This window comes from Pseudomonas sp. 10-1B (assembly GCF_000935045.1).
Classification (GTDB): Bacteria; Pseudomonadota; Gammaproteobacteria; order Pseudomonadales; family Pseudomonadaceae; genus Aquipseudomonas.
Genome location: NZ_JYKS01000013.1, coordinates 1 through 57,671, shown reverse-complemented (window position 1 = coordinate 57,671; position 57,671 = coordinate 1). Strand labels below are relative to the sequence as shown.

At 63.3% G+C, this 57,671-nt stretch carries 46 protein-coding genes and 1 pseudogene (1 of these 47 running past the window's edge); 32 read left to right on the top strand and 15 right to left on the bottom strand.

The annotated features are described in order from the left end of the window. The 6 genes and pseudogenes from TZ03_RS09600 to accC form a co-directional block, all read left to right on the top strand. On the top strand, positions 1–898 hold the 3' portion of the coding sequence (locus TZ03_RS09600) for a diguanylate cyclase (RefSeq protein ID WP_051097309.1). Its footprint begins 458 nt before the window's first position; the window shows 898 of its 1,356 coding nt (coding positions 459–1,356); its start codon lies beyond the left edge, outside the window; its stop codon occupies positions 896–898. 1,693 nt (positions 899–2,591) lie between these two features. Then, a pseudogene (locus tag TZ03_RS31925) lies at positions 2,592–3,107 on the top strand (methyl-accepting chemotaxis protein); the annotation flags it as partial. Between the two features lie 221 nt (positions 3,108–3,328). Continuing rightward, complete coding sequence (locus TZ03_RS09590) at positions 3,329–5,101, top strand: protein-disulfide reductase DsbD (protein WP_051097305.1); 1,773 nt, start codon at positions 3,329–3,331, stop codon at positions 5,099–5,101. Positions 5,102–5,280: 179 nt separating this feature from the next. Further along, positions 5,281–5,736: a type II 3-dehydroquinate dehydratase gene (gene aroQ, locus TZ03_RS09585; RefSeq protein WP_003255330.1), complete on the top strand. Its 456-nt coding sequence runs from the start codon at positions 5,281–5,283 to the stop codon at positions 5,734–5,736. Between the two features lie 99 nt (positions 5,737–5,835). Further along, positions 5,836–6,297, top strand: coding sequence for an acetyl-CoA carboxylase biotin carboxyl carrier protein (accB, locus tag TZ03_RS09580; RefSeq protein ID WP_051097303.1), 462 nt, complete (start codon positions 5,836–5,838; stop codon positions 6,295–6,297). 17 nt (positions 6,298–6,314) lie between these two features. Beyond that, on the top strand, positions 6,315–7,670 hold the full coding sequence (accC, locus tag TZ03_RS09575) for an acetyl-CoA carboxylase biotin carboxylase subunit (protein WP_051097301.1): 1,356 nt from the start codon (positions 6,315–6,317) through the stop codon (positions 7,668–7,670). Between the two features lie 172 nt (positions 7,671–7,842). On the opposite strand, the gene TZ03_RS09570 is transcribed toward accC, so the two are convergent. Next, positions 7,843–9,696 (bottom strand): sigma-54-dependent Fis family transcriptional regulator, encoded by a 1,854-nt coding sequence (locus TZ03_RS09570; RefSeq protein ID WP_051097299.1) that lies wholly within the window; start codon positions 9,694–9,696, stop codon positions 7,843–7,845. 283 nt (positions 9,697–9,979) lie between these two features. Here TZ03_RS09570 and TZ03_RS09565 point away from each other — a divergent pair, with 283 nt between their 5' ends. The 6 genes from TZ03_RS09565 (at position 9,980) to TZ03_RS09540 (ending at position 16,926) form a co-directional block, all read left to right on the top strand. Further along, a complete protein-coding gene (locus TZ03_RS09565; RefSeq protein WP_051097297.1) occupies positions 9,980–11,035 on the top strand; it encodes an ATP-NAD kinase family protein in 1,056 nt (351 codons plus the stop codon). A 22-nt stretch (positions 11,036–11,057) separates the two neighbouring features. Next, positions 11,058–12,035: a thiamine pyrophosphate-dependent dehydrogenase E1 component subunit alpha gene (locus TZ03_RS09560; RefSeq protein ID WP_051097374.1), complete on the top strand. Its 978-nt coding sequence runs from the start codon at positions 11,058–11,060 to the stop codon at positions 12,033–12,035. Between the two features lie 33 nt (positions 12,036–12,068). Further along, positions 12,069–13,091 carry an alpha-ketoacid dehydrogenase subunit beta gene (locus TZ03_RS09555; RefSeq protein WP_051097294.1) on the top strand — a complete coding sequence of 341 codons (1,023 nt, stop codon included), beginning with the start codon at positions 12,069–12,071 and terminating at the stop codon, positions 13,089–13,091. Continuing rightward, entirely contained in the window at positions 13,088–14,194 is a 1,107-nt protein-coding gene (locus TZ03_RS09550; RefSeq protein ID WP_051097292.1) for an acetoin dehydrogenase dihydrolipoyllysine-residue acetyltransferase subunit, read from the top strand. Before TZ03_RS09555 ends, TZ03_RS09550 begins: the two co-directional genes overlap by 4 nt. A gap of 326 nt (positions 14,195–14,520) precedes the next feature. Beyond that, on the top strand, positions 14,521–16,254 hold the full coding sequence (locus tag TZ03_RS09545) for a C13 family peptidase (protein WP_051097290.1): 1,734 nt from the start codon (positions 14,521–14,523) through the stop codon (positions 16,252–16,254). Between the two features lie 27 nt (positions 16,255–16,281). Then, a complete protein-coding gene (locus TZ03_RS09540; RefSeq protein WP_051097288.1) occupies positions 16,282–16,926 on the top strand; it encodes an oxidoreductase in 645 nt (214 codons plus the stop codon). A gap of 110 nt (positions 16,927–17,036) precedes the next feature. Here the strand turns inward: TZ03_RS09540 and TZ03_RS09535 are convergent, their stop codons facing one another. The 4 genes from TZ03_RS09535 to TZ03_RS09520 all read right to left on the bottom strand — a co-directional run bounded on the left by TZ03_RS09535 (position 17,037) and on the right by TZ03_RS09520 (position 21,378). Further along, positions 17,037–17,324: a YceK/YidQ family lipoprotein gene (locus TZ03_RS09535; RefSeq protein ID WP_051097286.1), complete on the bottom strand. Its 288-nt coding sequence runs from the start codon at positions 17,322–17,324 to the stop codon at positions 17,037–17,039. Further along, positions 17,321–17,950 carry a flavin prenyltransferase UbiX gene (ubiX, locus tag TZ03_RS09530; RefSeq protein WP_013970698.1) on the bottom strand — a complete coding sequence of 210 codons (630 nt, stop codon included), beginning with the start codon at positions 17,948–17,950 and terminating at the stop codon, positions 17,321–17,323. Before ubiX ends, TZ03_RS09535 begins: the two co-directional genes overlap by 4 nt. Next, positions 17,947–19,296, bottom strand: coding sequence for a UDP-N-acetylmuramate:L-alanyl-gamma-D-glutamyl-meso-diaminopimelate ligase (gene mpl, locus TZ03_RS09525; RefSeq protein ID WP_051097283.1), 1,350 nt, complete (start codon positions 19,294–19,296; stop codon positions 17,947–17,949). The genes ubiX and mpl overlap by 4 nt, the downstream gene beginning before the upstream one ends. Positions 19,297–19,362: 66 nt before the next feature. Then, positions 19,363–21,378: a sigma-54-dependent Fis family transcriptional regulator gene (locus tag TZ03_RS09520; RefSeq protein WP_051097281.1), complete on the bottom strand. Its 2,016-nt coding sequence runs from the start codon at positions 21,376–21,378 to the stop codon at positions 19,363–19,365. A gap of 255 nt (positions 21,379–21,633) precedes the next feature. Between TZ03_RS09520 and TZ03_RS09515 the strand changes: the two genes are divergently transcribed. From TZ03_RS09515 to TZ03_RS09460, 12 genes are all read left to right on the top strand, one after another. Continuing rightward, positions 21,634–23,154 (top strand): aldehyde dehydrogenase family protein, encoded by a 1,521-nt coding sequence (locus TZ03_RS09515; RefSeq protein ID WP_051097278.1) that lies wholly within the window; start codon positions 21,634–21,636, stop codon positions 23,152–23,154. 227 nt (positions 23,155–23,381) lie between these two features. Next, positions 23,382–24,830 (top strand): ethanolamine permease, encoded by a 1,449-nt coding sequence (gene eat / locus TZ03_RS09510; protein ID WP_051097276.1) that lies wholly within the window; start codon positions 23,382–23,384, stop codon positions 24,828–24,830. Positions 24,831–24,876: 46 nt separating this feature from the next. Next, on the top strand, positions 24,877–26,271 hold the full coding sequence (locus tag TZ03_RS09505; RefSeq protein ID WP_051097273.1) for an ethanolamine ammonia-lyase subunit EutB: 1,395 nt from the start codon (positions 24,877–24,879) through the stop codon (positions 26,269–26,271). A gap of 8 nt (positions 26,272–26,279) precedes the next feature. After that, the gene (gene eutC, locus TZ03_RS09500) at positions 26,280–27,098 is read left to right on the top strand and encodes an ethanolamine ammonia-lyase subunit EutC (protein ID WP_051097372.1); all 819 of its coding nucleotides are present in this window, start codon (positions 26,280–26,282) and stop codon (positions 27,096–27,098) included. Positions 27,099–27,205: 107 nt separating this feature from the next. Then, positions 27,206–27,664 (top strand): GNAT family N-acetyltransferase, encoded by a 459-nt coding sequence (locus TZ03_RS09495; RefSeq protein ID WP_051097271.1) that lies wholly within the window; start codon positions 27,206–27,208, stop codon positions 27,662–27,664. 248 nt (positions 27,665–27,912) lie between these two features. Then, a complete protein-coding gene (locus TZ03_RS09490) occupies positions 27,913–28,560 on the top strand; it encodes a DedA family protein (RefSeq protein ID WP_051097270.1) in 648 nt (215 codons plus the stop codon). 20 nt (positions 28,561–28,580) lie between these two features. Continuing rightward, complete coding sequence (locus tag TZ03_RS09485) at positions 28,581–29,396, top strand: zinc-dependent peptidase (RefSeq protein ID WP_051097268.1); 816 nt, start codon at positions 28,581–28,583, stop codon at positions 29,394–29,396. A gap of 93 nt (positions 29,397–29,489) precedes the next feature. Beyond that, on the top strand, positions 29,490–30,017 hold the full coding sequence (gene ppa, locus TZ03_RS09480) for an inorganic diphosphatase (protein WP_051097266.1): 528 nt from the start codon (positions 29,490–29,492) through the stop codon (positions 30,015–30,017). 183 nt (positions 30,018–30,200) lie between these two features. Beyond that, positions 30,201–30,902, top strand: coding sequence for a helix-turn-helix transcriptional regulator (locus TZ03_RS09475; RefSeq protein WP_051097265.1), 702 nt, complete (start codon positions 30,201–30,203; stop codon positions 30,900–30,902). Positions 30,903–31,288: 386 nt separating this feature from the next. After that, entirely contained in the window at positions 31,289–31,825 is a 537-nt protein-coding gene (locus TZ03_RS09470) for a sigma-70 family RNA polymerase sigma factor (RefSeq protein ID WP_051097263.1), read from the top strand. Continuing rightward, the gene (locus TZ03_RS09465) at positions 31,822–32,787 is read left to right on the top strand and encodes a FecR domain-containing protein (RefSeq protein WP_051097261.1); all 966 of its coding nucleotides are present in this window, start codon (positions 31,822–31,824) and stop codon (positions 32,785–32,787) included. The genes TZ03_RS09470 and TZ03_RS09465 overlap by 4 nt, the downstream gene beginning before the upstream one ends. Before the next feature lie 89 nt (positions 32,788–32,876). Further along, positions 32,877–35,297, top strand: a complete 2,421-nt coding sequence (locus TZ03_RS09460) for a TonB-dependent siderophore receptor (RefSeq protein WP_051097260.1) — start codon at positions 32,877–32,879, stop codon at positions 35,295–35,297. A gap of 153 nt (positions 35,298–35,450) precedes the next feature. On the opposite strand, the gene TZ03_RS09455 is transcribed toward TZ03_RS09460, so the two are convergent. Further along, positions 35,451–38,390 (bottom strand): TonB-dependent receptor, encoded by a 2,940-nt coding sequence (locus TZ03_RS09455; protein ID WP_321163303.1) that lies wholly within the window; start codon positions 38,388–38,390, stop codon positions 35,451–35,453. 188 nt (positions 38,391–38,578) lie between these two features. Between TZ03_RS09455 and TZ03_RS09450 the strand changes: the two genes are divergently transcribed. Beyond that, a complete protein-coding gene (locus tag TZ03_RS09450) occupies positions 38,579–39,118 on the top strand; it encodes a sigma-70 family RNA polymerase sigma factor (RefSeq protein WP_051097256.1) in 540 nt (179 codons plus the stop codon). Further along, the gene (locus TZ03_RS09445) at positions 39,111–40,082 is read left to right on the top strand and encodes a FecR domain-containing protein (protein WP_051097254.1); all 972 of its coding nucleotides are present in this window, start codon (positions 39,111–39,113) and stop codon (positions 40,080–40,082) included. The genes TZ03_RS09450 and TZ03_RS09445 overlap by 8 nt, the downstream gene beginning before the upstream one ends. 216 nt (positions 40,083–40,298) lie before the next feature. Here the strand turns inward: TZ03_RS09445 and TZ03_RS09440 are convergent, their stop codons facing one another. Both TZ03_RS09440 and TZ03_RS09435 read right to left on the bottom strand, forming a co-directional pair. Beyond that, on the bottom strand, positions 40,299–41,072 hold the full coding sequence (locus TZ03_RS09440; RefSeq protein WP_051097253.1) for a TSUP family transporter: 774 nt from the start codon (positions 41,070–41,072) through the stop codon (positions 40,299–40,301). A 105-nt stretch (positions 41,073–41,177) separates the two neighbouring features. Continuing rightward, entirely contained in the window at positions 41,178–42,248 is a 1,071-nt protein-coding gene (locus tag TZ03_RS09435; RefSeq protein ID WP_082056591.1) for a YeiH family protein, read from the bottom strand. 210 nt (positions 42,249–42,458) lie between these two features. On the opposite strand from TZ03_RS09435, the gene TZ03_RS09430 reads away from it, so the two are divergent. Further along, positions 42,459–43,124, top strand: coding sequence for a hypothetical protein (locus tag TZ03_RS09430; protein WP_051097249.1), 666 nt, complete (start codon positions 42,459–42,461; stop codon positions 43,122–43,124). 144 nt (positions 43,125–43,268) lie between these two features. Here the strand turns inward: TZ03_RS09430 and TZ03_RS09425 are convergent, their stop codons facing one another. The 5 genes from TZ03_RS09425 to TZ03_RS09405 all read right to left on the bottom strand — a co-directional run bounded on the left by TZ03_RS09425 (position 43,269) and on the right by TZ03_RS09405 (position 49,946). Continuing rightward, positions 43,269–43,568, bottom strand: coding sequence for a DUF6506 family protein (locus TZ03_RS09425; protein WP_051097248.1), 300 nt, complete (start codon positions 43,566–43,568; stop codon positions 43,269–43,271). Positions 43,569–43,601: 33 nt separating this feature from the next. Continuing rightward, a complete protein-coding gene (locus TZ03_RS09420) occupies positions 43,602–44,546 on the bottom strand; it encodes a bifunctional enoyl-CoA hydratase/phosphate acetyltransferase (protein WP_051097245.1) in 945 nt (314 codons plus the stop codon). Between the two features lie 118 nt (positions 44,547–44,664). Further along, a complete protein-coding gene (gene xsc, locus TZ03_RS09415; protein ID WP_051097243.1) occupies positions 44,665–46,425 on the bottom strand; it encodes a sulfoacetaldehyde acetyltransferase in 1,761 nt (586 codons plus the stop codon). A 447-nt stretch (positions 46,426–46,872) separates the two neighbouring features. Then, entirely contained in the window at positions 46,873–48,339 is a 1,467-nt protein-coding gene (locus tag TZ03_RS09410; protein WP_051097241.1) for a PLP-dependent aminotransferase family protein, read from the bottom strand. A 224-nt stretch (positions 48,340–48,563) separates the two neighbouring features. Further along, entirely contained in the window at positions 48,564–49,946 is a 1,383-nt protein-coding gene (locus tag TZ03_RS09405) for an aspartate aminotransferase family protein (protein ID WP_051097239.1), read from the bottom strand. A 300-nt stretch (positions 49,947–50,246) separates the two neighbouring features. Between TZ03_RS09405 and thiS the strand changes: the two genes are divergently transcribed. Both thiS and TZ03_RS09395 read left to right on the top strand, forming a co-directional pair. Further along, positions 50,247–50,447, top strand: a complete 201-nt coding sequence (gene thiS, locus TZ03_RS09400; protein ID WP_051097370.1) for a sulfur carrier protein ThiS — start codon at positions 50,247–50,249, stop codon at positions 50,445–50,447. A 31-nt stretch (positions 50,448–50,478) separates the two neighbouring features. Further along, positions 50,479–51,276, top strand: a complete 798-nt coding sequence (locus TZ03_RS09395) for a thiazole synthase (protein WP_051097237.1) — start codon at positions 50,479–50,481, stop codon at positions 51,274–51,276. A gap of 14 nt (positions 51,277–51,290) precedes the next feature. Here TZ03_RS09395 and TZ03_RS09390 read toward each other — a convergent pair whose 3' ends face one another. After that, entirely contained in the window at positions 51,291–51,536 is a 246-nt protein-coding gene (locus TZ03_RS09390) for a hypothetical protein (protein ID WP_051097235.1), read from the bottom strand. A gap of 214 nt (positions 51,537–51,750) precedes the next feature. Between TZ03_RS09390 and TZ03_RS09385 the strand changes: the two genes are divergently transcribed. After that, the gene (locus tag TZ03_RS09385) at positions 51,751–52,731 is read left to right on the top strand and encodes an AAA family ATPase (RefSeq protein ID WP_051097233.1); all 981 of its coding nucleotides are present in this window, start codon (positions 51,751–51,753) and stop codon (positions 52,729–52,731) included. Between the two features lie 69 nt (positions 52,732–52,800). Further along, positions 52,801–54,528, top strand: coding sequence for a cobaltochelatase CobT-related protein (locus tag TZ03_RS09380; protein ID WP_051097231.1), 1,728 nt, complete (start codon positions 52,801–52,803; stop codon positions 54,526–54,528). A 242-nt stretch (positions 54,529–54,770) separates the two neighbouring features. On the opposite strand, the gene TZ03_RS09375 is transcribed toward TZ03_RS09380, so the two are convergent. Further along, positions 54,771–56,201, bottom strand: a complete 1,431-nt coding sequence (locus tag TZ03_RS09375) for an amino acid permease (protein ID WP_201775716.1) — start codon at positions 56,199–56,201, stop codon at positions 54,771–54,773. 394 nt (positions 56,202–56,595) lie between these two features. Between TZ03_RS09375 and TZ03_RS09370 the strand changes: the two genes are divergently transcribed. After that, positions 56,596–57,486 (top strand): alpha/beta hydrolase, encoded by an 891-nt coding sequence (locus tag TZ03_RS09370; protein ID WP_051097227.1) that lies wholly within the window; start codon positions 56,596–56,598, stop codon positions 57,484–57,486. The last annotated feature ends 185 nt before the right edge of the window (positions 57,487–57,671 follow it).

Below are 57,671 nucleotides of genomic sequence, written 5' to 3'. Positions count from 1 at the left end.
GACCAATACCGCCCAGCACGACCCGCTGCGCGTGCTGATCATCGACGACTCGCGCACCCAGGCCCTGCACACCGAGCGCGTGCTGGCCAGCGCCGGCATGGTCACCCGCAGCCTCACCGACCCGATCCGCACCATGGCCGAACTGGCCGACTTCCAGCCTGACCTGATCATCCTCGACCTGTACATGCCCGCCTGCACCGGCCCAGAGCTGGCCAAGGTGATCCGCCACAGCGACCGTTATATGAGCGTGCCGATCATCTACCTGTCTGCCGAGGACGACCTGGACAAACAGCTGGATGCCATGAGCGAAGGTGGTGATGATTTCTTGACCAAGCCGTTTCGCTCACGCCACCTGATCACTACCGTGCGCAACCGCGCCGCCCGCGCCCGGCATCTGAAGGCGCGCATGGTGCGGGACAGCCTGACCGGCCTGTACAACCACACCCACATCCTGCAACTGCTCGAAGACTGCAGCTTCCGCGCCCGCCGTGAACAGCAGCCGTTGAGCTTTGCCATGCTCGACATCGACCACTTCAAGAAGATCAACGACCGCCACGGCCACCCCATGGGCGACCGGGTGATCAAGAGCCTGGCGCTGTTCCTCAAGCAGCGCTTGCGCAAGACCGATTTCATTGGCCGCTATGGCGGCGAGGAATTCGCCATCGTCATGCCCAATACCGCGCTGGATGCGGCACACAGGGTACTGGACGAGATTCGCCGGCGCTTTGCCGAGATTCTCTACCCGGCGCAGCCACGGGATTTGCAGTGCACCTTCAGTGCCGGGGTGGTGCAGCTGGACGAGGGGCTGGATGCACTGACCATGGCCAGTGCTGCGGACGAAGCGCTGTACCGGGCCAAGCATGCGGGGCGTAATTGTGTGGTGCGTGTGGAGCCCTGAGCTTCTTATTCCTGTACTGGCCTCTTCGCGGGCTTGCCCGCTCCCACAGGAATTCCACACTCCTGAGACTGAAGGTAAACCTGTGGGAGCGGGCAAGCCCGCGAAGAGGCCAGTGCAGGCCACCCAATAGAGGCACTGTGCCACTTTTTTCTGGCGCCACATCCCTTGTCGTCATCACCTCGTCACAAAATCGCAATAACTTCAGGCACCTATCTCCCCACTCCCCTCCCGCAGGAAGTTCGCGGCTATGCGCCTGAAGTGGCTGACCAATTTCAACACCCTGTTGCTAGTGACCGTCTGCATCGCCCTGGGCGCCACCTTGTGGTGGTCGCAGCGTGCCCTGGAGCGCCCCTACCAGATGATGGAGCGCTACCTGGGCCTGTCCCAACAGTTCCAGAACCAGGCAGCACGCAACATCCAGGCTTATCTGGGCAGCGGCGATGCCCTGCGCCATGCTGCAGCCATGGAGGCTAACCAGCAGTTGCAAGCCGCCTTGTCCGTGTGGACTGACGAATTGGCCGGCAAGCTGCGCCCTAGCCTGGACAGCCTGCAGGCCTTCACCGCCAACGAACTGCTGGCCGCTGGCAAACTGGCCGGCGACCCACAAGCCCTGCTGCTGCAGGCCGAGCGGGAACTGGGGGCCAACTTCGAGCAACTGGCCGGCTACGCCCGCGACAGTGACAGCGCCGACGCCCACCGCTACTTGCTGCCATTGCTCGATGCCACCGTGCACCTGGGCCGCCTGTCGCTAGCCCGGGACAAGCTGGTCAGCAGTGGCCGGCCAGAGCTGGCCGACGAAGTGGAGCGCGAGCTGCAACTGATCCGCGCCCAGGCCCAGGCCATCGACGGCCTGCCGTTGCTGGGCGTGACCCGCGCGGCCGAATCCGGTGCCGACGACTTCGCCGCCATGATGGGCCTGGAAACCCAGGCCAGTGCCCAGCAGGAAGACATTGCCGTTGGCCTCAAGCGTGAACTGCAAAGCCTGCTCAGCCGCTACCCGGCCGAGCTGCAACGCACCCGCGAACAGATCGAGCGCCGCGCCGCCTTGGCTGCCAGCACTGGCCAGCGCCTGGAGGCGGTACAGCAGGCCATCGCGGCGCTGGAACCCGAGGTACGTGGCCAGCACGCGAAGATTGCCGCCGAGGTGCGCATCATCCAGGGCCTGATGATCGGCCTGATCCTGCTCATCGCCCTGCTGATCGACACCTTGCAGCGCCGCCTGGCACGCACCCTGACCGGCCTGGCTCCGGCGCTGTCGCGCTGGGCCGAAGGTGATTTCGCCCAGGCCATTGCCCTGGGCAAGACCAACCGCGAACTGCACGACATCCAGGAATCGCTCAACCGCCTGCGCCAGTACCTGGTGGAGCTGGTCGGCACCATCCGCCACAACGCCGAGCAAGTGGCCGGCAGCAGCCACGCCCTGGCCGGCATGAGCGCCGCCCTGCACCACGGCGCCGAACGCCAGGCCGGCGATACCGGGCAGATCCGCGATGCCCTGGGCGAGCTGGAGGCGACCATCCAGCAGGTGGCCGGCGATGCCAGTGCCGCCGCCGATGCCAGCCGCGATGCCGGGCGCGCGGTGGAGCAAGGCCAGACGGTGATCGGCCAAAGCTTGTCAGGCTTGCGCGAGCTGGTCGAGGAAGTGCAGGGCAACGCCCTCATGATCGAACAACTGGCGGAAGAGTCGGCGACCATCGGCGGGGTACTGACAGTGATCCGCTCGATTGCCGAACAGACCAACCTGCTGGCCCTGAACGCCGCGATCGAAGCCGCCCGTGCCGGTGAAATGGGCCGTGGCTTTGCCGTGGTGGCGGATGAGGTGCGTTCGCTGGCGCAACGCACCACGGGGGCTACCGGTGAGATTCAGGCATTGATCGACCGCTTGCAGCAGGCGGCCAGAAGCTCGGTGGCCGGCATGCGTGCGCAGCTCGAGCATGCCGAAGCCACGGCCAACCAGGCCCAGGCGGCGGATGGGGCGCTGGATGAGATTGTCTGTGCCATTCGGACCATCTCCGATACCGCCGTGCGGATTGCCGATGTCACGGCGCAGCAGAGTGGCGCGGTGAGTGAGATTCGTGACCATAGCGAGCGGATTCATGAACTGGGTGAAGACAATTTGCAGCGCATTGGCGAGGGGCGCGAGCAAGGTGAGCAGTTGCTGAGTCTGGGCGGTGAGCTGAACCGGGCGGTGCGGGCGTTCAGAGTCTGATCGGGCCTGCACAACACCTGTGGGAGCGGCCTTGCGTCGCGAAAGGGCCGCAACGCGGCCCCGGCGATATCAGCGGTGCTACACATATCCTGGGGGCGCTTTGCACCCCTTTCGCGACACAAGGCCGCTCCCACAAGGCAGGTGTACGCCTTCATGATGACGGAGGCCAATCCACAACAGTTCCGCTATCATGCCCGCACGTTCCACCTCGCGAGTCCGCCATGCGCCGCCTGTTTTTCCTGCTGTTCCTGCTGCTGGCCAGCCCTGCCTTCGCCACGGGCCTGCTCGACAACCGCCCCAGCGCCACCCTCGGCGCCGCTTCGCTGGCCAACAACGCCGACTTCCTGCCGGTGCACGAGGCCTTCAAGCTCAGCCTGGTCCAGGCCGATGCCCAGACCATCAAGCTGCGCTTCGTCGCCAGCGATGGCTACTACCTCTACCGCCACCGCTTGCAGTTGCGCACGGAACCGGCCGACATCGCCCTCGGCACGCCGAACATCCCCAAGGGCGAAGCCAAGCACGATGAGTTCTTCGGCGATGTCGAGGTGTACCACGGCGTGCTCGACATCGAACTGCCACGCAACGACCCACGTGCCTTCACCCTGCTGGTGGGCTACCAGGGCTGCGCCGACAAGGGCCTGTGCTACCCGCCGGAAACCGCACGCCTGAGTATCGATGGCGAAGGCGGCGCAAGCACGACAGCTGCTGCCGAGCACAGCTGGAACTGGAAATCGCTGCTGCTGTTCTTCCTCGCCGGGGTCGGCCTGACCTTCACCCCCTGCGTGCTGCCGATGCTGCCGATCCTGTCTGGCGTGGTGCTGCGCGGCCAGGTCGGCGGCCTGCGCGGGCTGGCGCTGTCGCTGGCCTACGTGCTGCCGATGGCGGCCAGCTTCGCGGTGCTCGGCGCCCTGATGGGCCTGTTCGGCGCGGGCCTGAACCTGCAGGCACGCCTGCAGTCGGCCTGGGTGTTGGTGCCTTTCGCACTGTTCTTCGTGGTGTTCGCCCTGGCCATGTTCGGCCTGTTCGAACTCAAGCTGCCACAGGCCTTGAGCAACCGCCTGAACAACGTCGCCAACCACACCAGGGGCGGCTCGCTGTTGGGCGCAGCGGTGCTGGGCGTGCTCTCCAGCCTGCTGGTTTCGCCGTGTGTGTCGGCGCCGCTGGCCGGTGCCCTGCTGTATATCAGCGCCAGCGGCGATGCCTGGGGCGGTGCGCTCAAGCTGTTCGCCCTGGGCTTGGGCATGGGAGCACCGCTGCTGTTGGTGGCCACCGGCGGCGCCGCCTGGCTGCCGAAAAGCGGCCCTTGGCTGAACACGGTAAAGAACGCTATCGGTGTACTGCTGCTGGGGCTGGCCATCGGCTTGCTCAGCCGTGTATTGCCAGGCCCGGTGACCCTGCTGCTGGTCGGTTTCCTCGCCGCGGGTGTAGCGCTGTTCCTCGGCGCCCTGGAGTTCGTCGTCAAGACCGCGCGCCAGCGCCTGGCGCAACTGCTCGGCCTGGCCTTGCTGGTGTACGCCCTGGCCTGCTGGTACGGCGCCCTGAGTGGCCAGGGCGATCCGCTGCGCCCGCTGCCGACCGCAACGCTTGCCGCCGCCGGCAACAGCTCGGCGGCCCAGGCAGATACCTGGCAGACCATCACCACCCCTGCCGCGCTGGACGCCGCCCTGGCCCAGGCCAAGGCGGCCAGCCAACCGGTGCTGCTGGACTGGTACGCCGACTGGTGCATCAGTTGCAAGGTGATCGAGCGCGAAGTGCTCAACGCGCCGCAGGTGCAAGCGCAGCTGGCAGGCTTCAAACTGCTGCGTTTCGACATCACCGAAAGCAATGCCGAGCAACGCAGCCTGCTCGACCGCTACCAGCTGTTCGGTCCGCCCGCGCTGCTGTTCTTTGCTGCGAACGGCAGCGAAATAACCGCTGATCGGGTCATTGGCGAGATAAACGCCGGTGAATTTGCGCACATTCTGACGCGCGTGCGCGGCAAAGTCGGTCTATAACTTCCCGCTAACCGTGAAAAATCCTCGCCTGAGTGACCAGATTTAATTATTTGGTCACATACTTCGCGCGAACCTCGGACATCGTGCTGGCTATTGCCGGGAACTGGACACTTGCCGTCGCTTTACGGCACACTCGCCGCGCTGTGTCGAATTGCCCTACAAATCCAAGGAATCCGCAGATGGCAACGCTACTGGTGCTCCACGGCCCCAACCTCAACCTGCTCGGCACCCGCGAGCCTGGCCACTACGGCGCCGTGACCCTGGCCCAGATCAACCAGGACCTGGAGCAACGTGCCCGCGCCGCAGGCCACCATCTGCAGTACCTGCAGAGCAACGCCGAATACGAACTGATCGACCGCATTCACGCCGCACGCAACGAGGGTGTGGACTTCATCCTGATCAATCCGGCTGCTTTCACCCATACAAGCGTCGCATTACGTGACGCATTGCTTGCGGTGAGCATCCCATTCATCGAAGTGCACCTGTCCAACGTGCACAAACGCGAACCGTTCCGTCACCACTCCTACTTTTCCGATGTCGCCGTAGGGGTGATCTGCGGCCTGGGCGCCAGCGGTTATCGCCTGGCCCTGGAGTCCGCGCTGGAACAACTGGCTGCCAACGCACAGCCCAAATGATGAAAACCCTGGCCTCAGTGGGCCAGGGTTCGAGAGAAACGTTCAGTTACGTTTTTTTGTATTTCGCCCCCTGACCGAACCTTTGGGAGTTGATGATTAATGGATATCCGTAAAGTCAAGAAACTGATCGAGCTGCTGGAAGAGTCTGGCATCGACGAACTGGAGATCAAGGAAGGCGAAGAGTCGGTCCGTATCAGCCGTCACAGCAAAACCCCAGCTGCCCAACAGTACTTCGCACCGGCTCCAGTAGCTGCTGCTCCTGTTGCCGCCCCGGTTGCCGCTGCTGCCCCGGCTGCCGAAGCCGCTGCCGCCGCCCCGGCCCTGAAAGGCACCGTGGTCCGTTCGCCAATGGTCGGTACCTTCTACCGCAAGCCTTCGCCGACCTCGCCGAACTTCGCTGAAGTGGGCCAGACCGTGAAGAAAGGCGACACCCTGTGCATCGTCGAAGCCATGAAGATGATGAACCACATCGAAGCCGATATTGGCGGTGTCATCGACGCCATCCTGGTAGAAGACGGCCAGCCGGTTGAGTTCGACCAGCCGCTGTTCACCATCGTTTGAATCGCGGAGAGCCAACGATGTCTGGGAAGCTCGAAAAAGTCCTGATCGCCAACCGCGGGGAAATTGCCCTGCGGATCCTGCGTGCCTGCAAAGAGCTGGGTATCAAGACCGTCGCCGTGCACTCCACTGCCGACCGTGAACTGATGCACCTGGGCCTGGCAGACGAGTCGGTCTGCATCGGCCCTGCATCGTCCAAGGATTCCTACCTGCATATCCCGGCGATCATCGCTGCCGCCGAAGTGACCGGCGCCACCGCGATCCACCCGGGTTACGGCTTCCTGGCGGAAAACGCCGATTTCGCCGAGCAGGTGGAAAAATCCGGTTTCGCCTTCATCGGCCCGAAAGCCGACACCATTCGCCTGATGGGCGACAAGGTTTCGGCCAAGGACGCGATGATCAAGTCGGGCGTACCGACCGTACCGGGCTCCGACGGCCCGCTGCCGGAAGACGAAGAAGTCGCCCTGGCGATTGCCCGTGACGTCGGCTACCCGGTGATCATCAAGGCCGCCGGTGGCGGTGGTGGTCGCGGCATGCGCGTGGTGCACAAGGAAGAGGACCTGATCGCCTCGGCCAAGCTCACCCGTACCGAGGCCGGTGCTGCCTTCGGCAACCCGATGGTCTACCTGGAGAAGTTCCTGACCAACCCACGCCACGTGGAAGTGCAGGTTCTGTCCGACGGCCAGGGCAACGCCATCCACCTGGGCGACCGTGACTGCTCGCTGCAGCGCCGTCACCAGAAGGTGCTGGAAGAAGCACCAGCCCCGGGCATCGACGAGAACGCCCGTCAGGAAGTGTTCAAGCGCTGCGTCGATGCGTGCATCGAGATCGGCTACCGTGGTGCGGGTACTTTCGAGTTCCTGTACGAAAACGGCCGCTTCTACTTCATCGAGATGAACACTCGTGTGCAGGTTGAGCACCCGGTGTCGGAGATGGTCACTGGCATCGACATCGTCAAGGAGATGCTGAGCATCGCCGCTGGCAACAAGCTGTCGTTCCGCCAGGAAGACGTAGTGATCCGCGGCCACTCGCTGGAGTGCCGGATCAACGCCGAAGACCCGAAGAAGTTCATCCCGAGCCCAGGCACGGTGAAGCACTTCCACGCTCCAGGCGGCAACGGCGTGCGCGTCGATTCGCACCTGTACAGCGGTTATTCGGTTCCGCCGAACTACGACTCGCTGATCGGCAAGCTGATCACCTACGGCAAGGACCGCGACGAAGCCATGGCGCGCATGCGCAATGCCCTGGACGAGATCGTCGTCGACGGCATCAAGACCAACATCCCGCTGCACCGCGACCTGGTGCGTGATGACGGTTTCTGCAAAGGCGGCGTCAACATTCACTACCTCGAGCACAAACTGGCCAACCAGGAGTGATCGTGTAGTGTGATGTAGCAGAACCCCGGACTTGTTCCGGGGTTTTTTATTGCCTGTCAGGGCCTCATCGCCGGCAAGCCAGCTCCCACAGGTACTGCACATGACTTGAGGTCGATGCGGTCGGGGTGGGAGCTGGCTTGCCGGCGATTGGGCTGCAAAGCAGCCCCAGGCCCTATCCCTTCATCCGCGGCATCTCGATGCGATGCTCATGCACCCGCCGATACAGGGTGGCCCGCGAAATCCCCAGCGCCCGCGCCGCATCGGCCGGCTTCCAGCGATGGCGAATCAGCGCATCCAGCAACAACTGCCGGGCCGGGCACGACACCCCGCTGTCACTCGCAGCAACCACCTCGCCCCGCACCTCCTGCGGCAAGTCCTGCAGCCGCACCTGCTCACCCTCACTCACCGCACAGGCATAGCGCAATACTTGCCGCAGTTGGCGCAGATTGCCCGGCCAGCGATAAACCAGCAGCGCCTGCAGCGCATCATCTGCCAACAGCACTTCTACCCCGCAGGCCTCGGCCTCTTCAGCCAACAACTGCTGAATCAGCCCCAACCGGTCCTCGCGCTCGCGCAGTGGCGGCAACTCGAAGCGGGCATTGGCCAGGCGGAAGTACAAGTCCTCACGAAAACGCCCATCCGCTACCATCGCCGCCAGATCGCGGTGAGTGGCGCAGATCACCTGGATATCCACCCGCTCCCGCCGCGCCGCCCCCAGTGGCGCCACTTCGCCCTCGGCCAGCACCCGCAACAGGCGGGTCTGCAGGTTCAACGGCATATCGCCGATCTCGTCGAGGAACAGCGTGCCGCCATCAGCCTGCTGCAACAGCCCCTGCATGCCTTTGCTGGAAGCCCCGGTAAACGCCCCGGCCACATAGCCGAACAGCTCGCTCTCGATCAGGCTTTCCGGGATGGCCGCACAGTTCAGGGTTACGAACGGGCCGTCGCGGCGCTGGCTCTGCTGGTGCAACTGGCGGGCGAACACCTCTTTGCCAGCGCCGGTCTCGCCCTGCACCAACACCGCCAGGTTGCAGTCCTTGACCCGCGTGGCCAAGCGCAGGTGTTGCTCGATACGGGCATCCTGGGCCTGGCGCAAGGGCTGCGCGTGCGGGCGTTGCTGCGGTGCGCTGACCCGGCCATACAGCCCGCCCAGACCGGGCAGGCGCTGGGCCGACGACGTGCTCACCCGGCGCAGCTGGTCGATGTCGAGCAGTTCGCCAATATGCTCGGGCAAACGCCCCAGGCGCTCCACCAGACGCTGCCGCGCCAGGCTGTTGATCGCCTGCAGGCGACCATCGGCATCCCAGGCCAGCAGGTAGTCGGGCTGGCTTTCCACATAGCCCGGCGTGCCATGGGCACGCATCACCCAGTGGCCCTGGGCGCTGTGCATGAAAAAGGCGTTTTCGATCTCGCGCGCAGTCTGCTCGACCAGCTGGCGGATCAGGTGCTGGCTGCGGCGGTCGTCCGGTGACTGCAAGGCCGACACATCGACCACGCCCAATAGCTCACCCAGCGGGTCGAACACCGGTGCGGCAGTGCAGGTCAAGCCGATGAACGCAGCACGAAAGTGATCGCGCTTGTGCACCGTGACTGGCGCCTTGCTGGTCAGCACCGCTGCCACGCCGCAAGTACCCTCCTCGCCTTCCGACCAGCAAGTACCCAGGTACAGCCCGGCCTTGCGGCAGTCGTTGCGAATGGCCGACTCGACCCGGTAGTCGATGGTGCGCCCCTGGGCATCGGTGAGCAGTACGCAGTAATCGGCAGCGCGCACCCGCTCGTGCAGGCGCGCCACGGCATCGCTGGCGATGCGCAGGAACAGCTCGGCGCGTTCGCGGCATTCGTTGAGCAGGCTTTGCGACAGGATGCGTGGCCCCTGCTGGGACCCGGGGTCGAGACGGTACAGCTCCATGGAACGGCGCCATGAATCGAGGATCAGCGGTGGCACCGGCGCCTGCGGCAGGCGGTCGGCATTTTTCAACACCCTGCTGACGCAGTCGACATGGGCTCGGGAGTTCGCGGCAAGCATTCAGGCCCTCCGGTTCTCGTTGCTGTTTTTATCGTTGTCCGGCCATTAAGCGCTTCCGCGCATGCCCCGACAAGCACTGTGTGATTACCGGCTGGCTTGAGACGCAGCGTCTCAATGTCTCGACAACGTCGGCTCCGCGCTGGCACCCAGCGTCTCGCCAGCGCTGCCAGGTTTGCTTGCCTGAGCGCAAGCAAACCGCTCTGGCGCGCGCACTTCAGCCAGCAAGAAGAAAGCTGGCACCGCGCTTGCTCCTGCCTTGGCAAACAAAAATACGAGGTGCGCCATGCCGCTACCCGCGCCGACCGTCGGCATCATCGCCAACCCTGCCTCTGGCCGCGACCTGCGCCGCCTGACCGCCAATGCCGGGCTCTATTCGAGCACCGACAAGGCCTCGGCGATCCAGCGCCTGCTCGCCGCCTTCGGTGCCACCGGCATCGGCCAGGTGCTGCTGCCCAGCGACATGACCGGCATCGCCGCCGCCGTGCTCAAGGGCAGCCAGGGCCCGGTTGCCCGTGACCAGCACTGGCCGGCCATCGAGATACTCGACCTGCCACTGACTCAGACCGTTGCCGATACCCGCCTGGCCACCCGGCGCATGGTCGAACGCGGCGTGGCGATGATCGCCGTGCTCGGCGGCGACGGCACGCACAAGGCAGTCGCCGCCGAAGCCGGGGACGTGCCGCTGCTGACCCTGTCCACCGGCACCAACAATGCCTTCCCCGAACTGCGCGAAGCCACCAGCGCCGGCCTGGCGGGTGGCTTGCTCGCCAGCGGCCAGGTGCCGGCCAGTATCGGCCTGCGCCGCAACAAGCGCCTGTTGGTGAAGGTGCCCGAGCAACAGCTTGCCGAGTGGGCCTTGGTGGAGGTGGCAGTGTCGCCCCAGCGCTTCATCGGCGCCCGGGCGCTCAGCCGCAGCGAGGACCTCAGCGAAGTCTTCGCCTGTTTTGCCGAGCCGCATGCCATCGGCCTGTCGGCCCTGTGCGGCCTGTGGTGCCCGGTTTCGCGCCAGGACCCGCACGGCGCCTGGGTACGCCTGAACCCCGGTGCCGAACAGGCGCTGCTCGCGCCATTGGCGCCCGGCCTGCTGCAAGGCTGCGGCATCACGGCCAGCGGCCCACTGACGCCCGGCGTCGCCCATCGCCTGAGCCTGGCCAGCGGCACCCTGGCCCTGGACGGTGAACGCGAAATCGAATTTGCCGAGCACGACACACCCACCGTCACCCTCGACCACCAAGGCCCCTTGAGCGTGGACGTCGAGGCCGTGCTGGCGCATGCCGCCCGCCATCACCTGCTGGCCGTCCCGCGTGGCCACCGACTGCACCCTGCAAACCCGTGTTGAGACAACCCTGGAGAACAACAAGATGTCCAATCAACTCAGTACCGAACAACTGCTGCATGCCTATGAAGTGATGCGCACCATCCGCGCCTTCGAAGAACGCCTGCACGTGGAGTTCGCCACCGGCGAGATCCCTGGCTTCGTCCACCTGTATGCCGGCGAAGAAGCCTCCGCCGCCGGGGTCATGGCCCACTTGCGCGACAGCGACTGCATCGCCTCGACCCACCGCGGCCACGGCCACTGCATCGCCAAGGGTGTAGACGTGTACGGCATGATGGCCGAGATCTACGGCAAGAAGACTGGCGTGTGCGGCGGCAAAGGCGGCTCGATGCACATTGCTGACCTGGAAAAAGGCATGCTCGGCGCCAACGGCATCGTCGGTGCCGGCGCACCGCTGGTGGCCGGGGCCGCTCTGGCGGCCAAGATCAAGGGCCGCGACGACGTGTCGGTGGCCTTCTTTGGCGATGGCGCCTCCAACGAAGGCGCGGTGTTCGAGGCCATGAACCTGGCGTCGATCATGAACCTGCCGTGCATCTTCGTCGCCGAGAACAACGGCTATGCCGAGGCCACCGCCTCGACCTGGTCGGTGGCTTGCGACCATATCGCCGACCGCGCCGCTGGCTTTGGCATGCCGGGGGTGACCATCGACGGCTTCGACTTCTTTGCCGTGCATGAGGCCGCCGGCGCCGCCATCGAACGCGCCCGCGCCGGGCAAGGGCCGTCGCTGATCGAGGTCAAGCTCAGCCGCTACTACGGCCACTTCGAAGGCGATGCGCAAACCTACCGCGCGCCCGATGAAGTGAAGAACCTGCGCGAGTCCCGCGACTGCCTGCTGCAGTTCCGCAACAAGACCACCCGTGCCGGCCTGCTCAGCGCCGAGCAACTGGATGCCATCGACGCCCGCGTCGAGGACCTGATCGAAGACGCCGTGCGCCGCGCCAAGTCCGATCCCAAGCCACAGCCCGCCGACCTGCTCACCGACGTCTACGTCACCTACCCCTGAGCCGCGGATTACAAGAACAACAGGAGAACCACCATGGCAAGAAAGATCAGCTACCAGCAGGCCATCAACGAAGCCCTGGCCCAGGAAATGCGCCGCGACAGCACGGTGTTCATCATTGGTGAGGACGTGGCCGGCGGTGCCGGCGCACCCGGCGAGGATGACGCCTGGGGTGGCGTGCTGGGCGTGACCAAAGGCCTGTATCACCAGTTCCCGGGCCGCGTGCTCGACGCGCCGCTGTCGGAAATCGGTTACGTGGGCGCTGCCGTTGGTGCCGCCACCCAGGGCCTGCGCCCGGTGTGCGAACTGATGTTCGTCGACTTCGCCGGCTGCTGCCTGGACCAGATCCTCAACCAGGCGGCCAAGTTCCGCTACATGTTCGGCGGCAAGGCGGTCACCCCGCTGGTGATGCGCACCATGTACGGCGCCGGCCTGCGCGCAGCGGCCCAGCACTCGCAGATGCTCACCTCGTTGTGGACGCACATCCCCGGCCTGAAGGTGGTCTGCCCGTCCTCCCCTTACGATGCCAAGGGCCTGCTGATCCAGGCTATCCGCGACAACGACCCGGTGATCTTCTGCGAGCACAAGTTGCTGTACAGCATGCAGGGCGAGGTGCCGGAAGAGGTGTACAGCGTACCGTTCGGCGAAGCCAACTTCCTGCGCGATGGCGACGACGTGACCCTGGTCACCTACGGGCGCATGGTGCATGTGGCGCTGGAGGCCGCCAACAACCTGGCCCGCCAAGGCATCGACTGCGAAGTGCTGGACCTGCGCACCACCAGCCCGCTGGATGAGGACAGCATTCTGGAAAGTGTGGAAAAGACCGGCCGCCTGGTGGTGATCGACGAAGCCAACCCGCGCTGCTCCATCGCCACCGACATCAGTGCGCTGGTGGCGCAGAAGGCTTTCGGCGCGCTCAAGGGCCCTATCGAAATGGTCACCGCACCGCACACCCCGGTGCCGTTCTCCGATGCCCTGGAAGACCTGTACATCCCTGATGCGGCGAAGATCGAGGCCGCCGTGCGCAAGGTGATCAACGCCGCAAGGAGTGCCGCATGAGCCAGATCCATACCCTGACCATGCCCAAATGGGGCCTGTCGATGACCGAGGGCCGGGTGGACACCTGGCTGAAGCAGGAAGGTGACGAAATCGACAAGGGCGACGAGGTGCTGGACGTCGAGACCGACAAGATCAGCAGCAGCGTCGAAGCGCCGTTCAGCGGGGTGCTGCGCCGCCAGGTAGCCAAGCCGGATGAAACCCTGCCGGTCGGCGCACTGCTGGCGGTGGTGGTGGAAGGCGAAGCCACAGATGCTGAAATCGATGCCGTGGTGCAGCGCTTCCAGGCCGAATTCATTGCCGAAGGTGGCGCCGACCAGGCCCAGGGGCCAGCCCCGCAGAAGGCTGAAGTAGACGGCCGCCTGCTGCGCTGGTTCGAACTGGGCGAAGGCGACACCCCGCTAGTGCTGGTGCACGGCTTTGGCGGCGACCTGAACAACTGGCTGTTCAATCACCCGGCGCTGGCGGCCGAGCGCCGCGTGATCGCCCTCGACCTGCCGGGGCACGGCGAGTCGGCCAAGGTCCTGCAGCGCGGTGACCTGGATGAGTTGAGCGAAGCCGTACTGGCCCTGCTCGACCACCTGGGCATCGCCAAGGCGCACCTGGCGGGCCATTCCATGGGCGGCGCGGTGAGCCTGAACGTGGCGCGCCTGGCGCCGCAACGGGTGGCCAGCCTGAGCTTGGTGGCTAGTGCCGGCCTGGGCGAGGCGATCAACGGGCAGTACCTGCAAGGTTTCGTCGCCGCCGCCAACCGCAATGCGCTCAAGCCGCAGATGGTACAGCTGTTCGCCGACCCGGCGCTGGTCACCCGGCAGATGCTGGAGGACATGCTCAAGTTCAAGCGCCTGGAAGGTGTGGACCAGGCCCTGCAACAGCTGGCATCGGCGCTCGCCGACGGCGACCAGCAGCGCCACGACCTGCGCGAGGTACTGGGGCAGCACCCGGTGCTGGTGATGTGGGGCGGCAAGGACGCGATCATCCCGGCCAGCCATGCCGAAGGTTTGGAGGCTGAGGTGCTGGTGCTGGCGGAAGCTGGGCATATGGTGCAGATGGAGGCGGCTGAAGAGGTGAATCGGAGGATGGTGGAGTTTCTGCGGGGGCACTGAAAGGATGAGGTGCATGACTTGGGGTGGCGTTGAGGCATAGAAGTGCATGCCTTGGCTTTTGCAGCGCCTGTGAGATCGAGCGCCGCCCGCGCGGCGCATCGCCGGCAAGCCAACTCCCACAGGTACTGCACAAGCCCCCAGGGCAGCACAAATCCTGTGGGAGCGGGCATGCCCGCGAAGCAGGCGACTCGGTGGATGGCACCGGCTTCGCCGATGTTCGCGGGCACGCCCGCTCCCACAGGCGCATGCCCCATCTGCTTATGCCATATCTGTCTCAGCCCCACATTCTGCGTCATACTCGGCAGACCTATTGCCCGGTCTTCACCATGCGTCCACTGCTACCCATTACCCTGGTCCTGCTGCTCGCCGCCTGTGGCGATGGCGAATCGCTGCTGCCGCCGGACGCGCGCCTGCCCGACGGCGGGCGTTACCGGGGCGAGGTGGTCGATGGCCTGCTGCAGGGCGAGGGGCGCATCGACTACCCCAACGGCAGCTGGTACGCCGGCAGCTTCAAGAACGGCCAGTGGCACGGCCAGGGCGAGTGGCATGGCCGCAACGGCGAGGTGTACCGCGGCCAGTTCGCCAAGGGGCTGTTCCAGGGCCTGGGCGACCTGACTACCCCGGGCAGCCACTATGCCGGCACCTTCAGCCACGGCCGCCGTGACGGCGAAGGCACCCTCAAGCAGGCCGACCAGACCTACCGCGGCCAATTCAAGGACGACCTGTACGAAGGCGCGGGCGAGCTGGAACTGGCCGACGGCAGCCGCTACCAGGGCCTGTTCGCCAAGGGCCAGCCCAACGGTGCCGGAGTGCGCAGCGATGCCAGCGGCAACCAGTTCAGCGGCCGCTTCGTCAACGGCCAACTGCAAGGCAGCGGCACCTATGAAAGCATCGACGGCGAACAATACATCGGCGAGTTCAAGGACAACCGCCTGGAGGGACGTGGCCGCTACGAAAGCGCCGATGGCGATGTGTGGATCGGCGAATTCAAGGACGGCTCGCTGATTGGCGAAGGCGAGCTGCTGGGCAGCGACGGCAGCCACTACAAAGGCAACTTCGCCGACTGGCGCCTGTCGGGCCAGGGCAGCCTGCAACTGGCCGACGGCAGCAGGTACATCGGCAGCTTCCTGAACGACGCCTACCATGGCAAGGGGCGGCTGATCCTGGCCAACGGCAAGGTCGAAAGCGGCGTCTGGGCCAACGGCGTGCGCGTGCGCGACCACAAAGGCAAGCTGCTGCCCGACCCACTGGACCTGGCCTTACTCAACCAGGGCCGGCTGCTGGAGGAGGCGCTGGCCCGGGTACCGCGCTCGGCGCCGCCGATCCAGCTGTACAGCCTGGTGGTGGCCGGTGATGGCCAGCAGAGTGTGTTCCTGCGTGAAGCCGACTACGTCAGCAACATGCTCAAGGTGCGCTTTGGCGCCCGTGGCCAGGTCACCTTGGTCAACCACCGCGACCACATGGCCAGCCGCCCCATGGCCACCCGCGAGAACCTCAGCCGCGCCGCCCGCACCCTGGCCGAGCGCAGCGGCCCCGAAGACCTGGTGTTCATCTATCTCACCAGCCATGGCAGCCACGACCACCAACTGGTGCTCGACCAACCGCGCCTGCAACTGGCCGACCTGTCGGCCGACGAACTGGCCAGCGCCCTGGCGCCCTTGAAAGACCGCGACAAGATAATCGTCATCTCTGCCTGCTATTCAGGTGGCTATATCGCACCGCTCAAGGATCAGCGCACCGTGATCATGACCGCCGCCCGTGCCGATCGTGTCTCCTTCGGTTGCTCGGAAGAAGCGGACTTCACCTACTTTGGCGATGCTCTGTTCGCCGAGGCGCTGAACCAGACCGACGACCTCAAACAGGCGTTTGAACTGGCGCGCGCCAGCGTTGCCGAAAGAGAACGAAGGGAAGGTTTCGAGGCTTCCGAGCCGCAGTTGTGGGCGCCGCCGGACGTGCTTGAACACTGGCAGCACCTGCGCCGGCAACAGGCCGAAGAAGCGTTGCGTAATGCCGCACAGGCCAACGTGGAGGAACAGGCAAAAACGCCCGGCAGCCACTAAGCTTGTGTGTAACAAGGGAGAGACATCATGTATTTGACGCCTCAGCATGTCCTGCTTGCCGGTGCCACCGGTCTGACAGGTGAACACCTGCTCGACCGCCTGCTCAACGAGCCCACCATCACCCGCGTACTGGCGCCTACCCGCCGGCCGCTGGCCGAGCACCCGCACCTGGAAAACCCGGTAGGCGACCCGGCGGTGTTTCTCCCGCAGCTGGCCGGGCGGGTCGATATCGCTTATTGCTGCCTGGGCACCACGCTGAAGCAGGCCGGCTCCGAATCGGCCTTCCGGGCGGTGGACCTGGACATGGTGGTGGCGTTCAGCAAGCGTGCCAGGGAGTTGGGCGCACGGCATCTGCTGGTGGTCAGTGCGGTGGGTGCCGACCCTGAATCGTCGATTTTCTACAACCGGGTCAAGGGCGAGATGGAAGAAGCGCTCAAGGCCCAGGACTGGCCGCAGTTGACCATCGTGCGGCCGTCTTTGCTGCTGGGCGAGCGGATCGAGCCGCGGCTGAGTGAAAAGTTGGCTTCGCCGTTTTCCAGGTTGTTACCCGGTAAGTACCGGGGGATCGAGGCCTGCACCCTGGCCCGGGCGCTGTGGCGGCTGGCGCTGGAGGAAGAGGATGGGGTGCGGATTGTGGAGTCGGATGAGTTGCGCAGGTTGGGCAAGAAATAGGCTTTACCTGTGATGGCCTCTTCGCGGGCATGCCCGCTCCCACAGGTAAATCATCAGGGCTGAGAGCGGCGCAAATCCCCGTAGGAGCGGGTTTACCCGCGAAAGGGCCCTCACAGGCCACCAGTAGCCTGGAAACCCACCCCTGCTGCTGTAAGCAATGACAACGGCAACAACAGGGTATCGAGCAACATGCTCCCGGGCAGGTCCAACCCTGGGTACGCCGGCGCATCAGTCCCGTAATGATCCCGCGGGCAACACCCGCCATTGATCACGTACAAGTCCAACCGGGTACCGGCGTATACCACCGGCGCCCCAGGCTTGTTGGCATCCAGCGTGCGCACCGTGGCGCAGCCACTAAGCAACAACAGCGCCAGCAAACCCGCCAGCGCTCGCTTCAATCATCCACCCCGAAGTGATGCTCCCCCCAACGCGGCAACATGTCCTGGGGTATGTTCAGCAGGTTGAGAATACGCGCCACGACGAAGTCGACCAGGTCGTCGATGGTCTGCGGCTGGTGATAGAAGCCCGGTGCCGCCGGCAGGATCACCGCGCCCATCTGCGACAGCTTGAGCATGTTCTCCAGGTGGATGGTGGAGAACGGCGCTTCGCGTGGCACCAGGATCAGTTGCCGACGTTCCTTGAGGGTGACGTCGGCGGCGCGTTCGATCAGGTTGTTGCAGGCACCGGTGGCAATCGCCGACAGCGTACCGGTGGAACACGGCACCACCACCATCGCCGCCGGGGCGCCAGACCCCGAGGCTACCGGCGACATCCAGTCTTCCTTGCCATACACACGGATCTGCCCGTCGGCGGCGCCGGTGTATTCGGTGAGGAAGGCCTGCATCGCCTGAGGCTTGGCCGGCAGCACCACGTCGGTCTCGGTGGCCATCACCAGTTGCGCGGCCTTGGAGATCAGGAAGTGCACCTCGCGGTCCTCACGCACCAGGCAATCGAGCAGGCGCAGGCCATACTGGGCGCCCGAGGCGCCCGTCATGGCCAGGGTGATGCGCTCCGGCCCGCTCACTTCAGCGCCTCGGCCAGCTTGCCGTGCAGGCCGCCGAAGCCGCCGTTGCTCATGATCACCACGTGGGTGCCGGGCCGAGCCTGGCCCTTGACCCGCTCGATGATCGCTTCGAGGCTGTCGGCGACCACGCTCGGCACTTTGCACTGCGCGGCGGTGGCGGCCAGGTCCCAGCCCAGGTTGGCCGGCGCGTACCAGATCACCTGGTCGGCGTCGTTGACGCTTTCCGGCAGGCCGTCACGGTGGGCGCCCAGCTTCATCGAGTTGGAGCGCGGCTCGATCACCGCGATTACCGGGGCCTCGCCAACGCGCTTGCGCAAGCCGTCGAGGGTGGTGGCGATGGCGGTCGGGTGGTGAGCGAAGTCATCGTAGATGGTCACGCCCTGCACCTCGGCGACCTTCTCCATGCGCCGCTTGACGCTCTTGAAGGCACTCAGGCCGTCGATGGCCATGGCCGGCACTACGCCTACATGGCGGGCCGCCGCCAGGGTGGCCAGGGCGTTGGCGACGTTATGCTGGCCGGTCAGCGCCCAGTCCACCACACCTTGCGCTTCGCCTTCGAACAGCACTTCGAAGCGCGAACCGTCGGCGCTGAGCAGGCGGGCTTGCCACTGACCACCCGCCCCGGTGGTCTGCACCGGGGTCCAGCAACCCATGCCGATTACCCGCTCCAGCGCCTGCTCGGTGGTCGGGTGGATGACCAGGCCTTCGCTGGGGATGGTGCGTACCAGGTGATGGAACTGTCGCTCGATCGAGGCCAGGTCCGGGAAAATGTCCGCATGATCGAACTCAAGATTGTTGAGGATCGCGGTGCGTGGGTGGTAGTGGACGAACTTCGAGCGCTTGTCGAAGAAGGCGCTGTCGTACTCGTCAGCTTCGACCACGAAGAACGGCGTGTCACCCAAACGGGCCGACACCGAGAAGTTCTGTGGCACACCGCCAATCAGGAAGCCCGGGCTCATGCCGGCGTGCTCCAGCACCCAGGCCAGCATGCTGCTGGTGGTGGTTTTGCCGTGGGTACCGGCAACCGCCAGCACCCAGCGGCCTTGCAGCACGTGATCGGCCAGCCACTGTGGCCCGGAGACATAGGGCAGGCCCTTGTTCAGCACGTACTCCACCGCCGGGTTGCCGCGCGACATGGCGTTGCCGATGACCACCAGGTCTGGCGCCGGGTCCAGCTGGGCCGGGTCATAGCCCTGGGTCAGTTCGATGCCCTGGGCTTCGAGCTGGGTGCTCATCGGGGGGTAGACGTTGGCGTCCGAACCGGTGACGCGGTGGCCAAGTTCCTTGGCCAGCACCGCCAGCGAACCCATGAAAGTGCCGCAAATACCGAGAATGTGAATATGCATGGTCGACCTCGCAAAACATCGAGGCAGGGTAGCCCAGGGCGCGACAAATCGCACTCGCTGTTTCGCTCAGTCGGCCCTGGCAATGCCGTGTTTGCGCAGTTTTCGATACAAGGTATTGCGGCTTATCCCTAAGTGCTCGGCGACACGGGTGAGGTGCCAGTGTTTTGCCTGCAGGATCTCCATTAACGCTTGCCGTTCCGCGTCTTGCAAAACCTCCGTACCCACGGGTTCATCATCAATTTCTCGATCAACGCAGGACCTGTGGGAGCGGGCGTGCCCGCGAACGAGGGCAACGCCCTCGCCCTGTATTGCCTGGTCGGCCGTCTTCGCGGGCGCGCCCGCTCCCACAGGATTGGCGCTGCCACGGACAATCGTTGGGAGATCCGAAAATGCAATGTAGGACTCTTCGCAAAGTGCCACCAAGGTCCGCAGCACATTGCGCATCTGCCGCACGTTGCCCGGCCAGGCAAAGTCGAGCAGTGCCTGCCGCGCCCTGGGCTCGAGGTCGATCGGTTGCCCCTGCGCCTCCTGGCGCAGCAGGAAGTCCAGCAACTGTGCCTTGTCACTGCGCTCACGCACCGCCGGCAACGCCACTTCCAGGCCATTCAGGCGGTAATACAGGTCCTCGCGGAAACTGCCCTGCTCCACCCGCTCCAGCAGGTCGCGGTGGGTGGCGCTGACAATGCGCACGTCCACCGCCTGCGGCTCGCCACCGATCGGCACCACCTGGCGCTCCTCCAGCACGCGCAGCAGGCGGGTTTGCAAGGCCAGTGGCATGTCGCCGATCTCGTCCAGCAGCAAGGTGCCGCCATCGGCCTGCAGCAACTTGCCGCGCATGCCTTCCTTGCGCGCACCGGTAAAACTGCCGCCGCGGTAACCGAACAGCTCGCTCTCGATCAGGCTCTCCGGGATCGAGGCGCAGTTGATCGCTATAAACGGCTTGCCACGCCGCTCGCTGGCCTGGTGCACAGCCTGGGCGAAGGCCTCTTTGCCGCAGCCGGTCTCGCCACGCAGCAGCAGCGGCACATCACGCTCGAACACGCGCACGCTGCGGCGGAAATCGTTTTGCAGGGCTGGGTCGAGCAGGCAGATAAGCGGTTCCACTTCGCGCGCAGGCCGTGGCTGGCCAACCGGCACCGACCACACCGGCGCCCGAGCCTGGCCACGCAGGCTGGCGAATACCTGGCGCCCGTCAAGGGTGTGCAGCGGCCAGACCGTGCTGCCGGCCGGCGTGGCGCGGCTGAACAGTTCGTCGTGGCTGCAGGCGAAAAAGCGTTCCACGGGCTTGCCCAGCACACCACCGCGCACGGTGCCCAGCAGGTTCAGTGCGCTCTGGTTGGCGGCGCAGATGTGTCCGTCACCGTCGAAGGCCAGCAGGCCTTCGCTGAACAGGCCGACCGACTCGGCCTGCAGGTGGAAACGCAGCAACCACTGGCGTTCGAAATGGCGCAGGAAGTAGCAGCTCTCGATCATTTTCGCCGACAGATTGACCAGGGCCATGGTGTGGAACTGGCTCTGCCGCGAAACGTCGGGGCGCGCCGAGGACACATCGAGCACCGCCAGCAACTCGCCATGTGGGTCGAACACCGGGCTGGCCGAGCAGGTCAGGCCGGTGTGGCGGCCACGGAAGTGCTCGTTCTGGTGGATGGTCAGCGCCTGGCGCTCGACCAGGCAGGTGCCGATACCGTTGGTGCCCTCGCGCGCCTCGCTCCAGTCGGCGCCCAGCCATAACCCCGCACGCTCGAAGCTGCGCCGCTCGGTGGGCGCACTGACGCAATTGAGGATCACCCCGCGCGCGTCGGTCAGCAGCACCGCGTGGCCGGCCCCGGAAAGCTGCTGGTGCAGGCTGTTCATTTCATGATCGGCAATTTGCAGCACCTGGCGCAGGCGCTCGCGGCTTTCCAGCAGGCGCCCGTGCTCGAGCACCACGGGGGCCTCGATCACCGAAGGGTCGAGGTGGTAGTCCTCCAGGCAGCGCAGCCAGGAGCGGGCGATGGACGGATCACTACCGCCCTCCCCGGCCCCACCATGGGCAACGGTATGGACTTGCTGGGCATGGCGAGTGAAATGATTGCTCTGCATTTGTTGTAGTTCTCCGCAGATAGAGAGTCCCGTCAGCATCCTCCACCCGGGAAGGCTTTGCAATGCACCCTCCTGTTGCGTGTCGCAAACGGTACAAAGTGTCACCCAGCGCGTACCGGAGCTGGCACGGCGGCCGCCGCTCCAGGCCCGGAAGCTGACCCAAGTCATTGATTTACCTGGTGCTCGAAACGCTGGCCCGACCTTTGCTCTACGCTTTTCAACTCCCTAACAAACACAAGACCCAGGAGACACACCATGCGTTACGCACATCCCGGTACCGAGGGCGCGAAGGTTTCCTTCAAGAGCCGCTACGGCAACTACATCGGTGGCGAGTTCGTAGCTCCGGTCAAGGGGCAGTACTTCGAGAACACGTCCCCGGTGAATGGCAAGCTGATCGCCGAATTCCCCCGTTCCACTGCCGAAGATATCGACAAGGCGCTCGACGCCGCCCACGCCGCCGCCGACGCCTGGGGCCGTACCTCGGTGCAGGACCGCTCCAACGTCCTGCTGAAAATCGCCGACCGTATCGAACAGAACCTCGAAGTGCTGGCCATTACCGAGACCTGGGACAACGGCAAGCCGATCCGCGAAACCCTCAATGCCGACATCCCGCTGGCGGTAGACCACTTCCGCTACTTCGCCGGCTGCATCCGCGCCCAGGAAGGCGGCGCCGCGGAAATCAACGAAGGCACCGTGGCCTACCACATCCACGAGCCGCTAGGCGTGGTCGGGCAGATCATCCCGTGGAACTTCCCGATCCTGATGGCCGCCTGGAAGCTCGCCCCGGCCCTGGCCGCCGGCAACTGCGTGGTACTCAAGCCGGCCGAACAAACCCCACTGGGCATCACCGTGCTGGTCGAGCTGGTCGGCGACCTGCTGCCACCGGGCGTGCTCAACGTGGTGCAAGGCTATGGCCGTGAAGCCGGTGAAGCCCTGGCCACCAGCAAGCGCATCGCCAAGATCGCCTTCACCGGCTCCACCCCGGTCGGTTCGCACATCATGAAATGCGCCGCCGAGAACATCATCCCGTCGACCGTGGAGCTGGGCGGCAAGTCGCCGAACGTGTACTTCGAAGACATCATGCAGGCCGAACCGAGCTTCATCGAGAAGGCCGCCGAAGGCATGGTGCTGGCGTTCTTCAACCAGGGCGAGGTGTGCACCTGCCCGTCGCGCGCACTGGTGCAGGAGTCGATCTACCCGCAGTTCATGGAAGTGGTGATGAAGAAGGTGCTGCAGATCAAGCGCGGCGACCCGCTGGACACCGACACCATGGTCGGCGCCCAGGCCTCGCAGCAGCAGTTCGAGAAGATCCTCTCGTACCTGCAGATTGCCCAGGACGAAGGCGCCGAGCTGCTGACCGGCGGCAAGGTGGAAAAACTGGAAGGCTCGCTGGCCACCGGTTACTACATCCAGCCAACCCTGCTCAAGGGCAACAACAAGATGCGCGTGTTCCAGGAAGAAATCTTCGGCCCGGTGGTCAGCGTCACCACCTTCAAGGACGAAGCCGAAGCGCTGGCCATTGCCAACGACACCGAGTTCGGCCTGGGTGCCGGCGTGTGGACCCGCGACATCAACCGTGCCTACCGCATGGGCCGTGGCATCAAGGCCGGGCGGGTGTGGACCAACTGCTACCACCTGTACCCGGCGCATGCGGCGTTCGGTGGCTACAAGAAGTCCGGGGTTGGGCGTGAGACGCACAAGATGATGCTGGATCACTATCAGCAGACCAAGAACCTGCTGGTGAGCTACGACATCAATCCGTTGGGCTTCTTCTAAAACCGCGTCGCGGCCTTCGCGGGCTCGCCCGCTCCCACAGGTTCACCGTTGTTTCCGAAACCGGTGCAGTACCTGTGGGAGCGGGCAAGCCCGCGAAGAGGCCGGGCCTGCATTACAAAAACCCAGAGCGGCCAACGTGCACCAACCGCTCTGGCTCGCTTTCTGCAACACCCATCACCAGCGGCCCGGAACCCTTCCGGCCACCAAGAAAAACAACAGGTGAAACTATGCCAAGCGATCATACCGCCGGCGCGCCGGCAGGATCTTCCGTCGACTTCGAAAAGGTTGGCTCGGACTATTTCCAGCAACGTGAACTGAAAAAAGGCGCCGCCGGTTGGGTGCTGCTGGTCGGCCTGGGCGTGGCCTACGTCATCTCCGGCGACTACGCCGGCTGGAACTTCGGCCTGGCCCAGGGCGGCTGGGGCGGCATGTTCCTCGCCACCCTGCTGATGGCCACCATGTACCTGTGCATGTGCTTCTCACTGGCCGAACTGTCGTCGATGATCCCCACCGCAGGTGGCGGCTACGGCTTTGCCCGCAGCGCCTTCGGCCCGTGGGGCGGCTTTCTGACCGGTACGGCGATCCTCATCGAATACGCCATCGCCCCCGCCGCCATCGCCACCTTCATCGGTGCCTATTGCCAGTCGTTGTTCGGCATCGGCGGCTGGATGATCTACCTGGCGTTCTACGTGGTCTTCATCGGCATTCACATTTTCGGCGTAGGTGAAGCGCTGAAGCTGATGTTCATCATTACCGCCGTCGCCGCCATCGCCCTGGCGGTGTTCCTGGTGGCCATGGTGCCCCATTTCGATGCAGCCAACCTGTTCGACATCGCCAAAACGGACGCCGCTGGTGCCAGCAGCTTCCTGCCGTTCGGCTATGTCGGCGTGTGGGCGGCCATCCCCTATGCCATCTGGTTCTTCCTCGCGGTCGAAGGCGTGCCGCTGGCCGCCGAAGAAACCAAGAACCCCAAGCGTGACCTGCCTCGCGGGCTGATCGGCGCGATGCTGGTGCTGCTGGCCTTCGCCCTGCTGATCCTGGTGGTCGGCCCCGGCGGGGCAGGCTCCGAAGCGCTGAAAGCCTCTGGCAACCCGCTGGTCGAAGCGCTGGCCAAGGCCTACGGCGGTAGCACCTGGATGGGCAGCTTCGTCAACCTGGTCGGCCTGGCCGGGCTGATCGCCAGCTTCTTCTCGATCATCTACGCCTACTCGCGGCAGATCTTCGCCCTGTCTCGCGCCGGCTACCTGCCGCGCAAGCTGTCGGAAACCAACAAGAGCAAGGCACCGGTACTGGCCCTGGTCATCCCCGGCATCATCGGCTTTGCCCTGTCGCTGACCGGCCAGGGTGACCTGCTGATCCTGGTGGCAGTGTTCGGCGCTACCCTGTCGTACGTGCTGATGATGGCCGCGCACATCACCCTGCGTATCCGCCGGCCGAAGATGGAGCGGCCGTATCGCACCCCCGGCGGCATCTTCACCTCGGGCCTGGCCCTGGTGCTGGCGTGCATCGCCGTGGTCGCCGGTTTCCTGGTCGACCCACGGGTGGTGATTGGCGCCGCAGTGATCTATGCGGTATTAATTGCCTACTTTGCTTTCTACAGCCGCCACCACCTGGTTGCGGGCACACCGGAAGAGGAATTCGCCGCGATCCAGAAAGCCGAAGAGGCCCTACACTGATCGCCGCCACCCGCCGCGGGCCAGCCCGCGGCTCTGGAGAGTCTGTATGGCAAGTTTCGTACACACGGTAGGCCACCTGGTCTACCGCTTCGACAGCCTCAAGGAAGTGATGGCCAAGGCCAGCCCCGCACGCTCCGGGGACTACCTGGCGGGCGTCGCAGCCAGCAATGACGGCGAGCGCGTCGCCGCACAGATGGCCCTGGCCAATATCCCGCTGACGCATTTCCTGAATGAAGCGCTGATCCCTTACGAAGAAGACGAGGTCACGCGCCTTATCATCGACAGCCACGATACCCAGGCCTTTGCCCCGGTCAGCCACCTGACCGTGGGCGGCCTGCGCGACTGGTTGCTGAGCGAAGAGGCCAACGAAGACAGCCTGCGCGCCCTGGCGCCCGGGCTGACCCCGGAAATGGCCGCGGCGGTGTCGAAGATCATGCGCGTGCAGGACTTGGTGCTGGTCGCGCAAAAGATCCGCGTGGTCACCCGTTTTCGCGGCACCATGGGCCTGCGCGGGCGCCTGTCGACCCGCTTGCAGCCCAACCACCCGACCGACGAGCCGGCCGGTATCGCCGCCAGCATTCTCGACGGCCTGCTGTACGGCAACGGCGACGCCATGATCGGCATCAACCCGGCCACCGACAGCATCGCCTCGATCTGCGCCCTGCTGGAAATGCTCGACGCCATCATCCAGCGCTACGACATCCCCACCCAGGCCTGCGTGCTGACCCACGTCACCACCTCGATCGAGGCGATCAACCGCGGCGTGCCGCTGGACCTGGTGTTCCAGTCGATTGCCGGCACCGAGGCGGCCAACGCCGGGTTCGGCATCAACCTGAATGTGCTGCAGGAAGGTTACGAAGCCGGCCTGTCGCTGCAGCGTGGCACCCTCGGGCACAACCTGATGTACTTCGAAACCGGCCAGGGCAGTGCCCTGTCGGCCAACGCCCACCATGGCGTCGACCAGCAAACCTGTGAAACCCGCGCCTATGCCGTGGCCCGCCATTTCAAACCGTTCCTGGTCAACACCGTGGTCGGTTTCATCGGCCCGGAGTACCTGTACAACGGCAAGCAGATCATCCGCGCCGGCCTCGAAGACCACTTCTGCGGCAAGCTGCTGGGTGTGCCGATGGGCTGCGACATCTGCTACACCAACCACGCCGAAGCCGACCAGGACGACATGGACACCCTGCTGACCCTGCTGGGGGTGGCGGGGATCAACTTCATCATGGGCATCCCCGGCTCCGACGACATCATGCTCAACTACCAGACCACCTCGTTCCACGATGCGCTGTACGCGCGCCAGACCCTGGGCCTGAAGCCCGGGCCGGAATTCGAGGCGTGGCTGGCCCGCACCGGCATCTTCACCCAGGCCGATGGCCGGGTACGCTTCGGTGACAACCTGCCGCCGGCCTTCCGCCAGGCCTTGGCACAGCTTGCATAGGGATGACCATGGACCATCGCACGCCTACCCCCGACAACCCCTGGCTGGCCCTGCGCAACCTGACCCCGGCACGCATCGCCCTGGGCCGCGCCGGCACCAGCCTGCCGACCGGAGCGCAGCTGGACTTCCAGTTCGCCCATGCCCAGGCCCGTGATGCCGTGCACCTGGCATTCGACCATGCCGGCCTGGCCGCCCAACTGAGTGACCGTGGGCGCGAAAGCCTGGTGCTGCACAGCGCCGCCAGCGACCGCCACCAATACCTGCAGCGCCCGGACCTGGGCCGACGCCTGAACGAAGAGTCGATTGCCACGCTGCGCCAGCACGCCCAGGCCAACCCCGGCGGCGTCGACCTGGCGATCGTGGTCGCCGACGGTCTTTCGGCCCTGGCCGTACACCGGCATACCCTGCCGTTCCTGGCCCGCTTCGAGGAGCAGGCTGCGGCCGACGGCTGGACCAGCGCCCCGGTGGTACTGGTGCAGCAGGGCCGCGTGGCGGTGGCCGACGAGGTCGGCGAGCTGCTGGGTGCACGCATGACGGTGATGCTGATCGGCGAACGCCCGGGGCTCAGCTCGCCCGACAGCCTGGGCCTGTATTTCACCTACGCACCGCGGGTCGGCCTGACCGATGCCTACCGCAACTGCATTTCCAACATCCGCCTGGAGGGGCTGAGCTATGGCATGGCGGCGCACCGCCTGCTGTACTTGATGCGCGAAGCTTGCCGGCGCCAGCTTTCCGGAGTGAATCTGAAGGATGAGGCCGAGGTCCATAGCCTGGAGAGTGAAAATGCCACCAGCCAGAAAGGTAACTTCCTGCTCGGCAAAGGGTAAAAAACCTGTCATGGAAGGCGGATTGCACTTGCGCCGCGTATTGGGCAGCATGCCCTTGAAGCTGCTGGCAATCCGTTGTTTCCCCTAATGGACTCTGAGGGCCGCACATGCGCATCATCAAGGCAACCCTGGAACACCTCGAACTGCTCACCCCGATGTTCGTCAAATACCGTGAATTCTATGGGCAGTTACCCTACCCCGACAGCTCGCGCAGCTTCCTGGAAAAACGCCTGAAGCGAGATGAATCGGTAATCTACCTGGCGCTGCCAGATGATGATGACGGCAAGCTGCTGGGCTTCTGCCAGCTGTACCCGAGCTATTCGTCGCTGTCGCTCAAGCGGGTGTGGATTCTCAACGATATCTACGTGGCCGAAGACTCGCGACGCATGCTGGTGGCCGACCACCTGATGCGCGAGGCGAAGAAAATGGCCAAGGACACCAACGCCGTGCGCATGCGGGTTTCGACCAGCAGCGACAACGAAGTGGCGCACAAGACCTACGAGTCCATCGGTTTTCGCGAAGATACCGAGTTCAAGAGCTATATCCTGCCGATCAACCAGGATTGACCTGTCCGGCCTCTTCGCGGGCACGCCTGCTCCCACAGAGACATCATCAACCTTAAGGGCTGTGCTGTACCTGTGGGAGCGGGCGTGCCCGCGAAGAGGCCGGCACAGGAATACCCCTGCCGTAACCCCCCGCTACAAACTCCCCGGGCATGTTCCTCACATCGCCGTATAATGGCCCACCTGTCATGTGTGAAAATTTACCCATCCCCCGGTAACCGAGCCTACGCCCAAGAACACAGGTGCTGTACATGGATTTCAACCCGCTGGACCTTATCCTGCATCTCGATGCCTATCTCGATCTGCTGGTCAACAATTACGGTCCCTGGATCTACGCCATCCTGTTCACCGTGATCTTCTGTGAAACAGGGCTGGTGGTCATGCCCTTCCTGCCGGGCGATTCGCTGCTGTTCATCGCCGGTGCCGTGGCCGCTGGCGGCGGCATGGACCCGGTACTGCTGGCTGGCCTGCTGATGGCCGCCGCGATCCTGGGCGATAGCACCAACTATGTGATCGGTCGAACGGCCGGCGAGCGGTTGTTCAACAACCCCAACTCGAAAATCTTCCGCCGCGACTACCTGCAGCGCACCCACGACTTCTATGAACGCCACGGTGGCAAGACCGTGACCATGGCGCGCTTCCTGCCCATCCTGCGCACCTTCGCACCGTTCGTCGCCGGCATCGCCCACATGCATTACCCGCGCTTCCTCGGTTTCAGCGTCGCCGGTTCGCTGCTTTGGGTAGGCGGCCTGGTCACCCTGGGCTACTTCTTCGGCAACGTGCCATTCATCAAGCAGCACCTGTCGCTGATGGTGCTCGGCATCATCGTGCTGTCGCTGGTGCCGATGATCCTCGGCCTGCTGCGTGGCCGCCTGGGCCGCACGGCAAAGGCTCACTGAGCACTCACAGAACAACAGGCATGTGGTCGTTCAGCACCTGGCGGCGCAAGCGCACTTTGGCGCGCTACCCCATCGAGCCACGGCAATGGCAGGCCGTGCGCGAGCGCCTGCCCATGCTGGATGGCATCAGTGATGAAGAGGAGCGCTGGCTGCGCGAAGCCTGCATCCTGTTCCTGCACGACAAGCATCTCACCTGCCTGCCCGGCGTCGAACTGGACGACGAGCAGCGCCTGTTGCTGGCCGCCCAGGCCCAGTTGCCGCTGCTGCACCTGGGCGACCTGAACTGGTACCAGGGCTTCCACGAAATCATCCTCTACCCCGATGACTTCAAGAGCCCCCAGCGCCATCGCGATGCCAGCGGCGTAGAGCATGTGTGGGATGGCGAGCACAGCGGCGAGGCCTGGCAACAGGGCCCGGTCATCCTCGCCTGGAACGGCGTGCTGGCCAGCGGTGGCTGGGAGGCCTACAACCTGGTCATCCATGAACTGGCGCACAAGCTCGATATGCTCAATGGCGATGCCAACGGCCTGCCACCGCTGCATGGCGGCATGCCTGTGGATGAATGGGCAAGCGCCATGCAGCAGGCCTACGACGACCTCAACCGCCAGCTGGACAACGACCCCGACGCCGAAACCGCCATTGACCCATACGCCGCGGAAAACCCCGCGGAGTTCTTTGCCGTCACCAGCGAATATTTCTTCAGCGCCCCCGACTTGCTGCAGCAGGCTTATCCACAAGTCTACCGGCAGTTGTCGCTGTTCTATCGCCAGGACCCGCTGGCGCGCCTGTGCCGGCTGCAGGCCGAGCACCCCGAGTACCGCGAAGGCCACGCCTGACGGGGCCGCACATCAGGCCAGGCGTGGCGTGCCCAGGCAGAATGTGCCTATAATCGCCGCCACTTTTTTGGTCAAACACGGGGGCACTGCCCAATGAGCTACAGCAAGATTCCGGCGGGCAAAGACCTGCCGAACGACATCTACGTCGCCATCGAGATCCCGGCCAACCACGCGCCGATCAAATACGAGATCGACAAGGACAGCGACACCCTGTTCGTCGACCGTTTCATGGCTACCCCGATGTTCTACCCAGCCAACTACGGCTACATCCCCAACACCCTGGCCGACGACGGTGATCCGCTGGACGTACTGGTCGTTACCCCGTACCCGGTCGCCCCTGGCTCGGTGATTCGCGCCCGCCCGGTCGGCGTCCTGCACATGGACGACGAAAGCGGTGGCGATGCCAAGGTCCTGGCCGTTCCGCACGACAAGCTGAGCCAGCTGTACGTCGACGTGAAGGAATACACCGACCTGCCAGCACTGCTGCTGGAGCAGATCAAGCACTTCTTCGAGAACTACAAAGACCTCGAAAAAGGCAAGTGGGTCAAGATCAAAGGCTGGGAAGGCGCTGACGCCGCTCGCGCCGAGATCACCAAATCGGTTGCCGCCTACAAGGGCTGATACCGGTTGCACAAAGAACCCCGCCTCGGCGGGGTTTTTTATGCCCGAACGGGCGATGCGGTCACTACCGGTAATAAATCCTACGCTGTCTTACTCCAACGCCCTACAAACAGGTGCTTTTCGCACAGATACCGTCAACACCCGGTTCTATCCTTGCTGGCATAGCGCCGCTACACTCGCGCCATGAACACATCCGGCGACCGCCTCAAAGCCCTTCTCCACGAGTGTGGCCTGACCCCTTCCGATTTCGCTGCCCAACGCAGCGTCACCTCGCAGCACGTCAACAATTGGTTCAAACGCGGTGTGCCTCTGGCCCGGCTGGACGAAATGGCCGACCTGTTCTGCGTACACCGTCGCTGGCTGCGCACGGGCGAAGGCCCCAAGCACCCCAACCCGATCCTGCGCAACGGCCCACCAGAGCCGGCGCCTGCCACCCCACCCGCCTCGCTGTCGGCGCAAGGCGGCCGGCTGCTCAAGGTGCCCTTCCATGAACTGCGTAACGGCCTGCTTTCCCCGCTGCCCAGCAAACACCTGCGCCTGCCCGCGCAAGCCTTGAAAACCTTGGGCGTATGCGCAAATAACGTCATCTGCCTGGCCATGCCCGCCAGCAACATGGCCCCGCTGATTCCGCTGGAGGCCACCCTGGCTGTCGACCTGGGCATGACCCAGGTGGTCGAGGGCGAAACCTATGCCCTGCTGCATGATGGCACGCTCCGGGTGCACAACCTCAGCCTCGGCCAGCACGGCACGCTGTACCTGCACAGCCATGACCGGCACAACTACGCGGTTGAACGCTACACTCCCGCCCAGCGCCAGGCGCAGGGCCTGGAAATCCTCGGTTGGGTGTTCCACTGGTCACATTTCCGCCAGCAACGGCCCGATTGAAACAATGTGTGCCATTTTTTGCTGGGCATCCTGACCCCGCCCTTGTATGCTACGCCGCACATTCAGCCCCGACCGGCGCAGGCCGCAGTCCAGAGGGCTCGGCGATATCCCACACGGGTATTGGCCAACTCTTTCAGGCCCTTGCTGGCCACACAGTTAAGGCGATTGCGGCTTACCATAAATTAGTCGGAAGCGTCCCCGAGAAGCCGGCCACAAGCCGGCTTTTTAATTTCTGAACGCCTTGATTTACTTAGCGTGTATTAGCGAGTGGACTCATTACTGGTTGATACCCGAACGTTCGTGACTGGTACGCGCCCCAATTGTCGAGGCTCGTTGATCCAAGCTACCATTGCTAATAATTCCTATTAGCATAATGGCCGTTCTCCATGAATGCTCCGCCCAGTCTTCCAGGCTCTGGTTTCGAACTGGAGGTCCTCTACCGTTGCCACCACGGCTGGATCCGCCAGTGGCTTCAGCGCAAGCTCGGCAATGCCCACGACGCGGCGGAATTGGCGCAGGATGTATTCGTGCGTCTGTTATCCAAACCGCGCGCCTTCAACGACCACGAGCACGCCCGCGCCTATCTGGGCCGTATGTCACGCAACGCCTGTATAGATTTCTGGCGACGCAGGCGTATCGAGCAAGCCTACCTGGAAGTGCTGGCCACCCAACCTGAGCAAAACGTACCCTCGCTGGAGTATCAGGCCATCATCCTCGAAACCTTGGGACAACTGCAGGCGATGCTGGAACGCATGCCTAAGCGTGTGGCCGAGGCGTTTTGCATGGCGCAGTTACAGGGTATGAAGCAACGCGAAATCGCTGAGCATCTGGGCGTGAGCGAACGCAGCGTGAACACTTACCTGGCGCAAGCGATGTTCCAGTGCCTACTGCTGGAAGCCGACCTGGACGGCTCACTGGCATGAGCAGTGCGCCACTCGACCACGCTGTGCTACAGGCGGCAGCGACATGGTTTGCCCGGCTGCATGGCGCGCAGAATGACCCAGCAGCCACAGCTCAGTGGCAGGCCTGGTTGAATGAAGATGCCCGGCATCGCCTGGCCTGGTCCTATGTGGAAAACATCAACCAGCGCTTTGGTAGCCTGGACAGCCAGGCGGAGCATGCGCGACAAGTGTTCGACACTGTGCGCCGTGGCCAGCAATCGCGCCGGGCGGTGCTCGGCAGCCTCTGTGTCGCCAGTGCCGCCGGTTTGCTGGGCTGGGGCGGCTGGCAACGTGGTTGGGTCAATTCGCCACGCGCCTGGTTCGCCACTTACCGCACCGGCCTCGGTGAAGTGCGGCCGCTCACGCTAGCCGATGGCAGCCAGCTGTGGCTCAACGGCCAGACGGCGCTGGACGTGCATTTCGATGACGACGTGCGACAACTGCGGCTGTATCGCGGCGAGATCCTGATCGAGACCGGCAAGGATCCTCGGCCATTGTTGGTGGCGACACGGGCTGGGCGGATGCAGCCGCTCGGCACGCGTTTCAGCGTGAAAGACCAAGGGCTGCAAACCACCCTGAGCGTGTTTGACGGCGCCGTGCAGGCTACCTGCGCTGACAGTGGCCGGCAAACTACGCTGGGCGCCGGGCAGATGATGGTTTTCGACGCACAGTACGGCGGTACCGTGACAGATGCCCAGGCGTTGCGCCAGGACTGGAGCCGCGGGGTGCTGGTGGCCGAGGACATGCCGCTGGGCCAGGTTATCGACACCCTGCGCGATTACCGCTATGGACACCTGGGTATGGACCCCGCGCTTGGCAGCTTGCGCGCCGTCGGCACCTACCCGTTGCTCGATACTGATCGGGCGTTGGCCATGCTCGAGCGGGCACTGCCTGTTCGGGTGGTGCGCATCTTGCCGTGGTGGGTCTCCATCGAACCCCGCTGAATAATTTCAAAATTGTTTTTCTGGTTTTGCGCTGCTCGTTCGCTTGGTGGGATGACGCTACTTCATCCCACTTCCGATAGGACTTATCCATGCAGCTTCGCGACTCTGCTGCTTCACGCCGTCATCCGCTGGCCCTGGCCATCCTTCTTGCCCTTGGCAGCCCTGTTGCCACCGCGCAGGCTGATAACCACCGTGCTGCCGCTCAAAGTTTGGCATTTGAAATCCCAGCTGGGCCACTGGCGCGACAACTAAACTTGCTGGCCAGCCAGGCCGGGTTGTTGATCGGTGGCGATGCCGCGCTCACTGCCCACAAGCAAAGCCAGGCGGTGCACGCTTCCAGCGTGGAACAGGCGTTGGCGCAAATGCTGGCAGGCAGTGGCGTGGAGGCGGTGCGCACCGGCGAGCAGGAATTCCAGCTGCTGCGCCAGGCGCAAACCGCGGCGGGTACGGTGACCCTGGGCAGCACGACCATTTCCGGCCAGGGGCTGGGCGATATGACGGAGGGTACCGGCGCCTACACGACGGGCCGCGCATCCACCGCCACCAAGTTGCCGATGTCACTGCGGGAAACGCCGCAGTCTGTCACCGTGGTCACTCGGCAGCGCATGGATGACCAGAACCTGCAGAAGCTCGAAGACATCGCCACGTATACCCCAGGCCTGACCTTGCGCAAGACTGGCGGCGAACGCCCGGAGTTCTACTCCCGTGGTGCGGCCATCGACAACATCATGATCGACGGCCTGCCGGTGGCCTATGACAGCGATACCCTCGGCACTTCGACGCTGGCCATGTATGACCACGTGGAAGTGGTACGTGGCGCTTCGGGCTTGATGGTGGGCGCCGGCAACCCCTCTGGCACGCTCAACCTGGTGCGCAAGCGCCCGACCCTGGTACCGCAGTTGTCCCTGACCGGTAGCGCTGGACGGTGGGACGACTATCGCGGGGAGGTCGATGCCAGTGGCAAGCTGAACGACAGCGGCAGCTTGCGCGGCCGCTTTGTCGGCGCCTACCAGGATCGCAACAGTTTCGTCGATGCCTATGGCAACACGCGGCAGTTGTTCTATGGCATTACCGAGTATGACCTAGACCCTGCCACCACTCTTACGCTTGGCGCCTGGTACAACCGCGAAGACAACCCAGGCGCGGACTGGAACGGCCTGCCTACCCGCCCTGACGGCAGCTTTTTCGACTTGCCGCGCTCGGCGCGCACGGCACCCGATTGGACCTACTGGAACAAGAAGAACCGCAGTGTGTTCGCCGAGATGGAACACCGCTTCAACAATGACTGGAAGCTGCGCCTGAACACAACCTGGCTACGTGGTGACATGGATATGCTCGGCGGCAGCGTCTATACCGACGAGAACAACGCCTACCATCTGAACATTGGCCGCTATACCTACCAGCATACCCAGAAGAGCATCGACACTTACGCCTCAGGGCCTTTCAGCCTCTTCGGCGCCACCCACGAGCTGGTCGTCGGCGCCAGCTGGCGGCGTGACGAGACCGACGATGGCCCTGGCGGCCCAGGCATTGGTTCGGACGTGATCATCGACCCGCAGCATTTCGACCCCAAGGCCTATCCCAAACCGGCCATCGACAACAACTGGTCGCGTGGCGGGCACGAGGAGCAATCGAGTACCTACGCCACGGTGCGCTTCAACCTGCGCGACGATCTGCGGCTTATCCTTGGCACGCGGCTGGACTGGTACGAGTACGCGCAGCTTACCCATTCCGGCGAATACAGCTTCGGTGACGATTACAAGGCTACTCGGGAATTCACCCCCTATGCCGGCGTGATCTACGATTTGAACGACACCTATTCGGTCTACGCCAGTTGGACGCGCATCTTCAAACCCCAGGCAGCACAAAGCGCCAGCGGCAGCTTGCTGGACCCAGTCACCGGCACCAACTATGAAGCCGGCATCAAAGGCGAATACTTCGGCGGTGCACTCAATGCCAGCGCGGCAGTGTTCCAGCTGGTGCAGGAGAATCTCGCCAAGTCGTTGCCATCCGCGCTGTGTTCACCCGGCGTCAGCGCCTGCTATGAGGCCAGCGGCGAGGTGCGCACCCGTGGCGTGGAACTGGAGCTGGGCGGCGAGCTGGCGCCGGGCTGGCAGATGTCGGCCGGCTATACCTACGCGGGTGCGGAATACACCAAGTCCACCAACTCGGTAGAGAAGGGCGAGCGGTTCGACAGTGATACGCCGTATAACCTGTTCAAAGTGTTCACCACCTATCGCCTGCCGGGGGAACTGGAGCGTTGGACAGTGGGTGGTGGCTGGCGCACTCAGAGCAGTGCCTACACAAGCTTTGGGGTAAAGCAGGGCGGCTACAGTGTCAGCGACTTCATGGTGGCTTATAGGCCGTCGGCGCAATGGCAGGTGCAGGCCAACCTGAACAACGCCTTCGACAAACATTACTACCAGAACATCAGCAACAGCTGGGGCGCCAACAGCTTTGGCGACCCGCGCAACTTGATGCTGACGTTGCGTTATAGCCCTGATATCTAAAGCGAGCAGGTCAACTTCTCAAAAGCCAGCCATAAGCCTGATGCCAGTCGCTTAACTGACTGGCATTAGCCACAGGCCGAACATCTGGGGCTCCTTGTTTTTGTAGGAAAATTCAGGACCCCATGAGGATGCCCTGAAATAACCCAAAAAGCATTAGAACCGCGTCACTACCCCCATCCGCAGCGTACGCCCCGGTGCCGGCATGAAGCTTTGCGCCAGCGGGTCCAGATAGTAGCGATCGGTCAGGTTCTGCAGCGAGGCATTCACCTCGGTGTTCTCAAGCAACTTGTACTTGAGGAACAGATCGAACAACGCCACCGAGCGGTACTCGATCTGCGGCGTGGTAGCGCCGGTCTGCCAGGGTTTGTCGAGGGTATTGGTCGGCCCGGAGGTGTAGGTCACGCGCCCGCCCAGCGTCAACGCCTCGTCGAAAAAGCGCAGGCCGGTGGTCAGGTTGGCTGAAAACCGCGGTGGGTTCTGGGTGTTGGTATACGAGCCCATGAAGCTGCCGGGTGTGCAATTGGGCGTGTCCTGGGTTTTCTGGTACGGGTTGGCGGTGGCGCGCAGTTTGCCGGCAAAGTCCGCGTCGCAGGTCTCGGTCTTGAGGTAGTAGGTGGCCGACAGGTCGGCGAACACGCGGCCGGCGTCGTAGTGTGATTGCAGCTCGAGGCCGCGGGTGCTGAAGCTGTCGGTATTGCTGAAGGTCATCAGGCCCCATAGCCCGGGGCTTGGGTCGTAGTAGCGGGTGATGTAGTTGTTGATCTTGTTGTCGAAGTAGGCAAGTTTGATCGCGGCCGAGTCGTGCTCGGTAAACAGGTTGTCGCGCAAGGCGCTGACACCAACCTCCCAGCTTTGCGAGCGTTCGGGCTTGAGGCTTTTGCCCGGGGTAACTTGCTGAGTACCCTGGCTGGTCTCGAACAGAGATGGCAGGCGCAGGCCTTGGGTATAGCTGACATAGAAGAACGTGTCGGGGATCAGCTCGACATTGATGCCGAACGCCGGCGAGAAGCCGCCGCCGCTGCTGCTGCCCTGCGGGGTATGGTCGTAGCCTGTGACCACCCTGCTGATGCCTTCGGGGTGGACCTCGACGCTGGTCGCACCGAAGTCGTTGAAGCGCACGCCGTTGAATGGCTCGTTGCTGTTGCCGAAGACAATGCCGTTGTTCAGCCGGGGGTCGGTGGCGTCGGTGTACTGGCCGTTCTGGTCGGGGAACCAGGTCATGCTGCCCCAGCCCTTGGGGCCACTCGCTGAGATATAGCGCACTTCGCGATCTTCGCGCCGGGCAGTCGACAGCACGGTATGGTCCTTGGTGCGGAAGTGGCTGTAACGGCCACCGCCCCACAGGGTCAGTTGCTCTATTGGCTGGTACTCAAGCTTGCCGTTGAAGCTGAACTCCTGCCTGGAAGCATCGCGCAGGGTACGGTTGGCATCGATGTCGTGCTGGGTGATGAGCACACTTTTCTGCGGTTGCAGGTCTTCAAGCTGGAACGAGCCGCCCAGGTCCAGCTTGAAGTCGCCATGGGCGGTCTCGAACCTGGAGACGTTGTTCAGGTCGCCACCAATACGGCGGTTGTCCTGGCGTGTCCAGCTGCGATCAGAACGAAACAACTGCGAAACCGGCGCCGTCCAGGCCGAACTCAAGGAGCTGGTCTTGGCGTCGGTCATCCACAGGTTGCTGGTCAGGTCGACCCATGGGTTGCCCGCAGGCAGGTAGTGGTAGCGCGCGGTGTAGGTATCGATCTTCACTTCGCCCAAGGGGTATTGGTAGATGCCAGCGGTGCCGAAGCGGTAGATGTCAGAAGGCATGATCTCGGCGCTGCGCCCGTCGTAGCGGCGGTAGCCCAAGTCCAGGGTGTGATCGTCAGCTATCCGCCAGGTCGCCTTGAGCAGGTACGAGTCGGTTTTCGATGAGGAATTGAGTACTTCCTCGCCGGCGTTGTAAGTCATCGCCACGCTGGGCTCTTCGCTGCCGTATTCGTCATGAATGCGGTAGCGGTCCTGGCCTTTCTTGCCAGAGAAGTAGTTGCCTTGATTGCGGTGCGCATATGCCGCCACCACGTCCAGCCGCTCGCTGGTGAAGGCAAAGGCAGCACTGCCGGATTCGGCCTCGGAGCCGAACAGGCTGCCACGGTTGTCGCGTGGCGGCGTGCTCAGGTCTTCATCCTTGGAACTGGCGCTGCGGTGAACAGGGGCTACGCCGTTGTCCCAGAAGTCGCCCTTGAGGCGCACGCCAACCTGGTTGCCGTCGACCAGAATGTCCTGCACGCCGATCGTCTGCATCTCCACCGTGCCGCCAATCGCCCCAGACCTGGTCGACGGCCCTTTGTTCACGGTCAGGCTGCTGATCAGGTCGGGGTCGATGTAGCTGCGTTGCTGGGTGCCGCCATAGCCACGGTAGACATCCAGGGCCTGCTCCGAACCATCGACCTTGACCGCTACCCGGCTCTGCCCCTGGATACCGCGGATGTTGACGTCCAGGGCGCCGCCATTGCGGGTGTCACCGACCTGCACACCGGGTATGCCGTTAAGCAGGTCACCCACGGAAACCCGGCCGAAGCGGTCGATCTGTTCGCCGGTCAGGTGCACCGAAGAGCGTGGCGCTCTGTAGGTTTCCTCTTGTGGCCCCTGGGCGGCGGCCTCGACCATCGTCGGCGATAACTCTGCCGCAGCATTCGTCGCAGAGCGCTGCACCGTCAGCACGTAGCTCCCTGTCGAACTCGGCACCAGCTGCAGCCCGGTGTTGGCCAGCAACCGCTGCATGCCCTCGCTGACCGTATAGCGCCCCTTCAAGGCTGGTGCCGTACGCCCACGGGTCAAGTCAGGATCGTAGGACAGCAGTAGCCCAGACTGGCTGGTAAAACTGCCGAGGGCTGCGCTCAGCGGGCCTTGGGCAATGTTGTAGTAACGCAGTGTGGCATCGTCCAGGCGGGTAGCCGCGACCGCGGCCGTGCCGCTGTCCTGGGCCAGGGCAATGCCGTTGTGCAGCAGACCGGTGCCGCAGCAGCTGATCATCGTGCAGCGCAGGGCGAAGGTGATTGGCGACAGGCAAGATCGAGGGCGCGAAGCAGGTGAAGGACAACGTACTGGGAGCATGCTTTTCTCGCTCGTAGGGTTTGCGCCCACCACTGGCTGCGGGCTGTTACCTCCTCTGTCGCACGAGATCGAAAAAAGGATATGTGGGTACGGACACCGGCTGAATTTACCGATTCGGCCTTGTGATCTGTGCAATTCTAGTGATAATGGTTTTCATTTGCGACAGTCTTGTACCGATTCAACCGACGATGAATGCGCCCTTCTCCCCGCCGAACATTCCCGAGCCATGCAGCGTCGAGACGTTGTACATAGAGAATCACGCCTGGCTGCGCAACTGGCTCGCCTACCGGCTGAGGTCATGGGGACGCGGGGTAGCCGACGATCTAGCGCAGGATATTTTCCTGCGTGTGCTTACCAGTCGAGAGAGCACACGGGCCGAACCGATCCGTCAGCCGCGCGCCTATCTGACCCGTATCGCCAACTGCGTGCTGGTCAGCTGGCGGCGTAGGCAGTCGCTGGAGCAGGCCTGGCTCGAAGCGCTGCTGTTGCTGCCAGAGCCCGAGCATCCTTCACCTGAACTGCAATATGTGATCCTCGAGACCCTGCACGAGATCGACGCGATGCTCGATATGCTGCGCCCGCGCGTGAGGCAGGCATTCCTGATGGCGACACTGGACGGCATGAAGCAGAAGGACATCGCCGTGGCCCTGAACATCGCACTGCCGACGGTCAAGAAGTACATCCACGAGGCCTACCTGGCCTGCCTGACGCAGATGCCCGATGAATAATCGCGAACCGGGCACAACCTCGCTTGACGATGCCATCCCCCAGCAAGTGCTTGCCCAGGCGGCCTCATGGCTGATGCTGATGCAGGAAGGGCCGCTGCTGCCGGCCCAACAGCTCGAACTGCAGCGCTGGCGGCTTGCCAGTGCTGAGCACGAGCGGGCGTGGAAAAGGGCGCAGCGCCTGCTCAAACGTTTGGGCAGCCTCCCCCCAACGCTGGCAAAGCAGACCCTGGATCGGCCGACAGGCAGGCGCGCGGTATTGCACGGCTTGCTGCTGCTGATCGGTGCCGCACCAGTCAGTTGGTGGGCATGGCGCTCGCAGGCATGGCGCGCAGGTTTCGCCAGCGACTACCAGACGTCCGTGGGCGAGCGCCAGCACGCACGGCTCGCCGATGGCACGCAGATCACCCTCAATAGCGATAGTGCCATGGACGTGCTTTTCGATAGCGCCCAACGCTTGCTGCACCTGCACCGTGGCGAGGTGTACATCGTTACCGCTACCGATCCACGCCCGCTCACGGCACAGACCCAGCAGGGCCAACTGCTCGCCCTCGGCACGCGGTTCAGCGTGCGCCAACTGGCCGATGAAACCCTGCTCGCCGTGTACGAAGGCGCCGTGCAGGTACGCCCCGAACGTGCCAGCGTGGCGTCGGGCGAGAACATCATCCGTGCCGGGCAACAAGTACGCTTCAACCGCGAGCGCCTGGGCAATATCGAGCCGGTGCGGGAAACCACCCTGGCGTGGCAGCGCGGCTTGCTGGTGGCCGACGACATGCCGCTGCGCCAGTGGACACAAGAGTTGATGCGCTATGCCGACCAGCATCTGGAGTGCGACCCCGTCCTGGACGAGCTGCGGGTGTCTGGCACGTTCCCTGTCGATGACCTGCCACTGGCCTTGGCCATGCTGGCGCAGACCTACGGGCTGCAAGTTCGGCAGAATGGCAGGCAGGTGTTTATAAGCCGTTGAACGAGCGTCTTTGCATGGAATGCCCGTGAAGGCCCTTTCGCGGGTAACCCCCACAGGGTTACCACAGTTTTCAAAGGCAGTTGCAGTTGTTGCAACGTACCGAACCTGTCAGGCCATGGCAACGCATCACTCAAGCCTCAGTGCAAAATCCAAGGCTCATTGCGCATCTGCACCTGAATCAGTGCCAACTCGAGCAAGGCCCGTAGCGCCTACAGGTCATGCCGAGGTTGCAGCCAAAAGCCCTGGCACTGAATCCAAGATCAAGCTCACGCCGGCAAGTATCATCAGCGCGAACACCAGCCAACGTATCGTACGCAGTGACAACTTCGGCGGATAACGACGGACCAGCCAGCTGACCAGCAACACCAACGGCAATGCTTCGGCACTCAACAACAAGGTGGACAGTTGCATCTGCCCTTGTGCGACGACCAGGCCAAGGCGCGCCGCCGCATTGGCGGAAAACACCGTGATCAGGGTGTTGCGGATGATCTCGTAGCCCAAAGGCTGACGATACAGGTGATACGCGATCGGCGGCCCGCCGCTGGAGAACAAACCGTTGAGCAGGCCGCAAAGGCCACCGGCCAGCCAGAATGACGGCTGCCGGGAGAGCTGCGCTTTCGCTTTGTTTTGCACCACGAGCATGAGGCTGGCGGCGACTATCAGAATACCAAGCAGAAGGCGAAGCCAGATGATCAAGCTGCCGCTCAACGCATCAAGCCCCCACACGCCGAGGCTGACCCCCAGCAGGCTGCTGAGCAACACCGGCATCAGCACCGCGCGATCCAACTGCGGTTTCGGCCCGCCCAAGGTCCCTATGGCGTTACCTAGGGTGAGGATACTGATCACCACAGCCACCTCACTCAGCGGCACCATGTGCAGGGATGCGATCAAGCCCATCAGGATCAAGCCGAAGGCAAAGCCGGTAAGGCTCTGGGCGAGGGAGGCCAACGCCACGCAACACAGAAAGATCAGATGCACTTGTACGCTCATACCACCTCGATTACGGGTTGAACCAGACAGCCGCCGTACATGCCACGTGTCGGCAGCCGTCTATCGATCGGGCGGGAGCGAGACGACTCACCCCATGGCGCTGGCTTATCCCAGGCATTTCACCGCGATCAGAATCAATGCCGCGAGAAACACCGTCTCGCTGACCAATAGGGTCGCTGGGCGCCACCCCACCTCCAGCAGCGCCTTCAGCGAGGTTTTCATGCCCAGGGCGGCGATAGCGGTGACCAGACACCAGCGCGACACATCGCCGACCAGCTCCTGCACCTGTAGCGGCGCCATGCCGCTGCTGTTGATGGCAACGAACAACACGAAGAAGATGATGAACAAGGGCAATGGCAGTGCCGCGCGCGGCCCATTCTCCTTACGCTTGCGCAGCAGCAACGACAGGCTGAAGACTATCGGCACCAGCATGGCCACACGCAACAGCTTGACCACGGTCGCGGTATCGCCAGTTTCATTCGACATGCTGTAGCCAGCACCGACCACCTGCGCCACATCGTGAATGGTCGCGCCAAGGAATATCCCCGCTTGCCGGGCATCCAGGCCGATCCATTGGGCGATCGGCGGATAGGCGATCATCGCGATGGTGCTCAACGCCGTCACGCTGATCACCGTGAAAATGATATTGCGCTCGCTGTCCTTGTCTTGGGGCAGCACCGCGGAAATGGCCAGCGCCGCGGACGCGCCACAAATACCCACGCTGCCGCCGCTGAGAATGCCGAAATCCCGTGACTGGCCGAGTAGCCGAGACAGGACGATGCCAAAGCTGACGGTCAGGATTACCGCACCGATCACCACCGCCATCAGCGTTCCCCCCAGCGAGAGAATCTGCTCGACGGTGATGCGCATGCCCAGCAGCGCCACGCCGCACCGCAGGAGGGTGCTGGAGGTGAAGCGAATGCCGGCGACTGCACGCCCCTCCTCGGAGAGAAAGCCCAGTGCCATGCCCAGCAACAAGGCCATCAACATCACCGGTGCGCCGTAATGCTCGGAAAGAAAAGAAGCACTGGCGGCAACGACCATCGCGGCGATGATGCCCGGCAGCAATAGCTTGAGCTTCTGCTGGCGACGTATCAACCAGGAGGACGATGACTTGGTCGTGTCGAGCGCCCGGCCAGGCACGGGAGGAATGGTGTGGTGCTGTTTTATTGTCATGTTCTCAGCTCCAGTCTGTGGTTAGGGAATCACTGCACTGGGATGCTAGAGAAAGCGCCGCGCCTCCATTAGAACCACGTCAAGGCGCTGTTAGGGGCCAGGCGACAGCGGTGTGGTGGCCCAGGGCACAATCGCTGGCTGGTGCTAATACACCTTGATGTTCCCGCCTATAGTCATGAGCGCTAAATACCTGCTTTGCGGAGAACCCTTATGACCCAGGATCGCCTGCACCTCGTCCAGCTCGCAGAACACCTGCGGCAGGCTTGGTCACGGCCACACCCGGCATTCGCCTCTGGCATGGACACGCGTAGCAGCGAGAACGCCCTGCTCTTGCAGTTCCATGGCAACCTGGTCAAAGCCAGCGGCCTAGGCTGGCAGAACGCCGGCCGCACCCTAGTCGACAAGACCTATCTGCGCATTCTGAAGGCCTGTTTCGGCCTGGACTTTCATGGCTTTGGCGAGGATGAACTGGCGGCCCGCCTGGACGGTTTCATTCGCCAGGCGTTGGCTCCACGCTGGGGACAAGTCATCGCAAGCGGCGGCAGCGAAGGCTTGTCGTTGGCCTCAGAGCTGCTCGAAGCCTGCAACGGCGCGTTGTTCGCCAGCGAACGCCTGCAAGCGGCAACCCAGCAGGTGTTGTTCTATCTGTGCCCACACTTGCCGTTCCTACCCTGCCCCGGGGATCCTGCGCAAAATGCAGAACACTACCAGGCCCTGTTCTGCACGCTTCCCCCCTTACCGCGTCCGCAGCAGTTTGCCGGTAATGCGCAGCAACAGGCGCTGATCCGCCAACTGGTCGAAGGGAGTGACTGGTGGGGGCGGCGGGTGTTGTCCGCCAGGCAGGCTGAAATGGCTCACGCATGCTGCGCCCTCTGAAGACAGGCCCAAAGGCTAATGCCAGTCAGTTAAGCCATTTGGGGCCGCTGCGCGGCCCATCGCCGGCAAGCCGGGCTCCCACAGGAACAGTGCAGACCTCAAGCTTTGCGCGGTCCCTGTGGGAGCTGGCTTGCAGCCCTTCGCTCAGTCGCACAATTGCTGCAAGCGTTGGCGAGTCTCAGGGCTGTACTGCACGGCAGCCACTGGAACCCGGTCGCCAATGGCGGTGCGAACCTGCTCGACTTCGGTCTCGGTGAAGGCCCCGCACAGCTCGATCAATTGCACATGCCGGGTCAACAGTTCCTGCGCCACGATCTGCGCCTCCGCGACGCTGGCTACGCCGCACACGGTCGCGTTGAAGGTATCCGATTCCAGGCTGCCATTGTGAGTGAGGAACTGCATGCCAGGCGCCTTGAAAATAAAGCCATAACGTTGCACAGCCATCGTGGTTTTCCTTGTTTCGAGATTGCTTGGTTTTTACGCAACACGCCTGCGCGCTCGCCGATTATGGTCGATGACGATGGACGCCAGCGCGCAGGATGCCAACCGCGCCTCCACCGGGTCGGCACGCGAGGTGAGCATGATCGGCACCCGCGCGCCCAGCACCAGACCGGCAGCCGTGGCGCCCATGAAATAAACCATCTGCTTGAACAGGAAATTACCCGCTTCCAGGTTGGGCACCAGCAGGATATCGGCATTGCCTGCTACTTCGCCGCCAATGCCCTTGATGCGCGCCGCTTCCAGCGACACCGCGTTGTCGAAGGCCAGTGGGCCTTCGATGCAGGCCTCCCCCAGGATACCGAGCACCGCCAGCTTGGCCAGTTCGGCGGCATCCTGACTCGAGGGCATGCTGCGCGTCACTTCCTCGGTACCCGACAGCACCGCCATGCGCGGCTTCTCATAGCCCAAGGCATGCATCATCTCGATGGCGTTGCGGGCGATATGAATCTTGTCGATGATCGTAGGCTGCACGTTGATCACCGCATCGGTAATAGACAAGGCCTTGTCGCTCCCCGGCAGTGTCATGTGAAACACATGGCTAAGACGGCTGGCAGTGCGCAGCCCGACTTCGCGCTTGAGCACCGCACGCAACAAGGTATCGGTGTGCAGGTGCCCTTTCATGATCGCCTCTGCGCTACCGCCTCCAGCCTGCATGCAGGCGACTTCGGCGCACTGTTGCTCATCACTGGCATGCAGCACGCGCAGGTCTTGCAGGTCCCAGTCGAGCTCTTCAGCCAGGCTGCGGATCTTCAGCTGGTCACCGACCAGCACAGGCTCGATAAGCCCTTCGTCACAAGCCCGCTTGGCACTGCTCAAGCTCAGCGGATTGACCGGGTTGACCACCGCTGTGACCACACGCGGCAAGGCCTTGGCCCGATCGAGCCAAAACGCCGGACACTCCGGTGCAAGGGTGCTCAACATGCTTGGACTCCTGTGTTCATGATCGAAGCTGCAACAGCGCCCAAAGACGCCATTGCCGTATTCCCGATGCCTGTGCGGCTGGCCAAGCCCGCCACACAGGCCATTGACGCCAAGTGCCTCAGACGTAGTCCCTGTACTTCTCGAGGAAGCGCACTGGCTTGGAAAGCGCATCGCGGCGGAACGGGTCGCCCAGTTCGCGGGTGCACATGATCTCGATCACCGTGGTCTTGCCTGCCTTCTGCGCCTCGCAAGCCGCCATGAGCGCCGGGCCAATGTCCTCCAGGCGATCGACGGTGACACCTTCGGCCCCCATCGAGCGGGCAATGCCGGCGAAGCTCTGGTTCTCCAGGTCACCGGCAACGAAGCGGCGGTTGTAGAAGTCCACCTGGTTCTTCTTCTCCGCGCCCCACTGACGGTTATGGAAGACGATCGAGGTGACCGGGATGTTTTCGCGCACGCAGGTCATGATTTCCATCATCGACATACCCCAGGCGCCGTCACCGGCATAGGAGATGGCCGTACGGTGTGGCGCCGCGACCTTGGCACCGATGATGGTCGGCAGCGCGTAGCCGCAGTTGCCGAAGCTCATGGCAGCGAAGAACGAGCGTGGTTTCTCGAAACGCAGGTAGCTGTTGGAGACCGAGTTGATGTTGCCGATGTCGGTGGAGACCATGGCATCGGCAGGCATGGCTTTCTCCAGTTCACGCAAGACCTGGCGCGGGTGCAGGTAATTGCCAGGCTCGCCGCTTTGCTCCTCGATCATCTCCAGAGAGTATTCGTCCTTCTCGTGGATCCAGGCGTCCAGCTCGGTTTCCCAGTCGGCTTTTTCCTTGGCGATTTCTTCGGCACGTGCACCTTTGCTTGCCAGGCACTGCACATCGAGGTTCTCCAGGCGGCCGAGCAGGTTGAACGCAGCGGCCTTGGCATCACCGCAGATACCGACGGTGATCTTCTTCACCAGGCCGAGCATCTTCGAGTCGCAGTCGACCTGGATGACTTTCGCCTGCTTCGGCCAGTAGTCGAGGCCGTGTTGCGGCAGGGTACCGAATGGGCCCAGGCGGGTACCCAGGGCCAGGACCACGTCGGCACGCGACAGGAGTTTCATGGCCGCCTTGGAGCCTTGGTAACCCAACGGGCCACACCACAGCGGGTGGCTGGCCGGGAAGGAGTCGTTGTGCAGGTAGCTGTTGACCACCGGGGCGCCGAGGTATTCAGCCAGCGCTTTACAGGCCTCGACGGCGTCGCCCATGACCACGCCCCCGCCAGAGATGATCACCGGGTTCTTCGCTGCCGCCAGGATCTGGGCGGCTTCGGTCAGGCTTTGCTCGCCACCGGCGCTGCGCTCGATGCGAATCGGTGCAGGAATCTCGACGTTGATATCGCCATAGAAGAAGTCACGCGGAATGTTCAGCTGGGTCGGACCGTTTTCCTGCATCGCCCGATCGAAGCAACGGCCGGTCAGTTCGGCCATCCGCGCCGGGTTAGGCACATGGGCCTGGTACTTGGTGATGGTCTCGAAGAACGGCAGTTGCTGGGCTTCCTGGAAACCGCCAAGGCCTTGGCTCATCGAGCCGGTTTCCGGCGTGATCACCACCACCGGGCTGTGTGCCCAGTAGGCAGCGGCGATGGCGGTGACGAAGTTGGTGATGCCTGGGCCGTTCTGCGCGATGCACACGCCGTGACGGCCGCTGACCCGTGCGTAACCATCGGCCATGTGGCCTGCGCCCTGCTCGTGGACCACCGGGATAAAACGGATACCCGCCGGAGCGAAGATATCCATCGCATCCATGAAAGCCGAACCCATGATGCCAAAGATGTCGGTCACGCCATTGGCAACCAGTGTTTCAACCATTGCTTCGCTGGGGGTCATGCGTGGCATATCGATACTCCTCTCGTTACTTAAGGTATGCCGCCAACTACTCGGGCTCAGCCTTTCAGCAGCATAGGCACAGGGGGATACGCATCAGGACAGGTACAGGGAGGCGGTGCGGGGACTTGTGGTGCTTGCTCGGTGCGGCGCCTTTACGCATGCCGAACTCTCCTGTTGTTGTTTTGATGGAGTCTTGGGGCAAGTCGAGCGAGCCGTCCCTCGGTCACTTGGAAGCGAGGACCGGTTGCCCTGGGGCTAGAGTAGGAGGGCGGAGGAAGTGGCCGATAGAACCAGTTGGGGACTACCTGTTAAGCCAGCAGGCAGCGCCGAAATGCGTACTCGACACTGCATGCCCGAGGGGGTGGCTGGCACCGGCTGCGCCGGTGTTCGCGGGCGCGCCCGCTCCCACAGAGCCCCTGCTAAATCAATTAGTTATGTGCAATTCCATGAAAGTAATTAGCAAAGCCGCTCGATAAGTTCGGCGAGCAACTTGATCCCCGGGCGGATACGCTCGGCCGGAATGGACGAGTAGCCCAGACGGAAGTAGTTGAGCGGCGGGTGCTCACCGAAGAAATGAATATCGCCGGGCTCGATCAGGATGCCGTGGTTGGCGGCCTCCTCCTGCAAACGTCGCGCATCCAGGCCGTCCGGCCCCTTCACCCAATAGCAGGAACCGCCGAAGCTCGGCTCCCTGGAAGACTCCGGCAGGTACTCACGCAGGGCATCGCCCATCTGCTGATGACGCTCCTCGTAGGCGCGCATCAGGCTCAGGATCAACGCATCGTGATAACCGCGTTCGAGGAACAGCGCTACCGAACGCTGATTGTTCGCTGCCGGATGACGCACCATCAGTCGACGCAACGCCCGCGCCTCGCGGATCAAGGCTTCGGGACCGACCAGGTAGCCAACCCGCAAGCCGGGCGCCAGCGTTTTTGACAGGCTACCGACGTAAAGCACTCGATCATTCTTGTCCAGGCTCTTGAGCGCCGGGATCGGGTTGCCCTTGAAGTTGGTCTCGCTTTCGTAGTCGTCCTCGATGATCAGAAAATCGTGCTCGTTGGCACGCCGTAGCAGTTCGTAGCGGCGCTCCAGGGGCATGGTCACGGTGCTCGGGCACTGATGGCTGGGCGTGGTGTAGATAAGGTCGCAGTCATTGAGTTTGTCGCTCAGTATCAGCCCCTGGTTGTCCACCGCCAGCGGTTGAACGCGCGAGGGGTTGAGCATGGCGATGTTACGGATGTCGACGTAGCCCGGCTCTTCGATACCCATCAGACTGTCGGGGCGTAACAACAGGCGCGCCAGCATGTACAACGCATGCTGTGCACCCACCGTGACCAGGATCTGTTCAGGCGAAGCCCAGACGCCACGACGCGGCAACAGGCGCGTCCTGATCTGCTCCATCAACAAGGGGTCGTCGTTATCGAAACGGTCCGAAGCCCAGTCACGGATCGCCGGGATACTGACCGCGTCGCGGCAGCATCCACGCCAGTTGGCGGTCGGAAACAGGGCTGGGTCGAATTGCCCGTAGATGAAGGGGTATCTGTAACTTTGCCAATCCCGTGGTTTTCTCATGTTGCGTTGCTGCGAGGGCTGCATCACCAGCCGTTGCGACCAGTCCAGCGTGGTGGCGGCGACCTCGTCCTGGTCCGCACGCGGTGCTTCGACCTTGTGAGCCAGGATATCGGGATTGACGTAGTAGCCGCTGCGCTCACGCGCGATCAAGTAGCCATCGTCGAGCAGGTGCTCGTAGGCCAAGACCACGGTGTTGCGCGCGATGTTGAGTTGCTTGGCCAGCTTGCGACTGGAAGGTAACGGGCTGTCGGGCGGTATATTGCCGTTGAGTATCACTTGGGCGATTTGCTCGCGCAGCTGCTGTTGCAGATTGGTGGATTTATCGGCAGACAAATGGAACAGCTGGAACATGGCGGCCTCGACTGAACGAACGATAAGCGCTGGTACCGCACAGCACTCGGCCAGTCGCTCAAGAATGCGCTCGCCAGCCCAGTACCAGCGCGGCGATCCTCACGCAGACTAGCAACAACACCTCGGCAAGACTATCCAGCGCTCGACATATTAACGTCGCAGAGACACAAAGGACCGGCCTCTCGACAAAGCCGAAGGACCGGTCAACTGGTAAAACCTATCGATCAGATTGCAACGCGGCCAAGGGCGCCATCCAGGGCGGCGATAATCTCATCCAGCTCCGTTCGCGTGGCGATCAACGCCGGGCTGAAGCACAGCGTGTTGTTGAACTGCTCGAAGCTTCGGTTGGTACGGCCGATCATCACGCCTTGGCGCATGCAGTCAGCGACGATGGCAATCGGCACGCTCTCCGGCACCGGGTCCTTGGTCTTGCGGTCCTTGACCAGTTCCATGCCGCAGAACAAGCCTTTGCCGCGTACATCGCCAATGACGGGATACTTGTCCTGCAACTCGCGCAGGCGGCCCATGAAGTACTCGCCCATGTGGGTGACGTTCTCCAGCAAACCCTCGTCCTCGATGATTCGCATGTTCTCCAGGGCTGCCGCCGGGCCAGCGGTGCAGCCGCCGAAGGTGCTGATGTCGCGGAAGTAACCCATGCGGTCATCTGCCTCCCCCTTGAACGCTTCGAATACCTCCTCGGTGGTCACGGTGCAGGAGATCGCCGCATAACCGCTGGCCACCCCCTTGGCCATGGTGACGATGTCCGGCTTGATGCCGTAATGCTGGTAGCCAAACCACTTACCGGTACGACCCAGGCCGCAAACCACTTCGTCGATGTGCAGGAGGATGTCGTACTTCTTGCAGATCGCCTGAATGGTCTCCCAGTACCCCTCCGGCGGCGTGATGACGCCCCCACCTGCGGTAATCGGCTCAAGCACCACCGCCCCCACGGTATCGGGCCCCTCCGCGAGGATCACACGCTCCATCTGCAAGGCAGCGCGCACGCCATAGTCGGGTATGTCACCGAACTGCGAGCGGTATTGGCAGCAATGCGGAAACTCGACGAACCCGGGGGTGAAGGGACCGTACTGGTTCTTGCGCTCGAACTGGCCGGTCGAACTCAGCGCGGTGATGGTAGTGCCGTGATAGTCACGCTCGCGGAACAGGATCTTGTGTTTCTTGCCACCGTACTTCTTGTGCGCAATCTGCCGCACGATCTTGTAGGCCTTTTCGTTGGCCTCGGAACCGGAGTTGGAGTAGTACACCCGGCTCAGGCCTGGCATTTTCTCGATCAGTTTCTGGGCGAACAAAGCCGCTGGAATGTTGCCTGCGGAGTTGGCGAAAAAGTTCACCTTCACCAGCTGGTCGCGCACCGCGTCAGCGATACTCTCGCGGCCGTAGCCAACGTTGACGGTCCATACGCCACCAGACACCGCATCCAGGTATTCGTTGCCCTTGGCATCCCAGACCCGCATACCCTTACCTTCGACGATCATCAGCGGATCGCTCTGCTCCAGCGGCTTGTGCTGGGACAGGTGATGCCAGACGTGAGCGCGGTCGCTGGCCAACGCCTGGGCTGCATCGTACTCGTGCGCAGTTGCTTTCATGCTTACCTCTCGACTGGTGCATTGTTGTTATTGGTCACCGGGCAGGAGACGAACGCCAGGCGCCGATACATGAAGGAGCAGTACTCGGCATCGCAATGCAGCACTACCCGATCCACCCCTGGAGATGAAACTAAGAACAAGCAGCGCGCGCAGTTAGAACCAGTTATTGGCCATGGATGATGCCAGCCGTGCAATCGCCACACTGGACTCACGTCACAGCCGTGACTGGCCCTTCAAGTACAACCCCGGTGCCCTCACCCTGCGGGCACGATCGCCGTCATCGACAGGAGAACCTGAATGATTGAAGTCACGATCAACGGGGAGGCCCAGCTGTTGCCGGCCGGTATCGACCTGGCGCAGTTGCTCGCCCATCTGCAGTTGCAAGGGCGGCGCGTCGCCATTGAACACAACCTCGACATAGTGCCGCGCAGCGAGTACGCCGGGCTGTGCCTGCAGCAGGGCGACCGCGTGGAAATCGTGCATGCCATCGGCGGTGGCTGATCGCCCCCCGCCCCCTCTCACAGGAGCCTTCATGACAATCGCGAACACAACCTGCGACCCGCTCATCATTGCCGGCCACGCCTATGCCTCACGCCTGTTGGTCGGCACCGGGCATTATGCCGACCTGACCGAGACGGGCGCGGCAGCCGAGGCCAGCCATGCGCAGATCGTCACCTTCGCGGTGCGCCGCAGCAACCTCGGGCAAGATGCCCAGCAGCCCAACCTGCTCGAGGTGATCAGCCCACAGCGCTACACCTTGCTGCCCAATACCGCAGGCTGCTACACGGCCAAGGATGCCGTGCGCACCTGCCTGCTGGCACGCGAGCTGCTGGATGGCCATGACCTGGTCAAACTCGAAGTGCTGGGTGACAGCCAGACCCTCTACCCAGACATTGGTGAAACCCTGGTTGCCGCTCGGCAGCTGGTCGATCTGGGTTTCAAGGTGATGGCCTACACCAGTGACGATCCGCTGGTGGCCCGACGCCTGGAGGCGCTTGGCTGCGCGGCGGTGATGCCCTTGGGCGCGCCGATCGGCTCCGGGCTGGGCATCCGCAACCCTTACAACATCCGCTTGATCGTGGAAAACGCCAAGGTCCCGGTGATCGTCGATGCGGGTGTCGGCACCGCTTCCGATGCGGCCATCGCCATGGAGCTAGGCTGCGACGGCGTGCTGATGAACACCGCGATTGCCCGCGCCCGCGAACCGATCCGCATGGCCTCGGCGATGCGCAAAGCGGTCGAGGCCGGCCGCGAAGCCTACCTGGCAGGGCGCATGCCGCGCCGGCTGAGCGGAGATGCCTCCTCGCCGTTGAGCGGCATGTTCTTGTAGATGATGGGCGGATCTCAGGTCGTGGCCTTATCGGTCGGCTGCATCAGGCTAGCCATCTTGCTGCCAAACAACCGAGCCAACGCCTCGGGGTCGCCCGCAGCTTCGTCCAACGCCTCGACCACAGCCTGCAGGGTCGGCCGGGTCTTGGCCAGCAACTCGTCGATGTAATACGCCGGCGTGACCTGCGTATGTTTCTCGTAGCGGCGAAAGAGCGCGAGGAGCTCCGGGTCCAGCTTGATCGTCAGGGTATCGGCGGACATCTGATTGACCTCTCAACATTGTTCGGCGGCAACCGCCAGGCGTTTTACCAGCGCGACCATCCTTGGTCGCCCTCACCTTCAACCCATAGAGCCAGTTTCCGCTCGAACGTGGCACCAGGCGCCACTGGCCGCATCGGGTGTCCGCAACTGGCCCCTCCCCAGCCTCGGCCCCGCCCCTAGAATCAAGACTTCCCTGCGGCCCGAGACGATACCCATGACCGACCTGAACATCGAACCTGCAAGCCGTCTGGTCCCTGTCCGGGAGTTGTTCGGCATCGACTCCAGCATGCGCGTACCGGTGCTTCTCACGCCAAACGAGCTGGTGCCGGAGAGCGATGCGGCCTATCGTTTCAACCCGGAAGTCACACTGGCGATTCTCGCCGGCTTCACGCGTAATCGCCGGGTGATGCTGCAGGGCTTGCATGGTAGCGGCAAATCCACACATATCGAACAAATCGCCGCGCGGCTCAACTGGCCTTGCACGCGCGTCAACCTGGACGGCCATATCAGCCGCCTGGACCTGATCGGCAAAGACGGCATCGTGCTGCGTGAAGGTAAACAGGTCACCGAATTCCAGGAAGGCATCTTGCCCTGGGCACTGCGCCGCCCTATGGCGCTGATCTTCGACGAATACGACGCAGGCCGTCCGGACGTCATGTTCGTCATCCAGCGCATCCTCGAACGCGACGGCAAGCTCAACCTGCTCGACCAGAACCAGGTGATCCATCCGCACCCTTCGTTCCGCTTGTTCGCCACCGCCAACACTGTGGGACTGGGCAACCTGAACGGGCTTTACAACGGCACACAAGTACTCAACCAGGCGCAACTGGATCGATGGAACATCGTCGCCACCCTGAACTACCTGCCCCAGGCCGAAGAGGTCGCGATCGTCGCCGCGCGAGTGCCGCAATTGGTTGCCCAGCAGGGCGAGCGATTGCTCGAGCAGATGGTTGCGGTGGCCGACCTGACCCGCCAAGGCTTCGCCGCAGGCGACCTGTCGACCCTGATGTCGCCGCGCAGTGTCATTTCCTGGGCGGAAAACATGGAGATCTTCAGCGACCCGGCGCTGGCCTTCCGCCTGACGTTCCTCAACAAATGCGACGAAACCGAGCGGCCAATCGTCGCCGAATACTACCAACGTTGTTTCGACCACGAGCTGGCCGAATCGGCGTTCCCTCTGCTGGCACTGGCCTGACCCCTCACAGGAGATTGCCCAGTCCTTTGGGCTGCGCTGTCGCGCAGTGTTGTTCTATGAGAGGCCCCCATGCCCCCACCGCCACGTCGCGAGAAACGCCAACAACAACTCGAGGAGCTCTGCGCGGCGACACTGCGCGCACTATCCGGTGAACAGCGTGTACGCTACCGCGGTGGCCTGCTGGAAGTGCGTGAACGGCACTTTCCGGTGCGTGCGCCGCACCTGCACCCCGACCCCGAACACGACGAGAGCCACGCCTGGCGCGGGGTGGCCGATAGCCTGGCACTGCGCTTGAAGTACAGCGACCAAGCGCTGGTCCACCAGGTTCTCCCAGCCCAACCTATCGAGCGCTTGGTGTTCGAACTGCTGGAGCAACTGCGCGTCGAATCGTTGGTGGCCGACAGCCATCCGGGCGTACAGCGCAATCTGGTGCGGCGCTTCGAACAATGGAGTCAGCAGTTTCTCGACGCAGGGCACACCGAGGGGCACATCGGCCTGCTGCTTTTCACCTTGGCGCAGATGAGCTGGATCCTGCTGTGTGGCGGCCACGCCGGGGAGCAGACACAGATGCTCATCGAAGCACCACGCCTGAGCCTGCTCGGCCATTTTGGCGCGGCCTTCGGCCTGCTGCGCCGCTGTCGCCACGATCAGGCCGCGTTCACCGAGCATGCCTTGCTGATCGCCGCCAAGGTGCAAGAGCTGATCGAGCACCTGGATAGCGAACGATTCGATGACGACCAGAACGACGTCGCTGAAGCCGACAAGAAGGCTCGCCTGGCCTTCGCCCTGCTGCTGGATGTAGATCAGGATGGTGAGGGCGATATCAGTGATGGCGGTGCCGCCCCAGGTAATCCACGAGGCGGCAATAACGCTTTCACTTACCAGGTATTCAGCCGCGACTACGATTGCGAACATAACGCCGCCAGCCTGGTGCGGCCCGAAACGTTGCGTGAATTGCGCCAGCGCCTGGACCGTCGCCTGGCGGGCCAGGGCCTGAACGTACCACGCCTGGCCAAGCGCCTGAGTGCCCTGCTGGCAGTGCCTCGCCGAGATGGCTGGGCGTTCGCCCAGAGTGACGGGCAGATCGATGCCGGCCGCCTCAGCCGACTGATCATCAGCCCTGAGCAACGCGAGATCTTTCGCCATGAGCGCGAACGCCCGCACAGTGATTGCCTGGTCAGCCTGCTGATCGACAACTCCGGTTCCATGCGCAACCACATCGAAAGCATCGCCCTGCTGGCTGACGCCTTCAGCCGTGCCCTGGAACTGGCCGGTGCTCGCAGTGAAATACTCGGCTTCACCACCGGCCAATGGAATGGCGGGCGTCTTTTGAAGCGTTGGCGCGGTCTGGGCCAACCTGCCAACCCGGGAAGGCTCAACGAACTTAGCCATCTGGTCTACAAGGATGCAGAAACACCCTGGCGCCGCGCCCGGCCCAACATCGCCGCGCTGCTCAAGGCCGACCTTTTTCGCGAAGGCATCGATGGCGAGGCGCTCCTTTGGGCGAGCCAGCGGCTTCTGCAGCGCGATGCACGCCGGCGCATCCTGATCGTCATCTGCGACGGTTGCCCAATGGACAGCGCCACCCAGCAGACCAACCAGCAAGACATCCTCGACCTACACCTCAAGCAAGTAACCCGACAGATCGAGCAAGCGGGCCGCATCGAGTTGTATGCGCTCGGCGTCGGCCTGGACCTGAGCGCCTATTATCGCCAGAGCCTGGAGCTGGATTTGTCGCGCTGCTTGGACAATGCCGTATTCGACGAGATCCTGCGCCTGCTCAACGGCCGCAACTGACCCCCGATGATACAGCCTTTACTGGGGCTGCTTTGCAGCCCTTCGCGGGCAAGCCCGCTCCCACAGAGATCGCACATTTCCTGAACTCAGCGCCGAACCTGTGGGCTTGTCGGCATTGAGTGCCTGGCGAGCTTGGCTGAAGTGCCTCGGCTGAAAAACACTTGGTGGCCTGTGCGGTCAATTCGCTTGTTCGAATTGACCGCATAGGCCACCAAGACATCGTACTAAGCGTATGGCAACGATTAGCTGCTCACCGGTATGACGGTGGGCAGGCCTTTGAGACGCCGCCAGATACTGCGCGTGATGAACGCCAACACCAGAATCGCAAGGCTGACCACGCCCAGCGCCAACGGCATGCGCTGCTCGGGTATGAAGGCCATGCCGGCGACAATACCGAGCATCCCAAGGATGGCGACATAGGTCAGGTAGGGGTAGCACCACATCCGTACCTTTAGCCTCTCTGGCGCTTCACGTTCCAGCTTCGCACGCAAACGCAGCTGGGACAGGGCGATCAGCACATAGACGAAGATCGCCACGGTGCCGTAGGAGTTGACCAGGAAGGCGAAGATAGTGTCCGGCGAAACATACGACATGATCACCGACAGGTAGCCGAATATCGTGCCGAAGAAGATCGCTCGGCGCGGTACGCCGCGTGCGGACAACTTGGCCAGGCTGCGCGGTGCATCGCCACGCTTGGTCAGTGCGAACAGCATGCGCGAAGACGCATAGATGCCCGAGTTGAGGCAGGACAGTACGGCAGTCAGCACGATCGCGTTCATCACATGCGCGACCCAGTCGAAACCCATGGCTGCCAGGGCGCTGGAGTACGGCGTGAGCATGGCAGGGGAGTTCCACGGGACGAGGGTGACCACCAGGAGGATCGAGCCGACATAGAAGAACAGAACGCGGGTGATCACCGAGTTGGTCGCCCGCGCGACAGAGCGCACGGGGTCGGAGGATTCGGCGGCGGCCACGGTGACGATCTCCGCACCGAAATAGAACCCGGTCGCAGCCACCGCCCCCGTCAACACCGGGCCGATGCCGTTGGGCATGAAGCCGCCGTGATCCAGCATCGAACTCAGCCCGTGCTGGGTTTCGGTCGGCCACATGCCCAGCAAATACAGCCCGCCCAGAAGCAGGAACACCAGGATCGCTGCGACCTTGATCGAGGAAAACCAGAACTCGAACTCGCCGAAGGAAGCGACCGAGGCCAGGTTGGTGAGGGTCAGGATGATCATCAGCGTCAGGCTGATGGCCCAGGCCGGGACATCCGGCAGCCAGAACTGAATCAGCGAGGCGCCGGCCACGGCCTCCACCGCGACGACGATCACCCAGAAATACCAATACATCCAGCCAGTGAGAAACCCCGCCAGCTGGCTCGTTTGCGGATGATCGGCCCATGCCATGCGCGCATATTCGTAGAAAGATCCGACGGCGGGTATGGCGCAGGCCATTTCTCCGAGCATGCGCATGATCAATATGACCAGTACACCTGTGACCAGAAAGGAAAGCAGGGCTGCGGGGCCCGCAGACTGGATGACCACACCACTACCGACGAACAGGCCGGCACCGATGACACCACCCAAGGCGATCATGGCCATGTGACGTTGCTTGAGTCCAGATTGCAGACCGCCGTTGGAGTGCTCCGGGCGGTTTTGTTGAGGTACGGACATGCTGCTCACCCCATTCGTTATTGTTTTAGGTTGAAAGGCAGTAGAGAAGCGGCCGGGTATCGTTCCTTGGATATGGGGAGCGAATCTGGCTGCCTACGCAGTGTCTTCCGGGGGTGCAGAACTTTTTAGGACCAATTCCGGCACGCTGCTGGAGCCACCCAGGAACGCGAGCGTTGTTCCATGCCACGCAGGTATAACCACCTGCGACGAAATACCGGCGACCAGCCATTGCCGTGACGGTCCCGGCAGTGGGATGATTCGTAATTGCAATAGTTTCTCATCAAGGCCTCGCCGTGCATGCCTGCGCAAGCGGCGCCGCCACCGACAGCGAACCAGACCGTACTTTTTACACCAACCTGACCGCGTCATTCTGAAACCCTGACGAGATTGCCTGATGAGCAAGATGCCGCTGTACCTGGCTTTGACGCTGGCCCTCACCGCCCCTGTCGCCCTGGCGCAACCGGAGCGCGAGCAGAAGATGGACACCTCACTGCTGCAGCGCCAGGACCTGGCCTACCGCTTCAACCAGCTCGACCTGGACTCGGCCGATGGCCAGCGTCATTACCGCTTGTGGGTCGGCACGCCGAACCGCCCGGCGCCGGCGGCGGGGTACCCGGTGTTATGGATGCTCGATGGCAATGCTGCGCTGGGTGCATTGGATAGCCAGCAACTGGGCAAACTTGCCGCAGGCCAGGCGCCGTTGCTGGTGGCCGTGGGTTACCAGACCGAACAGCGGATCGAACGGGCCGGACGTACCTATGACTACACCCCGGCACTGCCCGGCCAGGCCGAACAGCGTGACCCGCTGACCGGCGCCGCCAGTGGCGGTGTGGATGCGTTCCTGGATCTGCTGACCGAGCGCATGCGGCCGATGGTGGCCGGCGTGGCGCCGATCGACCTGCGGCGCCAGACGTTGTGGGGGCATTCCTATGGTGGGTTGGCTGTGCTGCATGCGCTGTTCACCCGGCCAGAGGCGTTCAGTGACTACGCGGCGGCCAGCCCTTCGCTGTGGTGGCATGACGGGGCGATCGTGCGGGAGGCGCAGGGGCTGGAGCAGCGCTTGGGCAACAGCCAGCCTCGGTTGTTGCTGATGCGCGGCAGCGAGGAGCCGGCGAACCCGCGCATGCCGGTGCGCGGGGATGTGGAGCGGCCAGCCCGCGAGCTGGTGGCGGAACTGGCCAGGGTGCCAGGGTTGCAGGTGCGCTTCGAGCGGTTCGAAGGGCTGGGGCATGGGCCTATGTTGCCGGCTTCATTGAAGCAAGTGATTGAAGGGATGTCACAGTGAACCTGCACCGGCCTCTTCGCGGGTGAACCCGCTCCCACAGGTTCCAGGACAAGGTTGAATACCACGGGGCCGTGTAGGAGCTCCATGCAGGGACCTCACAGATTGCAGCCCTTGTCAGGAAACCTGGACTGCCCCCAAGAAGTTGGACAAAAAATCCAACCCTTGGGGGACCTATGGGCAAATAC

Excerpts from the sequence above, each read along its gene's own strand:
- TZ03_RS09450 (WP_051097256.1), top strand. The coding sequence starts at position 38,579 with ATGAATGCGCCCTTCTCCCCGCCGAACATTCCCGAGCCATGCAGCGTC.
- TZ03_RS09515 (WP_051097278.1), top strand. The coding sequence starts at position 21,634 with ATGCGTTACGCACATCCCGGTACCGAGGGCGCGAAGGTTTCCTTCAAG.
- TZ03_RS09380 (WP_051097231.1), top strand. The coding sequence starts at position 52,801 with ATGCCCCCACCGCCACGTCGCGAGAAACGCCAACAACAACTCGAGGAG.
- TZ03_RS09520 (WP_051097281.1), bottom strand. The coding sequence starts at position 21,378 with ATGCAGAGCAATCATTTCACTCGCCATGCCCAGCAAGTCCATACCGTT.
- TZ03_RS09460 (WP_051097260.1), top strand. The coding sequence starts at position 32,877 with ATGCAGCTTCGCGACTCTGCTGCTTCACGCCGTCATCCGCTGGCCCTG.
- xsc (WP_051097243.1), bottom strand. The coding sequence starts at position 46,425 with ATGCCACGCATGACCCCCAGCGAAGCAATGGTTGAAACACTGGTTGCC.
- TZ03_RS09375 (WP_201775716.1), bottom strand. The coding sequence starts at position 56,201 with ATGTCCGTACCTCAACAAAACCGCCCGGAGCACTCCAACGGCGGTCTG.
- TZ03_RS09370 (WP_051097227.1), top strand. The coding sequence starts at position 56,596 with ATGAGCAAGATGCCGCTGTACCTGGCTTTGACGCTGGCCCTCACCGCC.
- TZ03_RS09425 (WP_051097248.1), bottom strand. The coding sequence starts at position 43,568 with ATGGCTGTGCAACGTTATGGCTTTATTTTCAAGGCGCCTGGCATGCAG.
- TZ03_RS09435 (WP_082056591.1), bottom strand. The coding sequence starts at position 42,248 with ATGACAATAAAACAGCACCACACCATTCCTCCCGTGCCTGGCCGGGCG.
- eutC (WP_051097372.1), top strand. The coding sequence starts at position 26,280 with ATGGACCATCGCACGCCTACCCCCGACAACCCCTGGCTGGCCCTGCGC.
- TZ03_RS09455 (WP_321163303.1), bottom strand. The coding sequence starts at position 38,390 with ATGCTCCCAGTACGTTGTCCTTCACCTGCTTCGCGCCCTCGATCTTGC.
- accC (WP_051097301.1), top strand. The coding sequence starts at position 6,315 with ATGTCTGGGAAGCTCGAAAAAGTCCTGATCGCCAACCGCGGGGAAATT.
- TZ03_RS09550 (WP_051097292.1), top strand. The coding sequence starts at position 13,088 with ATGAGCCAGATCCATACCCTGACCATGCCCAAATGGGGCCTGTCGATG.
- TZ03_RS09385 (WP_051097233.1), top strand. The coding sequence starts at position 51,751 with ATGACCGACCTGAACATCGAACCTGCAAGCCGTCTGGTCCCTGTCCGG.
- TZ03_RS09505 (WP_051097273.1), top strand. The coding sequence starts at position 24,877 with ATGGCAAGTTTCGTACACACGGTAGGCCACCTGGTCTACCGCTTCGAC.
- TZ03_RS09570 (WP_051097299.1), bottom strand. The coding sequence starts at position 9,696 with ATGCTTGCCGCGAACTCCCGAGCCCATGTCGACTGCGTCAGCAGGGTG.
- mpl (WP_051097283.1), bottom strand. The coding sequence starts at position 19,296 with ATGCATATTCACATTCTCGGTATTTGCGGCACTTTCATGGGTTCGCTG.
- TZ03_RS09410 (WP_051097241.1), bottom strand. The coding sequence starts at position 48,339 with ATGTTCCAGCTGTTCCATTTGTCTGCCGATAAATCCACCAATCTGCAA.
- TZ03_RS09485 (WP_051097268.1), top strand. The coding sequence starts at position 28,581 with ATGTGGTCGTTCAGCACCTGGCGGCGCAAGCGCACTTTGGCGCGCTAC.
- TZ03_RS09405 (WP_051097239.1), bottom strand. The coding sequence starts at position 49,946 with ATGAAAGCAACTGCGCACGAGTACGATGCAGCCCAGGCGTTGGCCAGC.
- TZ03_RS09465 (WP_051097261.1), top strand. The coding sequence starts at position 31,822 with ATGAGCAGTGCGCCACTCGACCACGCTGTGCTACAGGCGGCAGCGACA.
- TZ03_RS09475 (WP_051097265.1), top strand. The coding sequence starts at position 30,201 with ATGAACACATCCGGCGACCGCCTCAAAGCCCTTCTCCACGAGTGTGGC.
- TZ03_RS09420 (WP_051097245.1), bottom strand. The coding sequence starts at position 44,546 with ATGTTGAGCACCCTTGCACCGGAGTGTCCGGCGTTTTGGCTCGATCGG.
- TZ03_RS09470 (WP_051097263.1), top strand. The coding sequence starts at position 31,289 with ATGAATGCTCCGCCCAGTCTTCCAGGCTCTGGTTTCGAACTGGAGGTC.
- TZ03_RS09590 (WP_051097305.1), top strand. The coding sequence starts at position 3,329 with ATGCGCCGCCTGTTTTTCCTGCTGTTCCTGCTGCTGGCCAGCCCTGCC.
- TZ03_RS09545 (WP_051097290.1), top strand. The coding sequence starts at position 14,521 with ATGCGTCCACTGCTACCCATTACCCTGGTCCTGCTGCTCGCCGCCTGT.
- TZ03_RS09555 (WP_051097294.1), top strand. The coding sequence starts at position 12,069 with ATGGCAAGAAAGATCAGCTACCAGCAGGCCATCAACGAAGCCCTGGCC.
- TZ03_RS09445 (WP_051097254.1), top strand. The coding sequence starts at position 39,111 with ATGAATAATCGCGAACCGGGCACAACCTCGCTTGACGATGCCATCCCC.
- TZ03_RS09490 (WP_051097270.1), top strand. The coding sequence starts at position 27,913 with ATGGATTTCAACCCGCTGGACCTTATCCTGCATCTCGATGCCTATCTC.
- TZ03_RS09430 (WP_051097249.1), top strand. The coding sequence starts at position 42,459 with ATGACCCAGGATCGCCTGCACCTCGTCCAGCTCGCAGAACACCTGCGG.
- TZ03_RS09560 (WP_051097374.1), top strand. The coding sequence starts at position 11,058 with ATGTCCAATCAACTCAGTACCGAACAACTGCTGCATGCCTATGAAGTG.
- ppa (WP_051097266.1), top strand. The coding sequence starts at position 29,490 with ATGAGCTACAGCAAGATTCCGGCGGGCAAAGACCTGCCGAACGACATC.
- TZ03_RS09565 (WP_051097297.1), top strand. The coding sequence starts at position 9,980 with ATGCCGCTACCCGCGCCGACCGTCGGCATCATCGCCAACCCTGCCTCT.
- TZ03_RS09495 (WP_051097271.1), top strand. The coding sequence starts at position 27,206 with ATGCGCATCATCAAGGCAACCCTGGAACACCTCGAACTGCTCACCCCG.
- eat (WP_051097276.1), top strand. The coding sequence starts at position 23,382 with ATGCCAAGCGATCATACCGCCGGCGCGCCGGCAGGATCTTCCGTCGAC.
- TZ03_RS09395 (WP_051097237.1), top strand. The coding sequence starts at position 50,479 with ATGACAATCGCGAACACAACCTGCGACCCGCTCATCATTGCCGGCCAC.
- accB (WP_051097303.1), top strand. The coding sequence starts at position 5,836 with ATGGATATCCGTAAAGTCAAGAAACTGATCGAGCTGCTGGAAGAGTCT.
- TZ03_RS09540 (WP_051097288.1), top strand. The coding sequence starts at position 16,282 with ATGTATTTGACGCCTCAGCATGTCCTGCTTGCCGGTGCCACCGGTCTG.
- TZ03_RS09440 (WP_051097253.1), bottom strand. The coding sequence starts at position 41,072 with ATGAGCGTACAAGTGCATCTGATCTTTCTGTGTTGCGTGGCGTTGGCC.
- TZ03_RS09390 (WP_051097235.1), bottom strand. The coding sequence starts at position 51,536 with ATGTCCGCCGATACCCTGACGATCAAGCTGGACCCGGAGCTCCTCGCG.
- aroQ (WP_003255330.1), top strand. The coding sequence starts at position 5,281 with ATGGCAACGCTACTGGTGCTCCACGGCCCCAACCTCAACCTGCTCGGC.